Raw genomic sequence first — 57,671 nt, 5'->3', positions numbered from 1 at the left:
CCAGCATCGGTATAGGTAATATTTCAATGGGAAGCAGCACCGCCATTATTTCGGGTGTGGCTTTTGCTGCCTACATAATTTTGACGCGAGTCTGTGCTAGCAAACTCCATCCCGTAACTTTTACTTTAATTAACTTCACTACCATGTTGCTATTGAGCTTTATCTGCTTGATGCTACCCTTGCCAAGCAATTGGAACTTGGTAGTAGTTGACTCCTCTAAAATGCTGGAACTGGTTTTAAGCGCATTTATTTTGGGTGTGCTGACTCTTGCCGGCTATTTGCTCAACAATATTGGTATTGGTAAACTAGGAGCCTCGCGATCGGCGCTCATCGGTGGTAGCATTCCAGTTTTAACCGTGATTTTAGCTGGGTTAATCATTCAAGAAAATTTGGATATTGTGCAAATTCTGGGAGTGTTATTTGTAACCTTTGGCGCAGCTGCTTTCAGCTTTGAAACAATGCGAAATCAGGTTAAACCCTCTAATCCCACGAATTAAATGGCGAGTTTAATCAGCTTAAGTGTGATGGGAGCTACTTCACCTCCCATTCACTCAGGATCGGTTTTGAAGCTAATGCGCCCACTTGTAACTTTTATAAATCAAATATCCCCGACTTATCGAAGAAGTCGGGGATTTAAGTTTTCACCAATGATTATTAGGAATGCTGTATAGGTGCAGATAAAACTTAGGGACTGACAAATCAAAATATCCAATTAACTCTTGTGGGGTGGGAATCTTGCCCGCCCAGTCCATAAGGTGGGCAAGATGCCTACCCCAAAATATTTGGATAATTTATTTCTTGGAGTTCCCTTAATAGATTAGGACTTATAACATTTCACGAAATGCGTGATCCAAATAATTGCTCTCTGATTCTTTCCCCTCTGCTCCCTTTTGCCTATTGATATCAACCTGAAAGGGAAATTGTATTACATAAAATTACATGTGTCGTGACAATTCCTGTAGACGCAAAGTAGCTTCCCACAGGATATTGTCTCTACCATAAAAGCAATCTTTTCGGCTATTGTTTGCGTAAGTCCTATAGATAAGTAAGCAGTAATCAGAATAACTTGACTTGTAATAAATTTTTAGGGATTTAGCCTGATACAGGTAGGGAAAACACGTATATGTAAGCAGTACGAGTAGTACTGACTCCAGCTATTGAGTACGAGTACTTGCTCAGAAAGGAGATTTGCAAGGAGTCAACACCATTGATCGCATTTTGGAACTAGGAGATCCAGAAGTAGCATAAATGTTTAGAATGAACTGTTTTTTTAACCTGGAAATGCCATTGAAACAACCGATATTTCTATACTACGAAACCCCTTGCGAGTAATGCGGAATTAAAATTTTCTCATTTCTATGCTCTTGTGTTTGGTGAAATGGTATCTTTATTTCTGTCGTTATTTACTAGTTAATGCGGTCTGCGTAGGCGTAGCCCACCGTAGGTATCGCCCAAATACCCAAGAAAAAGCTGATCCTGCTTTTCTAGCAACAAACTATCTACGTAATTCAAGTCTCTCAAATATATAAAATAGCGAGGTAAAAACATACTTGAAAATAGTCAATGAATTAGTTAAATCATGAAAATTTAAAATTCTTTCATGAAAAAAATATAAATTCATTGAAAAAAAGTCTCGAAATAATCATCTTATGGAATCCAAGATGTTTTATTATATGTATGACTAGTAACTAATCTTTCGGTTCCTAGCACGAGCAACAAAGCCTTGTAGCTACGCGATTCAGTCGAAATTAATCGCAGCTTTTTGTGTCAGATTATCCGTGCAAAAAGATAGACCAGACTTAAATTTAGGAGAAAATATGGCAATATCATCAAACCTTGATTTAGTCAGAATAGAAAGTATTTAAATAGCGTCATTTATGAAATACAGAACACATGATTTTATTCGGAAAGTCAAAAATAGTGATATGATGAGGAACAATATTTGAAAAACAACAGGTATTTTGAAATTGGAATTATTTGCTCTACTTGATGTCTATTATTTTCCCTCAAATCAACGGCTGATAATGCCGCCGAGACATCACTGGAGGTTGTGAACGGTATGATAGTTCACAAAGAGCTATGTGGCTCAACCTCTAAATATGGCTACACCTGGTAAGCGATTCATTTTTAGACCACTCCCAATTATTTCTAGTAACCTATGTGCTACAAATAATTCGTCAAAGCTGAAAAATCCATCTTTTACTAGTAACAGATATCCCAGATAAACTGTGCAAACTAGTTTTTACTCCGAGTCGGCATAGTGCCATAATTAGGTGTAAGCCGCTTGAGATTGTTGCTCTTAAAAGATGAAAAAAATCCAGAAACCTGAAAAGCTTTGTAGATTAATTGCAGCATAGTTGACTTTTGGGAGATAAACTGCCGTAAGCTTGATTTGGTGGTGTCTGTAATTTTCTGGTTAGATGCAGAGACAGTTATAGTCACAACTACCGAATCTGCTTTTGCACCAAAAAATGTGCAAGAATTGTAGTTTGTGCTACCACTGATATCATCGTTATCGCATACTAATATAATCTGAAGTAAAGACAGCCTTCAGCCAGGTGTATACTACCTATTTTCACTCGATTAAAAATTTGTAAACGTGCTATTCAATTGTCTGTAATATGAGTAACGACATAGATCTGATCAAACGTCTTGGCCCCAGTGCGATGGATCAGATCATGCTTTATCTGGCTTTTAGTGCCATGCGGACGAGTGGGCACAGGCATGGGGCATTCTTAGACGCAGCCGCAACAGCAGCAAAGTGTGCAATTTACATGACCTATCTAGAGCAGGGACAAAACCTGCGAATGACAGGGCATCTGCATCACTTGGAGCCGAAACGAGTAAAAATTATTGTAGAAGAAGTCAGACAGGCATTAACAGAAGGCAAGCTGTTAAAAATGCTGGGTTCTGATGAACCTCGCTATCTAATTCAATTACCTTATGTCTGGCTAGAAAAATATCCTTGGCAACCGGGGCGATCGCGCGTTCCTGGTAGCAGTCTGACAAGCGAAGAAAAAAGACAGATCGAGCAGAAACTACCAAGTAATCTACCTGATGCTCAGTTAGTTAGCTCCTTTGAGTTTCTGGATTTGATCGAGTTTTTGCACAAGCGATCGCAAGAAGACTTACCACTCGAACACCAAATGCCTTTAAGTGAAGCTTTGGGTGAGCATATTAAGCGCCGTCTGCTTTACTCAGGAACGGTAACGCGCATTGATTCTCCTTGGGGAATGCCCTTCTACGCACTTACCCGTCTTTCTTACACCCCAGCAGACGATCAAGAACGCACTAACATCCTGGTAGAAGATACCGCTCGGTATTTTCGCATGATGAAAAATTGGGCAGAACGGCAACGAAACGCCATGCGCTTACTGGAAGAACTTGATATCCTCCCAGAAAAAATGGAGCAGGCTATGGAAGAATTAGATGAAATTATCCGTGCCTGGGCAGATAAATATCACCAAGATGGCGGGATTGCAGTCATTTTACAAACAGTTTTTGGCGAAAGAGAAGACTAGTACCGCAAGGCGGAATTCAAAATGAATACAGCGTAAGCGTTTCATTGATTTTGAATTGGTGGTTTATTTACACCGTGTTGTACTAATGCAATGTAGCGGCAATTTGTCTGTCTTTAACAAGGGGCTTAAGCCCCTTGTTTAGTATCGCCTCAATCAATCATAAAAGACTGTAATTTAATTAGTGCGCGGCTGCGTTGGCACAATCGGTTGTGTTGGTATAACCGGTTGCGTTGGCACAACTGGTTGCGTTGGAAATGGCGTAGTCTCGAGACTTGGAGTTGATCCCGCAGGACTTAGAGTCGCAGGTATAGACGAAGATGAAGCGCCAAGAACGCTGTCACTAGCATCGATACAAGTATCTAACACCTGGGTAGGGGGAAGGTCGATTTTACTACGCAACCCAACTACGCACTGACCAAAACGCACAGGCAACAAACTACGACCACAGTAATTTAAAGCTTCTGGATTAACTGCTTCCTTAGTAATTGAGCTAACACCGACTACACAAGTAGCTAACTCCTCAGGACGGCGGGCCTTTCCACAAGAAGAAAGCGCATCTGTTGCCGCAATTTGGGTCTGCTTCTCAATTTTAACCACGCAAGCAGCCAAATCCCTGGGGCGCAGTGCCTTTGCACAAGCTGGTGATGCCGCTTCTGCCGTGACACCCACGCTTAAAAGTCCAGCGGCACAGACACTATAATCATTAGTGTAAGAGGCAGCAACAGCCACATTAGGCAAGATTGTTGTCAACCATCCAGCTACAGCCAAAACTGGTACTATTAAAATCCTAGAGGTGGAATTGCTTTGTTTGTTCTTAGCTTTATTAACCACTTTTTTGCTCATTGACATTGCCAATTCTCCAAACACCCAAAGTTATGCTAACTCAAATCTCTTAAAAATCCTCTGTAATCCAAGAATTTCGGTGGTAGTAAAGTATAGACATAATTAATTATGTCGAAAGTTGTGTTAATATAACTGTTTGAAAGATAAGTAGGCAACGTAAAAAGTATTTCAGAGTAAGAATACTGCGTAAACCAATCTGATGATTGAGCAGCCTACGAAACTAAATAAACACAAAAAACTTATTGGCAGGAGTACGGCGGGGCACGTCGGAATTCAAGCTTGGAAGCTAGTATGTCGGCTTTGCCGAATTAAACAACTGGCGCAAAAAAGATGCCTCTACATTGGTAGGATACGTCATACCAAGGCAAGCAGTCTCAAAAAACCAAGAATCCCCTGATTTTTAATCAGTGGAATGTCAAAATAGAATGTCTGAGTAAAGTTTAAACAGGATTAGATTAAGGAAACTCATGTCCCGATATAGAGGGCCACGCCTCAGAATTGTCCGTCGCTTGGGCGACTTACCAGGATTAACTCGTAAAAGCGCTAGACGCGCTTACCCACCTGGTCAGCATGGTCAGAACCGCAAAAAGCGCTCTGAGTATGCCATCCGTCTAGAAGAAAAGCAAAAGCTCCGCTTCAACTACGGTTTGACTGAAAAGCAATTGCTCCGCTATGTACGGAAAGCCAGACGGGTTACTGGTTCTACCGGACAAGTGCTACTGCAATTGCTAGAAATGCGCTTGGATAATACCGTTTTCCGCTTGGGTATAGCCCCGACTATCCCAGCAGCTCGTCAATTGGTAAATCACGGTCACGTAACTGTTAACGGTCGTGTAGTGAATATTGCTAGCTACCAATGCCGTCCTGGTGAAGTAATTGCAGTTAGGGATCGGGCACAATCCCGGAAGTTGGTGGAAGCTAACTTGCAATATCCCGGTTTGGCAAACCTGCCCAGTCATTTGGAATTTGACAAAAATAAGTTGGTTGGTAAAGTCAACAGCGTTATTGAGCGCGAATGGGTGGCATTACAAGTTAATGAACTACTTGTGGTGGAATACTACTCACGACAAGCTTAAACAGTTAGGAGTTAGGAGTTATGAGTTAGGAGTTGCAAGACGATAATTCCTAACTCCTCACTTTTAACTCCTAACTTTTTTCAGCCGCCAATTTGCGACATGGTACGAGTATATGTACCTGTAACGCCAGAATCGCGCCCTTTAAAGTTAATTTCTGACTTGATTCCGAGTAAATTTCTGACCTGTTCTTGTAATTGAGCGGTGCTGACACCAGAACGCAAAGCCGTTTTTAAATCTATTTGACCAGTTTCATTTAATAAACAGGGACGCAGCCAGCCATCTGCACTTAGGCGCATCCGATTACAACGATCGCAAAAACATTCCGACATCTGACTAATAAATCCTAGTGTCCCCTTCGCACCAGGAATTTGAAAGACATCAGCAGGGCCAGCACCACGAACTTGAGATTCTGTCAAGCCCCAGCGATCGCGAATGCGTTCTCGTAAATCGGCTGAAGATACCCAACCGCGATCGCCAAATAAATGTACATTACCAATGGGCATAAACTCAATAAATCGAACGTGCCACTGTTTATCAATTGTCAGGGCGGCTAAATCTAGAACTTCGTGGTCATTAACCCCAGGAATCACCACTACATTCAGCTTCAGGGGGTCGAATCCGACCTGATGGGCAGCTTGAATACCCTGCCAAACTTGTTGCCAACGAGAACGCCCCTGATTACCGATAATTTGATCAAAAATGTCGGGATCAAGAGAGTCCAGACTAATATTAATTCGTCGCAAACCAGCATTGTAGAGGTTTTGTGCCATCGGAGCCAGCAAAAAACCGTTGGTGGTCATTGAGATATCTTGAGTTTGGGGGAGAGTTGCGATCGCACTTATCAAATCCACCACCTGCGGACGCAATAAGGGTTCACCCCCAGTCAAACGAAATCGGGTAAAGCCGACTGGAATAAATACTTCTTGAATTAAGGTGAGTAGTTCTTCATCACTCAATAACTGTTGCTTAAGAATATAGTCCAGTTCTACTCCCTCTGGCATACAGTACTGACAACGAAAATTGCAGCGATCAATTAAGCTAATGCGGAGGTAATCTACCTGGTTCATCGTTTTATTTTTATTGTCTCTGATTAACTAAAGACTTTACAAAGGGACTTCCAAATAAAAAAATAATCAATCGCTTTGGGGAGACAAGGCACAGGGGGGAAACAAGGCAGAGATATTGCTACCTTGTCTACCTTGTCCCCCTACTCCTATTGGATGCAAAAATTGAGTAATTTAATTTTTGGATGTTCCAAAGGTGGTTTACCCCTTCTTACTATATTTGTTGTAACTCAAAATACCGTACTCCACCTTAAGTGGGAGTCCACAGATTGTGGCATAATAAGCCGATCGCATCCACTAGTTAGTCATCAATCGTGCAAGACACCGACTCCATCAACGACCTTGCTGCTGCCCTACTACAGCCAGCCGATATCAGCTTTGAACTGCCCGATCCAGAAGATGAACAGATTCTAGAGTCAGATTTTCAACAGCAGCTAGAAATAGCTTGGCAGGTATGCGATCGCTTTGATTTGCAAACTGAAATCTGGCGGGGGCGAATTTTACGGGCGATCCGCGACAGAGAAAAAGTAGGTGGTGACGGACGCGGTACTGGCTTTCTGCGATGGCTAAAAGAGCGGGAAATCAGCAAAAGTCAAGCTTATGCCTGGATTCAATTGGCGAATAGTGCCGATACTCTGATTGAAGACGGTAAACTTGACCCCGGTTCGGTGAATAACTTTAGCAAACGGGCATTTGTCGAAACCTCCAAAGCATCCCCAGAAGTGCAACAGATGGTGAGTGAAGCCGCCCAAAAAGGCGATCGCATCACTAGGCGCGAAGTCCGTCAACTCAGCGATGAATGGACAGCTATGTCCTCAGATTTATTACCAGAAGCAGTTAAAGAAAAAGCCGCAGATAACACCCTTCCCCCGCGCTACATCGCCCCTCTGGTGAAGGAAATGGAAAAACTGCCAGAATCGCACCAAAAGTTTATTCAAAAGGAAATAGCTGCCAATCCCGATGTAGATACCTTGAAACAGGTAACTACCGAAGCGCGTAACTTGGCGAAGTATCTCAAAGGGGCAGCTCAAGTTCAAGCGCTGACGAAGGAAGATGTTGATATTGAAACAGCCTTAGAAGAAGCGCAAAGAGTCGGCTGTTTGAGCATTGCTGCTGATTTGGTCAATCAAGCATCGCAAATTGAACAAACGATCGCTAAATTGTACATGACTTGGAAACGCATCGGTAATTTAGCAGATCGATTATATGTAGATACTGGCGCAAGTACCCCCAACTTGCGATCGCTCCTCACTTGCTTGGAACCTCTGGGTGGTGAAATCATGGAATTGCAACTTAGTGGTGCAACTGAACACACTATTCGTTTGCAAATTCAGGAGACGAGTTAGGGCAATACTGTTTGGTTAAGACAAGAGACGCAATGAATCGCCGTCTTTACTATACTCAGTGCTGTTAGCGGTAGTGGGGCATTTAGCCCCTACTGAGTAAGAAGAGGAGTACTCAGTACTTTCGCACTTGGGTTTTTGCCCTGCCGCTTGTGGGCGGTCTTTCAACTCAGCACTCTTCATAAGATATCAGGATTTTCCCCTAGTTCTCTTAATCTAGCCGCTAAACGAGCCGCCTGTGCAACTGCTACTTCTGCTTGTGCAACTGCTACTTCAACCTGTGCAACTGCGGCTTCTACCTGTATAGCTGCGGCTTCTGCTTGTGCAATTGCAGCTTCCTCTGGTAACAAAACCAAATTACCAGCCACATCGTAAAACCGCAACCATATTGCCGTTTCTCTATCTATTGTTCCCTCAATCGTCCCTAACCATAAACCTAAACGCTTAGACCATAGCCATCCGCGATCGTTTGGGGTCAAAGGCTGATACTGCTGATTATCATCTAAATGCCACCCTTGCAAAGAATTAGGATCAAAGGGATCGTAAACAAAATAATCTGAGGTACGGAAAGTTTGTTCGTAAAGATTTTTCTTAATACCCTTGTCTATTGCTGCCGTAGATGGTGACATTAATTCCACGATTACATCAGGATAACGACCATTTTCTTCCCAGACTACCCAGCCTTGTCTTGAGTTATTGCCGTCAACATTTAGCACTGCAAAGAAATCTGGGCCTCGGAAATCACGGTTGCGAACTTGGGTGCTGCTGTAGTAAATAAACATATTGCCCCCAGTGAAGAAATCATTGCGGTCAGCCCAAGCTTGTTGTAATGACCGAATCAACACATTCATAGCAATGCGGTGGCGATTTGATTCCAAGGGTTCACCATCATCAAAAATTAAATCTGTAGGTGGCATCGGGGGTTCCCAGTCCACAATGGCTGCTGGATTTGTCTCAGTAGTCATGAGCGATCGCCTTTCTCAGAAAGCCTTAGATTTCTATCATAATCTGCCGAGGGCTTCCTGAATTAAAGCGTACAGATATCATAGTTATAAATTATTATTGACCCAATCTCGAAAATTACAGATAAGTAGGTGGGCGTAAACAAAGTTAACTGGCGGGGGTCGTCATTTGTCATTTATCATTTGTCATTGGTAAGGGTTTAAGCCATATTTACGTTTCGTAACTTAGTTTGGTTTATTCCTACCTACCTACTTAGCTTGACTTATAGCAATTGTTAAACACTGCTGAACATACTCATTGACTAATTCAACAATTAGAATATTAGGAAAATTAGGACTAGATTGAGATTTAATATACTTTCCCTCTTGTAATAAGAAAATTTCTAAACCTTGTTGTGTATGTCGCCAAAGTTCAGGTACTCCTAAAATTTCATAATTATCAAATCTAGTGCGAGAAGTAATATCAATTTCGATTGCTAAATCTGGTGGTGGATCTATATTTAAATCTATGCGATTTTTTCCAATTACAGCAGCTTGATTTTGAATATAAAAACTGGTATCTGGTTCTACTGCTTGCTGCGATCGCTCATTTTTTGTAAACGTTCACAGGAGTTATCCTGCTACTGTAAAAAATAAGTACACGTAGATGGTAGATTAAGAGGCATGAATGAAAACTGCCTCGCCTACGGAATCGAAATTTCCGACTTAGATTGGGAAAAGACTCCAGCCATTGTCAAACAACTGATGGAGAAAATGGGGCAGCACATCAAGCAATCGGAAAAAGAGTTAACTGACTTAAAAGCCCAGCAGCCAGAGCTTTTAGAAAAAATTAATCGCACCTCAAAAAATTCATCATCTCCGCCCTCATTAGATCCACTCAATGCCGAAAAGCATCCAGGAAAGATGAAGAGTGGTAAAAAGCGAGGGGGACAGCCAGGACATCAAAGATGGGAAAAATTTCTCTACTCAGAATCGGAATGTGCTGAGGTAATAAACCACAAACCGGAGTTGTGTAGTAGCTGCGGAAGTCATTTTCACTCATTATATTTTGCTCGATTTCAGCAACTAATTAACCCCGTGAGCGATTACGAAATTAGGGAGAATACAGTCGCCTAGACATACCCATACCCATTGTTGTTTTGCGACCAATTCCTGCATACAAAGCAAAATCAGCTAAAGCATTAAGTTGCTTAATTTGTATCGGTTCAATTTCTCCCAGAATCTTGTAGTTAACTTCGCCAATAATGCCAATAAATTTGCTGCGGGAGTCGGCTAGTATTTCTGTATGAATATTGACAAAAGAAGGGAAGATTGACTCGATGGCAATGTGAGATAATTCTATGCCGCTGTACTTATTCCACCGCGAAAGTAGGGAATTGAAAACAGATTCTCTAGTAGGGAGGGTACTATCATACTGTCCTTGACGGAAGGCGGTAGGCGTGGAGAAGCTAAGGTTAATGGAAGAATTGCGTAGGCGTAGCCCGTCGCACACATCGCTAGCTTCTTCATATAATTGAGCGTAAGTACTGGCATTTGCCCAAGGTTGAATAGATTGGGGTGTGCCTTGAATGCTGGTAATATACAAATCAGCTGGGCCAAGATGCCAAGGGCGATTGGGATTAAGATTTAGCCAGAGTTGGGTAAGTTTACCAAAGAGAGTGTCATCTAATAAGGAGATGCGCCACCAACAAGGAGTCCCGGCGGGAATGGGTTGTTGATATGAATATTGCAATTTAGATCCCCCCTTACCCCCCTTCAGAAGGGGGGAATTAATTTGTAAGGGAGAGAGGGTGAAAGCTTTATCTGCGCTGGAATCGTGCAAGCGATCGCCTAATGTGCTATCTACAGAACTAACAAGGGTTAAAAATAGGGCGTGGAGATGTCTACCTGTGAGATACTGTGGTGGAATGGGTGATTGAGGTAGCAAATTCAACACTAAACTATGAGGCATACTTTCTCTTTTTGGTTGTAGACTGAGTGCTTCTTGACTCTACAGTAAACTCAGGGATTTCCTGGAGTTCAACTTCACTCAAACTATACTGCTCACAAACTAAACTTAGGCGATTTCCTGGGGTTTTGACGGCGTTAACCGAATGGGTTAAATCACCTTGAAAATAAACTAAAGTATTGAATTGGGGCTTGATTTGCCCAAGTTGGCGTTTGTGCGACTTGAGTACCAGTTCTCCCCCTTCCATGTCTGCGGGTACGCGCACGTAAAGAACACTCACAACCGCAGGCGGTTCAATGGTTTTGCAGTAGGAACGTAAAGAGCGATCGATATGCAGATCGACGCGGGAGCCTTCTTTTAGCTGTAAAGGATTGAGGTAAAAAGCGTTGCAATTCTCCTGGAGAGCCAAATCTAGGTAAGGCTTGAAGTAGGGAAACTGCTGTTCTACTTGTGCTAATCCAGAACGCTGAAACACTACGGAAAATCCTTTAGTGGCGACAAAATCGCGGTTGAGGTTGTTGATAGCAAAGTAAGGACAAGCTTGAATTTCTCCCCACAAGTTGTTTAGGTAATCGCTGGGGAAGGCGTTGGTTTGTTGTTGATAGTGTTTCACTGGGGATGTGAGAGAAATATACTTATAAATTGATGTTCTACAAATTCTCGCACCATTGGTGCGAGAATTTAATTACTTAGGTTCTTCGGCTATATACTTTCATATCGGTCAGATTCAGGATTTGCTCCACAGGAAACTTCATAGCTTTAGGTCAATGGAGTAGTGCCAATCCCAAAAATCAATTTCTATTAATTATGAATCTTGCTTCTCCGACCTTTAAATACTTTCAAAATCAGTAAACAAAATACTGAGTTGGTATAATTGTACTACAAAAATTGTATCATACAAAAAAATTAAAAAAATTAGTCACTCACACATAAGATTAGTGTGAAAGACCATCGCGCTCTCTAGAATTCTAATTTTTTAGAATGTCATGCTAGGTTATACGTACTCTATATACTGCTGGGCATTGACGCCAGCATTCCACCACAAGCAATTGCTTTTCTACATACTTATGTTTTAGTGTGGAGGAGCGATCGCACTATTAGGACTTTGTAAAAAGGTAAAATTCAACGCAAAATTTGCTCAATCATTCGATTCGCCTGGGAACCGTAACTACCGCCAAATAAATTGAAGTGATTCAAAATATGATATAGGTTATAGAGCGTTTTTCGGCGTTCATAGCCTGCATCTAAGGGAAAGACTTCGTTATAACCTTTATAAAACGCTGCTGGGAAACCACCAAATAATTCTGTCATGGCAATATCAACTTCTCTATCCGCAAAATAAGTTGCTGGATCAAATATCACTGGTTCTCCCGACGCAGTACACCCAGCATTTCCGCCCCATAAATCGCCATGTACTAAAGAAGGTTGCACTTGATGATTTGCCAATAGTTCCGGGATAGCTGCTAGTAACTTGTCTTGCTGGGGAAAATTACCTCCTCGTCGCTTTGCTAACTGAAATTGATAACCCAGGCGATGTTTAATATAAAATTCCGTCCAGTCTGCTGTCCAAGTATTGATTTGGGGTGTGGAACCAATGGTATTGTTAATTTTCCAACCAAAACCTTGACTGCTGCTAGCTTTATGCATTGACGCTAACTTGCGTCCCATATCTTCCCAGGAATTGCTGTTACCGCTGGCAAGTTCCAACCATTCCAGGACGATGTAGCTAGAATTATCAGCAGTACCCCAGCAGATTGGTTTGGGAAGGCGAATACTAGCTGTTGTTTGCATTTCCTTTAAGCCCAACGCTTCAGCTTCAAACATTGTAACTTGGGATGCTTGGTTTAGCTTGACGAAGTAGGTTATCTCACCATTAGAGACAGCATAACCTTGGTTGATGCACCCACCACCAACCGATCGCCTTTGCTGACTCTGAAATTTTTCGCCAGTCACCTGGCTAATATTCGCGTCGATTTGAGTCCAGATCATGCAATTTTGGATTTTAGATTTTAGATTTTGGATTAGTTAACTGGGTATTGGGTACTGGTTATTAATTATCTACCCCATGCCCTATTCCCAATTTGTAATTTACGGCTTGACAAAAACTACACCATAAGCACCTGGGGATAGATACTCTTTGGCTGCTTGCATCAAGTCTGTTGCATCTTGACTCTGAATTATCGCTGGGTAGTTAAAGGCGGGTTCCAAATCTCCTACCAAGGATTGATAATAACCATACAACCCAGAGCGATCGCTTGGTGTTTCGTTGCCAAAAACATATCTATTAGCTACTCGCCGCCCTATACGGGCAATTTCTGATTCTGTTACCAACTCTGTTTGTAGTTTACCAATGTGTTGAGCGATCGCATCTTCTACAATTGCTAAATTTTCCACTGCACATTTAGCTGAAATATAAAATATTCCTTGCAGTTCATTGCTCATGTTGCTCACAGAAATTGAAGAAACTAATCCCCGTTCTTCTCGTAAATCCCTCACCAGTCTTGATGTCCGTCCATGTCCCAAAATTCCGGCTAAAACATCCAATCCATAGGTGCGATCTAACTGTGTCATTCCGGGAACTCGCCAAACCATTACTAGCCTTGCTTGTTGCAAACTTTCATCGATAAATTCTCGACGGACAATTTCTGTAAATGGTGATTCAGGGTTCAGGGGAGAGACGCGATTAATCCCGTCTGTACTGGGCTGGGGAGTAGCTTTTGTAAATCCTTCTGCAACAGTTGCAATTAATTCTTCCACGGGCAAATTGCCCACAGCTACAGCAGTAATTGACTGGGGTTGATACCAATTAGCATGAAAATCTCGCATCTGCTGGGGTTTCAGTTCGGCAATCACCGATTCTGGCCCCAATACTGCACGGCGATAGGGTAGACGATCAAAGGCTGTCTGCATCGCCCGCCGATATGTACGCCGTTGGGGATTATCCTCGGAACGCCTAATTTCTTCTAAAACTACCAATCGCTCACGTTCAAAGGCATCATCAGGAATACTCGCATTTGATACTACATCTATTTGTAGTGGCGCAAGCTCGGCAAAATCTTTGGGGGCAGTAGTTATATAGTAATGAGTATAATCTTGGCTGGTAGCGGCATTGGTAACAGCACCCCGCTCTTCAATTCGACGTTCAAATTCGCCGCTAGCCAGTCGTTCTGTTCCTTTAAAAATCATGTGTTCTAAAAAGTGAGCCATACCGTTAATGGCATCAGGTTCTACAGCAGAGCCAACTTTAACCCACAAATTGAGGTTTACGGCTTCAACTGGCATTTGCTCGGCAATGATTGTCAAACCATTGGGCAACTGGTGTAGTGTCGGGGCATTGAGACGGGGAAGTTTCCGTAGGGTTGAGGTCATTGCTACTTGTGTGTGAGGAGCGATGTTACTTCTTTATCTTATCTGCTACTTACTGCTCAGTGAAGTTTTGTAGTTTTCAGGACTAGCCCTTTGAAGGTGTCAATCTAGGTACGATTACATCTTTTTAATTATTTTGTAGCAAATAAAAGTGGTACTCCATAATTTATAAATTGAGTATCGGAAGTAATTATAATCATCTTTTCTAGTATCGCTTGTGCTATTAAAAGCCTATCAAAAGGGTCTTTATGATGCTCAGGTAACGATGCTGCTTTAACAGCGTGGTGTTCTGTTATTGATAAAAAGCTAAAATCAGTATCAGTGATGGCTTGTATTAAATTATCTGGGGTTTTAAGCTGTCTTTTTTTCTTTTTATTTCTATTTCCCAAACACTAACAGCACTAACAAATACTTTATTTGAAGAATCTGAAATTTGTTTACGAACTTCAGGCAAAAGACAGGAGTTATCTTCAAGTGACCATATTACAGCACAGGTATCAAGTAACAATTCCATTATTATTCAATACCAAATTCAGAAATAATATCACTTGATGTTTTATTAATATCTTCTGATATTTCTACTTTCCCTTTCCAAATACCTAAAGGTCTAGGAGAATTTTGAGTAGGAGTTAATTGTTTGATTTCACCAATTTTATAACTGATTACAGGGTAATTAACTACAGCCGATTTAGTGCTGAATGAAGTTTGAGGAATAGTTGTTTTATTCTGACTAATACCAGAACTAATAACTTGGACATTATAGCTACCCACAAGAAAACTTCCTGTAACATTACCTCTGTAATTTGTAATAATAGAATGAATTTCTTCTCTCAACGATTCTAACTCTGAAAGAGTCAAAGAAGATAGTGTAGATGATATTAAACGTACTTTCTCGTTAATATACATAATACTCTTAGTTATCAAATTAACTACAGTTAACGACTATAAACTAAAATTCTATTCCACCACTATTTTAATCTGTCTAGGCAAGGTTTCTAGACGTGATATAGCGGTTCTATGCAACAAAGTTGTAGAGGATGCACCCCTACTGATGATTGTGGTTTAATCAATAACGTTGTAAAGTTATAAATAGTAATGTAAAGAAATATCAAAAATAATAAATGTCCAGCATCTCTGTTGACAAAACTAAATCTCGTGCCGTCGTCATTGGTGCGGGAATCGGTGGACTGACTGCTGGGGCGTTATTAGCTCATAGAGGTTACAGCGTCTTAATTTTAGATCAAGCGATCGCACCGGGAGGTTGTGCTTCGACGTTTAAACGCCAAGGATTTACCTTTGATGTGGGAGCAACTCAGGTGGCGGGGTTGGAACCAGGGGGAATTCACCACCGCATTTTCTCAGAATTGCAAATAGATTTGCCGGCAGCAACGCCTTGTGACCCTGCTTGTGCGGTGTATTTACCTGGGGAAAGTACACCTATCAACGTTTGGCGCGACCAAGAAAAATGGCAAGCGGAACGACAAAAACAGTTTCCTGGTAGCGAACCGTTTTGGCAATTGATGGCAACTTTATTTAATGCCAGTTGGGAATTTCAAGGACGCGACCCGGTGCTACCGCCGCGTAATTTATGGGATTTGTGGCAGCTAATCCAAGCGGTACGTCCGAGTACATTAATTACCGTACCTTTCACCTTGTTTACGGTAGGAGATGCTTTACGTTTATGTGGACTGGGAAATGACCGACGACTAAGAACTTTTTTGGATTTGCAACTGAAGCTATACTCCCAGGTGGATGCAGACGAGACAGCATTACTTTACGCAGCTACAGCGTTGAGTGTATCCCAATTGCCCCAAGGATTGTTTCACCTCCAGGGAAGTATGCAAGTGTTGAGCGATCGCCTGGTACAATCCTTAGAGAGAGATGGCGGCAAATTATTGATGCGCCACACTGTAGAACAAATCAAAGTAGAAAACGGTAAAGCTACTGCTGTTGTAATTAGAAATCAGAAAACTGGCGAAGTCTGGACGGAAGCAGCCGACCATATAGTTAGTAATGTCACCGTGCAAAACTTGGTGCAGTTATTGGGAGAACAAGCGCCATCTGGATATAAAAACCGGGTGGAAAAACTACCCCAAGCATCGGGCGCATTTGTGGTGTATTTGGGTGTAGATGCTAGCGCGATTCCACCTGGGTGTCCTCCTCACCTGCAATTCCTGTACGATGTCAATGGCCCCATTGGCGAAAATAATTCCCTATTTGTTTCTGTCAGTCATTCTGGAGATGGTCGCGCACCGGAGGGGAAAGCGACAATTATTGCTTCTTCATTTGTCGATCCTGCACAGTGGTGGCAGACTGAAGATTATGAAGGACTAAAAGAAAAGTTTACCCAAGAAGCGATCGCTCGTCTTGCTGAATACTTTTATCTCAAACCAGAAACTATTATTTATCAAGAAGCCGCCACACCCCTCACCTTTGCTCATTTCACAGGGCGCGATCACGGTATAGTTGGCGGTATTGGTCAAAGAATACCCACCTTTGGCCCCTTTGGTTTCGCCAATCGAACACCCATTGAACATTTGTGGTTAGTTGGTGACTCTACTCACCCAGGGGAAGGCACTGCTGGGGTGAGTTACTCGGCGTTAACAGTAGTCAGGCAGATTGAATCACAAATATAGTATTTTGTCAATCTGAATTCTGAATTCTGGCTTCTGAATTCAATTACAACTATTTATATAGAGCCAAAATTTTATTAGATAGTATAAATCATACTTATAACCGATGGCAAACGGGACGCAAAACTGATGAAATAAGGGTAGTGTTGCTGACCCGGAGTAATGACAGACAGCGTTTTAATTATTGGTGGACGGGGGCGGATTGGTAGCAGTGTTGCTCAGGATCTCGCTACCCATACGCAGGCTAAAATTACGATTACTGGGCGTTCTGCGGAGTTTGGGAAGGCTGTTAGCTTGTCTTCGGGGGGACAAGTGCAGTTTTTGATATTAGACTTGGCAGAAGTTGACAAGTTGCGAGATGCGATCGCAAACTCTAATTTAGTCATTCATTGTGCTGGCCCATTTCACTACAGAGATACTAATGTTCTTGAAACCTGTATTGCCCAAGGCGTTAATTATCTAGATGTCAGCGACCACCGTTCTTATACCAGCAAAGCTCTAAATTATCATGAAAAAGCTGCTGCTGCTGGGGTGACAGCAATTATTAATACTGGCATTTTTCCTGGTATTTCTAACAGTATGGTACTTCAGGGAGTTGAACAATTTGACCAGCCAGAAAAGATCCATTTAAGTTATTTAGTTTCTGGTTCTGGTGGTGCTGGTATTACAGTGATGCGGACAACTTTTCTGGGGTTACAGTATCCTTTTGAAGCTTGGATAGATGGAAAATGGAATACAGTCAAGCCTTATAGTGAAAGAGAAGTAATTGAGTTTCCATTGCCATACAGACGCAGTGGAGTTTACTGGTTTGATATGCCAGAAACATTTACACTGCCCCAGGCCTTCCCATCAGTGAAAACTGTAATTACTAAGTTTGGCTCTGTTCCAGATTTTTATAATCATCTAACTTGGATTGCCGCGCACGTTTTTCCCAAGTGGTTAATGCAGCAACGTTCGATGATTGAATTCCTGTCTCATGTCAGCCATTTAATGACAGATGTCACTAATAATTTTAGTGGAATTGGGGTAGCAGTTCGTTCGGAAGTTACAGGCCAAAAAAATGGTGAAACTGCCATTTATTGTTCAACTATAGTGCATGAAAATACAGCCGTGGCTTCTGGTTGCGGTACGGGTAGTATTGCCCAGTTATTACTAGAAGGCAAACTCAAAAAACCAGGTGTTTTTGCTGTAGAAGAAGCACTACCAACAAATTTATTTGAAGAGGTAATGCAAAGCCGAGGAATTAAGATTACTCATAGTTGGTTATAATGGCACAAATTTATGTCTGGTATTCTCAGACTTGAGGGGTGAAAATCGGTTTATTAGAGAAATAATTCACAGCAAGCGACAACAACAAAGTATTGTCAGATTACTACGAGTATAGAGGTCTAGGACGTAATATTGCTAAAGCCGCATTCGCTATTAATTGATTGGCTCTGCTTGTCAGATGTACTTGATCCCAAAATACATACTCATCTGGATTGCTGGACTCTATAAGCGAGCAAGCTTGAGTTGTATTAGTGAAGCCAAACTTCTTTGGATGAGCGATCGCTTCATCCAAAACCGATTTTACATCAAATAAAATAAGATTGATTTTGTCCTCAAAAATGTGGGCAATTTCTTGCAAAGCTTGGTTATGTTTTTTTACTACCTGACTAACGCTCTTTGCATCTGTAATTTGATTTACTTCAGATGCTAGTGGTGTCTTACCAATATCAATCACATTTACCAACAAAATATTCTTAGCTCCAAACTCAGTTAAAGCTTTGATGGCTGTAGAAATGTTGGTGATGGTAGTAATAGGATCGCTATATTTAGGAACGCCATTAACAAAGGGAGCGTAATCCGCAGTACCAGCCCAGATAACATACAGCGCGTTCGGTTCGGTAGATTGCTGATTTTGTTGTAATAAGCTAGTGAATGAATGTATTTGTTGCTGCAATCCTGGCAATTCTGGTAAGTCTGGTATAACAGCAACAAATAAATTATCCAGACCTGTTGTTGCTCCTCCAAAAGAAAAATTAATACCTTGATTATTTGAGGTATTTGCTGTGCTTGGTTGTAGGCTTAATTCTAAGCTGTCTGCTAGATAGTCAATCCAGAGACGACCATTAGAAAATCTTCCATTGTAGTTAGGAGGTGCTGCCAAAATCCCTCCAGTAGCCTTGAAAGCATTACCAGTGTCGGAGTAACTGTCGCCAAAGATATATAGATTGGTGAACTGTTGTGACTCTGATACGTTACATGGCTTTGTCATATCTTTACAATTCCTTGTGATAAGTATGAGATGAATAGATATTTTTTATACAGGTATAGCACAAAAATTTTGAAAGGGATTTATTATCTGAAGATATTGGTTTTTGGCTATTTAGGTATTGAGTCGCCTATCTCGGCTCGATACCATTTACCCTGTTTAAGAATTAACCGATCAATTTGTACTCCTTTTGAGTGATGTAGTGATTTATTCCTGTAACGCGGGAAATCTATAGATATAAGAATAATTTTATAAAAGAGGAAAAAATAGTGTCGGCACTGTTCAAGATACCAGGGTATGACTTTAAAGAAGTTATTCATGAGGGCACAGACACCATTGTTTACAGGGTAACTTCCCTGACTAGGCAACAACCAGTAATTTTGAAAGCACTCAAAACTGACTATCCAAGCCTGGAACACATTTTCCGCCTCAAACACGAATACAAAATTAGAGAAAATTTAGATTCAGAAGGCGTAGTCAAGGTTTATAGCATAGAAAGCTATGAACATCGTCTTATTCTTGTTGGTGAAGACTTTGGCGGTATTAATCTGAAACAATGGCTCTCAATCCAAAAACCGTCTCTCTTCTGTTTCCTCAACATTGCAGTTTCACTAGCTAGAACAATTGACTACCTACATCAACACCACGTCGTCCACAAAGATATTAAGCCAGCTAACATCATCATCAATCCTCAATCTAAACAGGTCAAACTTACTGACTTCAGCATCGCTTCGCGTTTAGATCAAGAAATTCCCCAAATAACTAATCCTAACCAGATTGAAGGAACTCTGGCATATATTTCGCCAGAACAGACAGGGCGAATGAATCGTTCTGTGGATTACCGCAGTGACTTTTACTCATTGGGGGTGACATTTTACGAAATGCTCACAGAACAACTTCCATTTCAAGGTAACGATCCCTTGGAGTTAATTCACTGTCATATTGCCAAGCAACCGCCAAGGTTGGTAAACAAGAGAGAAGAAATACCGGAAATTATTTCTCTGATTGTGATGAAGTTGATGGCAAAAAATGCTGAAGACCGCTATCAAACTGCGGCTGGGCTATTGGCAGATTTGGAATTGTGTTTAGAGCAACTTCAAACTCAGGGTAAAATCTCAGAATTTAGACCAGGAAAACGCGATCGCACAGCCCATCTTTTCATCCCTCAGAAACTCTACGGACGGGAACAAGAAGTATTAATTCTACTATCTGCATTTGAGCGGGTAGCAACATCAAAATCTCAAATAGAATTGGTGCTTGTGTCTGGTTACTCTGGTGTTGGTAAATCATCCTTAGTCAACGAAGTTCACAAGCCTATTGTTCGCCTGCGCGGTTACTTCATCCGTGGCAAGTTCGACCAGTTCCAGAAGAATATTCCTTATGCTTCCCTAATTCAGGCATTTCAAAGCCTAATACAACAGTTACTCACAGAAACTAACACTCAACTAGAACTCTGGAAACAGAAGTTACTATCTGCTTTGAGTGCCAACGGACAAGTAATTATTGATGTAATTCCTGAAGTTGAACTTATTATTGGCAAACAGCCCTCAATTCCTCAGTTGGGGCTAAAAGAATCCCAAAATCGGTTTAACCAGGTATTTCAAAATTTTATCCAAGTTTTTACCCAACCCGAACATCCCCTAGTAATATTTTTGGATGATTTGCAATGGGCAGATTCCGCTTCTTTAGATTTTATCCAAGTGCTGATGACCAACTCAGATACTCAATACTTGTTGCTAATTGGTGCATATCGGGATAACGAAGTAAATAGCGGCCATCCATTACTCAAAACATTAGAGGAGATATCACAAGCAAAAACCGTCATCAACAATATTGTGCTGTCTCCCTTGGGGCTTAACCATGTACAGCAAATTGTCACAGACACCTTGAACGATGGGAAAAACACTTTATCTCTGGCAGAATTATTATTCAATAAAACTCAAGGTAATCCCTTTTTTCTCACCCAACTGCTCAAAACTTTGCACCAAGACCATCTGCTCAAGTTTGACTTTGATCGGGATTGTTGGCAATGGGATTTGCCCCAGATTCAAGCAACTGGAATTGCAGATAAAAGTGTAGTGGAGTTAGTCGCAGGTAATATTGCCAAGCTGCCAGAAACTACCCAAACTACTCTGAAATTAGCGGCCTGTATAGGTGCGCGTTTCAGTTTAAATATTTTAGCTACAGTTAGCAAACTGCGATCGCCAGATGTTGCCGCGACATTGGAATCTGCTTTACAGGCAGGACTAATTTTACCGTTGAGTAATGAATACAGCGTACCCTTATTGTTTGCCGATGAAGAGTTAAACATGATGGGGTTTGATGATTCTCAAATAACCTATCGTTTTTTACACGATCGCGTCCAGCAAGCAGCCTATTCACTCATCCCTGAGTCACAAAAGCAAGCAACCCACTTCCAAATTGGTCAATTACTTCTGCAAAGCAGAACTGAAACAGAAATTGAGTCTAATATATTCGACATTGTAAATCAATTTAATTATGGAATTGCACTTTTCTCTACACAGTCACAAAAAGATGAATTAGCGCAATTAAATTTCACCGCTGGACATAAAGCAAAAGCTGCCGCAGCCCATGAACATGCGGTAGAGTATTTGCGGATAGCAAGAGAACTTTTGGCTGAAAATAGTTGGCAATCTCAATATAAGTTGACCTTAGATATTTATGTCGAAGGTGCAGAAGCAGAGTATATGAAAACTAATTTTGAGGGAGCGCAGACATTATCAGATATTGTTATTCAACAAGCAGCAAACTTACTAGATCAAGTCAAAGTCTACGAACTGATTATAGACATGAATATTGCCCAAGGTCAGCAATTTAAAGCAGTGAAAATTGGACTACAGGCAATAGAAATGTTAGGAACTTCTCTTGTTAGTTATACAGGGGATGTTAATAGTTTGCCGCAATTACCATTGCTGTCAGATTTAGCTACCTTTCCAGAAATGACAAATCTGTGTCGATTGGCAAGCATCTCCATTCTCAGCAAAATTTCTGCACCTTCTTATCAATCTGCCCCGGATATTTATCCACAGGTGGTTTTGACAATGATTAATCTTTGCCTCAAACATGGACACTCGCCATTAGCAGCTTACGTTTATGGTGCTTATAGTGCATTTTTACAATCTATCATTGGTAATCCAGCAGCTTCCTATCATTCCGGTCAAATTGCCTTCAGCTTGTTGGAACAATATCCCGCCAAAGAATTAGAAGTCAAAGTCTACATGGTAGTAAGTACTTATGCCTTACCTGGCAAAGAACATACAAAAGCCACATTTAAACCCTTAATTAAAGGAATTCATAGTGGTTTAGAAGTTGGGAATATTACTCATGCTGGTTTGACTATTATTGCTTATTGCACGCAATTATTCCTCTCTGGAGAAAACTTAGAATTAGTTAACCATCACCAAACTCAATATCTTGATTTACTACGAAAATTAAGGCAGAGACCTTATATTAGCTACGTCAGTATTTGGACACAACTGGTTGTGAATCTTCAGAGTGCAGAATCGGAACCATTCTACTTAAATGGAGAAATTGGGAACGAGCTAGATATTATTAATTGGTTTGAGCAAACTTCTTACTATCAGGGAATATTTGCAACTTATATTGCGAAGATAATTATTTTGTATAACTTTGCTGAGTATGAACAAGCTCTAAGTTTTTGTGAAAAAGCTGCTTCTTATCAAAGAGCAACTTTAGGTTTAGTATTACTTGCCGTTTATTACTTTTACTATTCCTTGGTGCTGTTAGATCAGTCTACTCATATTGCAGCAGATAAACAAAGCCAAATCTTAGAACTAGTACAAGCTAATCAATCAAAGATAAAACATTGGGCAGACCATGCACCATGTAATTTTCAACATAAATATGAACTAGTTGCGGCAGAAATAGCACGAGTCCAAGGACAAGTTTTAGAAGCAATGAATTTGTATGATTGTGCTATTGCCAATGCTGCCGAAAATGGGTATATCCAAGAAGAGTCTTTAGCAAACGAACGTGCAGCACTGTTTTACTTAGAGTTGGGTAAAACAAAAATAGCCAAAACATACATGACAGAAGCTTACTATGGTTACATTCAATGGGGAGCGATCGCTAAAGTAACAGATTTAGAAAAACGCTATCCTGATTTGATTACTCGAACTCACCTTCTCAGTAAGAGTAGCCAAGGAATAATAGATGATTCGTTAACATCTATGAACTCTCTGCAAACGATTGCAATAACTAGAAAAAATACTAACAGCACTTGCAATACCTTGGACTGGGCAACTGTGATGAAAGCCGCAGAAGCCATATCTAGTGAAATTATTCTAGATAATTTGCTGAAAAAGCTCCTGAATATTGTGTTAGAAAATACTGGTTCTGAGAAGGGATGTTTGATTTTAGAAAAAAATGGTCAAATGTTCATCGAAGCCATTAATAATACACCAAACGATTCTTTTGTAATTATGCAATCTACTCCTGTGGAAAGCAGCCCGGATGTCCCAATTTCTTTAATTAACTATGTTGCCAGAACCCAAGAAACCTTAATTTTGGGCGACGCAACTCAAGAAAGTATTGCTAGTGCAGATTCTTATATCCTCAAACAGCAACCCAAATCAGTTTTATGTACGCCAATTGTGTATCAAGGCAAATTGATCGGCATATTTTATCTAGAAAATAACTTAACTACTGAGGCATTTACTAGCGATCGCCTGGAAATTCTCAAGCTTTTGACGACACAAGCGGCCATTGCCATTGAAAACGCCAGTCTTTACGCTCGTGAGCAAGAAAAATCTCAACAACTGCAACAATCTCTAGAACAACTCCAGCGAACTCAGGCACAACTTGTACAAACTGAAAAAATCTCTTCTCTCGGACAACTAGTAGCTGGCGTTGCACACGAGGTAAACAATCCTGTCAGCTTCATCAGTGGTAGTCTCTCCCATGCTAAACAGTACATTGTAGATTTGATTGATCATTTATATCTATATCAGCAGCACTACTCAAATCCTCCTATGAGCATTCAGGAGCATGGAGAAGAAATTGATCTAGAGTATTTACTAGAAGATTTGCCTAAGATAACTGTTTCAATGCAGGTAGGTATAGATCGGATTACAGATATCATGCAATCCTTACGGAACTATTCTCGAAATGATGGAGGACAAAGAAATCTCAGCGTTCTTCACAAAGGTATAGATACCACATTGATGATCCTGCAACATCGGCTTAAAGCAACATCTCAACGTCCAGCAATTCAGGTTGTAAAAAACTATGGTGTTTTACCACAAGTTCCCTGTTATTTTGGACAACTCAATCAAGTGTTTATGAATTTCCTGGCGAATGCTATTGATGCCTTAGAAGAATCCAATGAAGGCAAGAGTTATCAAGATTTGGAGCGACAACCAAACATAATTACTATTAGGACAGCAGTAGAAAATGAGTATGCAGTAATTGGCATCATGGACAACGGACTGGGTATATCAACAGAAGTACAACAGCTAATTTTCAGCCCTTTTTTTACTACTAAACCAGAAGGTAAAGGTACAGGGCTGGGATTATCTATCAGTCATCAAATTATTACTGAAAAACATGGTGGCACTCTTGAGTGTATTTCTTCTCCTCGTCAAGGCACAGAGTTTGTAATTCGCATTCCTCTGAACTAATTCTCAATTGCAAGAATACCAAATCCTTGAGAAAGCAGCGCTAAATTAAGCTTGCAGATTAGGGAATTTATTGTCCAGTAATGGCGAAGAGTATCAGTTACCAAAAAACTAAATTGGTCAAAATCTCCATTTCGTCACTCCAGCCCCATAATCTGCGGCCAGTTGGGGTGATTCTCTGGATCGTAGTTTCCATAATGGCATTCTACAAAACTACCGTCTGGTTCAATTGAGAATGTCATCTTCCAATATTCGCAAGGTTTTTATGGAAACATATCATCTTCGGTTAGCCCTTGAAATTGGCTAAGTGACATTACGAATCGGTTCAGAGTTCTCCAACCAGGATAGGCAAGAGTTGGCAACTATTGCAGCTTGAGTGCGATCGCGCAAATTCAGCCGTGCGAGGATATTGCTAATATGGTTTCTTACCGTCCCTTCTGAGAGAAAGATTGCTTGGGCAATTTCGCGGTTACTAGCACCCTTAGCAATCATCAGCAAAATTTCTCGTTCTCTGGCGGTGAGTTCTGTCATACCTGGGGGTAGCTGCTGCTTGTCTGTTTCTGCAACTGCCACATTTGCAATCATTTTTTCGACAATTCCCGGCCCAAACTGGGTATAGCCCTTGTGAATTGAACGAATTGCCTCCGCTAGTTCTTCAGTCGGTGTATCTTTCAACAAATAGCCTTTAGCACCAAAACGCAGTGCCTCAGCTACATACTTGGCATCATCAAAAGTTGTCAAGATAAGAATCTTCATACCGGGAAACTTTTCGCAAATTAAGCGTGTAGCTTCTACTCCATCCATTACAGGCATCCGAATATCCATCAGTACTACATCTGGTGGCAGAAATTCGGCTTGTAAGGACTCGATGAGTTGAATTGCTCTTTGGCCATTGTCTGCTTCGCCGACAATTTGCAAATCTGGCTTAGTTGCCAACAAGGTTTTTAAACCTCGTCGAACAATCTCTTGATCTTCTGCAATTAAGACTCGGATCATACTGCTAGCCTCAAAAATCTTCCGGTAATTCGACAACCGGCACCAGGTTCGCTAGTAATTTCTAATTGACCACCAACATTTGCAGTGCGTTCCCGCATTCCCTGAAGTCCGAAGCCATAACCAGAGCGATTGATCGACATACCTTTGCCATTATCCTGGATAACTAACAATAAACCTTCAGCAGTAGTTTGAATTTGAATCTGCACTCTGGTGGCTGATGCATACTTGCAAATATTAGTCAAGCTTTCTTGGACAATTCTATATACTACCGTATTGACCTGATTAGATAATGGATTTGACAAGTCAATTTGGCATTCTGGCGGGATGCCAGTAGTGCGGTAAAATTCTTGAGTTAGAGTCGCGATCGCTTTTTCTAACAATTGACCTTGCAATGGGTCAGAGCGAATTTCGGATACAGACTGCCGCACTGCTTTTAAGGCATCAGAACCTAGTTGTTTCGCTTCCTGCAAAAATTCATAGGCTTGCTCTGGTTCAATCCGCCACAAAGTTAGAGCAGTTTCCATTTGAATGTTGAGTGCGACTAATGCGTGACCCAAAGAATCGTGGATATCACGGGCAATGCGATGACGCTCTTCTAATGTTGCCATTTCTTCGATTCGCTGGTTGAGTTGCCGTTCCTGTTGTAATGCTTTGAGCAACTGTGCTTGCAAAGAGCAAATTGTGAGTTGATTCTCAACCCGCACCAAAACTTCCTCTACTTGAAATGGCTTAGTAATATAGTCTACACCCCCAACTGTAAAAGCTTTCACCTTATCAAATACTTCATTGAGGGCGCTAATAAAAATTACTGGAATTGCTTGGGTGTTGGAGTTAGCTTTTAAGCGTTGGCATACTTCATAGCCATTCATCCCTGGCATATTAATATCTAGCAAAATCAAGTCAGGGGGTTGGGCTTGTATCCCCATTAATGCTGTTGAGCCATTAGTAACACTGCGAACTTCATACCCCTGTTCAATCAACATCGTGGATAACAAGCGCAGGTTATCCGGCGTGTCATCAACTATGAGGATGTCTCCTTTGAGGAACTGAGTACCATCCATGAGGCATCTATATAAAAGAAAACGTAGCTGAAATTAAATTATATGCTGTTGATCAAATATATAAGAATCCAGTTTGATTCCTGAGTTTACTTGTGTGGGCAGGGAACAGGGTTGGGGGAACAGGGAACAGGAAAGAAGGGATAGATCCGTCGTACTGAGTCTTGTTCAAAAATCAAATAGGAGTTTTATATACAGGCAGTAGATTTAGATTGTCGTCATTAAAAATGTTCAGAAATTGGAAACTAAGTACAAAATTTACACTATTACTTACACTGGTTTTTTTCGGTGGAATTTGCTTGAGTGGAATTATCTTGGCTTCAGCAATGAAGCACGAAGCCGAAGAGGATATTAGTACCAAAGCAGAAATTCTTACCCAAACGATGAACGCTGTCAGGAATTACACTGACAACAGCATTAATCCTCTGCTAGAAAAGCAACTGTTGACTGCACCAGAGTTTATCCGCCAAACAGTCCCCGGTTTTGCAGCGCGGCAAGTTTTTGAGCAATTTCGCGCCCATCGAGGATATAAAAGCTTCCTCTACAAAGAAGCGACACTAAATCCGACCAATCTCCAAGACCAAGCAGATGAGTTTGAAACCAAACTGGTTCAGCAGTTTCGCCAACAGCCGCAGCTGACTACGCAAACTGGATATCGCGCTAAAGATGGAAAAAACCTGTTTTACATCGCCCAACCACTAGCAGTCAATCAGAAAAACTGTTTACAGTGTCACGACCGACCAGAATTAGCTCCCCAAAGCATGATTAAGAGTTACGGGAGTAACAATGGATTTGGTTGGAAACTCAATGAAATTATCGCCGCGCAAACAATATATGTACCAGCAGATGAGGTATTTGCTCATGTGCGGGAAACCCTGACTTTAGTTATGAGCGTTGTGATTGCTGTTTTTGCCCTTGGTATCTGGCTGATTAATCGGTTTTTGAAGCATACAGTAATTCATCCGCTTAAACAACTAACAGCGATCGCTCAAAAAGTCGGGGCTAGTACAATTACTATTGAGCAAGTAGATGGCTTTAATTCTCCCAGCATTACGAAAGTAGCGCGACAAGCTGACGAACCAGGACAACTCGCACGCACTTTCCAGTACATGGCCCATGAAGTTGCGATGCGTGAGCAAAATCTGACTCAAGCAGTCCAACAGCGCACCGCTCAACTGGCAGAAAGTATTCAAGAAGCCGAAACCGCTAGAGCCAAAGCCGAAGCCGCCAACAGAACTAAAAGCTTGTTTCTTTCTAATATGAGTCATGAACTGCGAACTCCCCTCAACGTCATTTTGGGGTTTACTCAGTTGATGATGCGTAGTAGTTCCGTGAATTCGCAATTGCAAGGTTATCTAGACACAATTATTCGGAGTGGAGAACACCTGCTGACTTTAATTAATGATGTGCTGTCAATGTCTCAGATTGAAGCAGGGAGAATTACACTGAACGCAAATGATTTTCATCTGGCTGCTTTTCTCGATTGGCTAAAACAAATATTTCAATTAAAAGCAGAGTCAAAAGGAATTCAACTCATCTTTGAATTAGCACCTAATTTACCTCAATCCATCCATACAGATGAAATTAAACTGCGCCAAGTTTTAGTAAATTTGTTAAGTAATGCTCTTAAATTTACGATGACTGGTAGCATTATCCTGCGAGTGTCAGTAGTCACGAATGAAGAAGAAACAACAACTGACGATGATGTAAAACTGACACTTAACTTTGAAGTTTCAGACACAGGATTTGGGATTTCACCACAAGAACTGACAAACTTATTTCAACCCTTTATTCAAACAGAAACTGGTCGTAATTCTCAGGAGGGGACTGGGCTAGGATTAGCCATTAGTCGGAGTTTTGTTCGGTTAATGGGAGGAGAAATGACTGTTGAAAGTCAGGTAGGAGTAGGCACAACTTTTAAATTTCATATTCAAACTTATGCAGTTATTACCGAGCAAATCGAGCAAACAGCACCTAGCCGACAAGTGGTAGGACTGTTGGCGGGACAACCAACCTATCGAATTTTAGTTGTTGAGGACAAACCAGAAAATCAGCAGCTAATGATGGAGTTACTAACACCCGTAGGTTTTGATGTGCGTTGTGCAATTAATGGACAAGATGCAATTAACATTTGGCAACGTTGGTCTCCGCATTTGATTTGGATGGATATGCGAATGCCTGTGTTAAATGGATATGAGGCTACCAAACAAATAAAAGCCATAGGTAATCCAGCGACGATTGTGATTGCACTCAGCGGCAGTGCTTTTGAAGAAGACAAAATGACGGCATTATCAGTTGGTTGTGACGATTTTGTGCGTAAGCCTTTTCGCACAGAAGTCATCTTTTCAAAGATAGCGCTGCATTTAGGAGTAGGTTACATTTACGCCGAAGATTCTAGGAGTAGCCATAGAGAAAGCCTTATGAATGCGCCTGTTGACTCCCTCACTCCTCAAGACATAGCTGTGATGCCTAGTGAGTGGGTAGCACAATTGCATGATTTTGCACTCAAAGTTAATGCCAAGCAAATTATGCAATTAATTACACAAATTCCTGAACAAAATGCTTATTTAGCTATGGCTTTGACTAGTTTAGTAAATAATTTCGAGTTTGAGAAAATTGTAGAATTAAGCAAAACTTAACTAGGCAGACTTTAAGGATTATTTTTAAACATTTTCTCTAGCTAAAAAATCGGGAAGTTGTAGATGCAACTTCCCATGATGTTTCTATATATTAAAGTGTCATATTCTAGGCGATCGCTCTACCTTGGATGTAACACAATTTCTAGAAGTGATAATTACGAATACCTGCTTGGTGATTATTAAAGGGTGCATTGGAACCCTCAAGTCCCCGTGCAAGTAGACTTCCTGATTCGCTACCTAAGCCATTTGCACCAGAACTTGTGCCTAATCCTGTACCTTGAATAATGTGGGTATTACCCCAGTCATATTCTGAGATATTTATCTGGTTGATTTGTTGGGCGTTGAATGGCACTGTGTCATCGACACGCCCAATAGTGTAGACACCAATTTGCTTCAAGCCGGTATTATCGAAAATCGTGATAGTTTGACCTGTATGATACTTACCAACTGGAGCAAAACCAGTACCAATATAAAACTGAGGACTAGCCACACCATTAACTACAGGTAGAGGATTAAAGTCATAACGGAAGAAAAAGCTTTCCATTAGTGTGGGATTTTGTGGCATTTGTTTTGGAGCAGCTGGTGCTGGGTTTGGCGTTGGTATGACATCTGGCGTAACAGGATTCTGTTTTTGCTTGTGGTGATGTGCCGCGATCGCTGGTTGTCCAATCATTAAGGTATATAGTGGTAGACTCATACCGAGAAGAGCAATTCCAAAAGTAGCTTGTTTGGTGATCGCTTTTAGGAAAGAGTTACGGAATTGAGATGATTTTTGAGTATACATAGTATTACTTCCTTGTTGAGTATTTAAGTTAGATAAGTGACTTCGATAGTTTTAAAGTATCTGCAAAAAACTGTTGACCACATCGAATAAATGTCATCACAGGAAAGCCAGGTTGCATTAGGGATTTGCGGCAACGCAGATTGCTGAGACACTGATTTGCCCTGCTGTAATCAAGTTGGCGGTAGTGTTTGCAAAGGCTATCGCCCACTGGGTATCAGAAACTGGACCAGATGTATCTACATACCAACGACCTGATGCGTTAAAGATAATTCCACCACCCCCAACAACCTTCTTGCCAGCTGGACAGGATACAAACCGAACCGTTTCTCCAAAGGCACCCAGTTGCTCATTGACGGTTGTAATAACAACTCGTTCATACCCACTTACACCTGGTGTTCCTTGCGCTCCTGGTGTTCCTTGCGGTCCCGGTGTTCCCTGCGGTCCCGGTACTCCTTGCGGTCCTGGTACTCCTTGCGGTCCTGGCAGTCCTGGAAGTCCAGACGGACCAACCTTATTCCAATTGAGTGGTTGCTGGTCTTGACGGCAGGCAGTTGCATTGGGAACAATTTTGAGTTTACCATCACGATCAACACACGCTTGAATCACATTAGAATTAGCTATGTTAGGGGGAGTCTGGGAATAAACAGCTTGCATTCCTAGTGGTACACTCATACCTAGAAGAGCAATTCCAAAAGTCGCTTGCTTTGCGATCGCTTTTAGGAAAGAGTTACGGAATTGAGATGGTTTTTGAGTATACATAGTATTAGTTACTTGATTGAGTATTAAGTCAGATGAGTGACTTCGATATTCTTAAAGTATCTGCAAAGAACTCTTGACCACATCGAATAAATGTCATGTCCCAACCATTACATTTGTCATCACAGGAATAAATGTAAGTTCAAAATAATCTTATAAAACCCTAATTATTGAAAATATTTAGGCATCGCTTTGAGCCTGGGATGATGAATCGAATGATAAATGCTGATTTTATTGTCGGAACTGAACTATAGCTAAAAATTAATATACCCTACGGTAGAAGTAAGAACTGTACCTAAACACTTAGGATGCCTGTGAGCTTTAAATATTGCATATATCTATATATCACAGAGGCTCACAAAAAACTAAGAGGGTTTTACCATGCAAAAAATTCTATTAACTTTAAAGCAAGCGTTTCGTTCAAGCCTTTTGGTTATTTGCTTGATGATTTCTATCAGCTTGTCAGGTTCATTGATTTTCTTTCAGCAAGCTAGTCATGCAACTACTCTTGAAGAATTGAAGTTAATACCTCCAGAGTATAAACCCAATTCTGAAGAAAAAATTAATCGCGCAAATGAATACGATCCAGGTGTTGGGGTTCAAGAAGAAAAACGAGAAGAAGCTTATGAACAAGCAATAAAAGATTCCAAAAATCTTAATACTATCGAGAAGACTTATGAAAGAAATTTGAAGGCTGAAAAAGCACAAAATCCCCCAGAAAGTTTTGGTGAGAAAGCAAAAGAAGTTCTTGAAAAAGTGACAGGTAAATAGAGAATATAGATATAACTCCCAACCCCTTTACTATTAGTGTTGGGAGTTACATTGAAAACCATATTCCGGTTTGAGATGAAGTTCAGAATTTTAGATATTCCCAAATTTTAAGATTGTCGCGATAAAAAATCGCTTTTACTCAAATTCATCAATTGTGGTCGGAGAGGTAGTCTTTTTATGATTAGCAAAGTTGCGCTCATACCACTTCATTAATGGAGTTGCACTAATTCCATGTACAATTACCGAAGCTATAATGGTCGTGTAAGTTATCCAAGCAATTTGTTCGGCTGCTTGACCTTTTAAGCCATGACCAAAGGCATAGGCAAGATAATATAAAGAGCCGACACCGCGAATACCAAACCATCCCAATAACCACCGAGTTCCTGGGTGTAAGGTTCGGCGGTGTGAGTCTAGAGGACGTTTACCAATTGTGCTAATCCAAACTCCTATAGGTCTGATGATCAAGAATAACAAAATTATCACTAACAAAGATTGTGTAGCATAATTAAGTATTGGTTTCAATAATAATATTGAACCTAATAGTAGAATTGTCCCAACTTCCAGCAGCTTTTCAACTTGTTCAATAAATTCTAACTGTGCTAGCGGTTTTTCATGATTTCTGTAACTGCGTTGGACAACTAACCCAGCAACAAATACCGCTAGAAATCCATAGCCATTCACCATTTCTGTTAATGAATAAGTTATTAGAATTGTGCTGATAGCAATAAAATCTTCCATTAACTCGTCGGCAGGACGGAGTTTTTGAATTCTTTTTTCAATCCAAACTATAGATTTGGCAACAACAACTCCCATAATAATGCCAGATGCGATCGCCCATATTAAATCAACCGTAATCCACTGTTTAAACCAGTTACCCCAGTTGTCATCTTCTAAGGCATGAATGCCAAAATAAACGAAGGGAAAAGCTAAAGCATCATTTAACCCACCTTCAGAAGTTAAACCAAATCTTAACTCATCTTTGTCTTTGGCATCGGTCAGTTGTACTTCTGATGCTAATACTGGATCGGTAGGTGCAAGAATTGCTCCTAATAAAATCGCTTCTCCCCAATTCATTCCTAAAAATAATTTACCCACAGCAGCCAGAGCAAAAATTGAAATTGGCATCAAAAATAAAATCAATCGCACCGTAATATCCCAAACCCCCAACCTGAGAGGACGAATAATTTTTAAGCCGCAGCTAAATACAGAAATAATTACTACCAATTCTGTTATTCTCTCCAGCAGTTCGGTGTTAAAAACTTCATCCCGACGTAATTGAATCAGCCCTAGACCATAAGGGCCTAGAAAAATACCAACCAGGAGATAGATAATAGCAAAAGAAAGAGGTAAGCGAGTAATCCAACCTGACCCTAAGGTTACTATCAGCAAAAGTAGACCTATCACAAATAGGTCAATAATATAGACATCTACCATATAGCGATTTATACAAAAATTAGCTGTTGCTCTGTCAGCTTAATTGCTATAGCTTTAATTAGATAATTGCCTATGGGAAGATATTCTAGGAATGAGGATTCAGACGCGCTACCAAATTGGAAGGGAATAGATAAATTTAGCGTTGGCTTTAACCCAATACGGTTGGTTTAAGAAATTTATCTGTTGAGGCAGGCAGGGGGAGCAGGGGATGCAGGGGGGGAGAAAAAAGCTTATTTGAACCATATTGAGCTTTAACCCGCCCTAGACATCGCGCTTTGATTATTCGTGTAGCCCCTAAAACAATGAGATACAGCTAATAAATATCTGTACGCGCTCCTAGCAATGATCTATATTCCCTACTTTTTCACTCAGATATCGCCCATCTTAGTACAAATATACTATAATATAGATAGCGTCCACAAAGCCTAGCCAAATGCATAACGGCTCTGTGAAAACCTTCTGAAAGATGGATTCAAGGGTTAGTTCGATGATGAAGCATTATATTCTCAACCTCAATCCGACTGCCAAGCATGAATGGGATCGGTGTATTTTACGCGATCCGCTGACTGCCAAACGCCCAGACATTGCTAAACTAATTGCTGAAGCGGTTGGTGCTGATACAGGTAGTTATTTAGTGAGCGTGAATATCGAAGTTCAAGTTTTACAGCAAGCCGCAGTACCTCAAGCCGAACAACTCTCGCTTTCATTTCCAGAGGTGAGTGTGTCATCACAACCACAACTGCGGGAAGCAGCTTGAAAAGTGCTGTTAGCGGATAGCTAAGGTTTAGCCCGTGCTGAGAGATGAAAGACCGCCCACGATATGCGCGGTATAAACCTCCTCCCGATAAGAAGATTCCGCTTAACATAGGGCGGGGCTTTTACCATAGTGCAAAAGTATTGAGTATTCAACTTCAAAACTCAGCACTATAAGTCGAGGCACTCAGTACTGAGTATAATTAAGTTGTTGGGGATCTGCGGGTTGCAATTCAATAGTTAGGAAATCTCATCGTTATCAACCCACTCGTCATAAGATGAGTCATAACCAATGTAGTGAAGAAAGTATTGCTGACCTTGGATTTGCTCAATCGTTGCAGAATACCAAGCCTCTTGCTCATCATCCCAACATTTTACTTTTTGACCGACTGCATATCCATTGTCATCAGTGGAGCGAAGATCGCGAGTGCGAATGTCATCTTCGCCTACCCACTCGTCATAAGATGAACCGTAACCAAGGTAATGAATAAAGAATTGGTCATCTTGGATTTTCTCAATTGTTCCCTGATACCAATCTTCTTCATCATTATCCCAGACTTCCACTGTTTTGCTTACTTCATACTGATTCTTATCTGACTTGACAGCAGATGAGACATCTTGAATCGGCTTTTGCTCCTCTTGTTTAATTTCTTCTTTTACTAGAGTGTATGCTTGCAAAATCAAATTGCGAGCAACAGTTTGAGTTCCTGTATGCTCGTAGTAATTGGTAGTTTGATCTAGGAATGCTGCAACAAAATCTAAATTATCATCAGCAATCTGAATAAAATTACCCAAATTACTAGAAATCGATTGCGGGGTGATACCTGTTTTGGATACTAAGTCATTCATCCAGCCTTGCACTGAGTTGAAACCCTGACTGATAAAACCAACTTTATCAGAAGGATTATTACCTGGAAGAAAGTTATTAACGGCCAAGAAAACTGGATTTTGAGTTATTGTACTAGCATCAGTACCGCTAATAACTCCGTGAATTTTGCTCAGGAAATCAGGCCCTAATGGCAGAATTCCATCTAGACAAACTAGAGCAATCATCCGCATTAGGGACGCATTTTGATAGTTGTTAGCGAGGGAATTAGCAAACTCTTGGGGATTAGGTTGAGGAATGCCGTTTATTTTGCAAAAGGCAATGATTTCGACAGCTATTTTTAGTACTAAGTCAATGGATTGAGTGACATCCGCTTTGGGAGTAATTTTGCCTAAAAAAGAGAGAAAGCCGATTTTCTCACTAACTTTATTCGCTAAAGCTGCCGCTGCCATTGCTGTGTCTGCCTTATCAATTGTTTGATAAAGTTTGATTGCAAACTGGTAGCCTTTTTGAGGATCTTCGTATATCTTAGCGGCGCGATCGCGAATTTTCTGGATTACCTTAGCATCGGTTTCTCCAGTAATGGTGCGAATACTATTGTCAAACCCCGTCAAATTGCTCCATTCCCCTGGTGCTACATAATCAAGAGCTTTTAAAACTTTGACAGTAATATTGTCAGTCGGTAATTCGTCAACCAACTGAATAATCGATTTGTCCATCAGCCGATCCTCAAAACTCAAAATATGGTTACAATCTGGCTTAGAGTAGCCCAGCGCCCAAAAGAAGCCTTTCTCTGGTGGGTACTAGGCAATTACTAAACCGTATTTATAGAGTTCCCCGAACCGATGAAAAAATTAAGGGCGACTGGCAAAAATTAATCATTTGTCATTAGCCCAATTCCCAATCCCCAGTCCCTTTTCAAGCCAAATTTTGCGGACAGTAGCCCAATCCGCGGATATAACCTTGTCGAAATACTTCAATCTCATCAGGCTGCGGTCTACCATGAGAAACTACCGCTATCTTATAGCGTTTCATAACATTAATTGGTGGTTGTCCAGCTTCCAAACTGCTCAGAACCTTACTAATCAACTTGGATGGGGAGTAAATAATCCCCAATTCATTTAAGAAAGCTCTAATATCTTTATCCTTTTCTACAGAAACAAAAGATTTAGTTTTGATGTTGATTATCCAACCATCAAATTGATTTATTACAGTCACAAATTCAACATAAAATTCATTTCTACTAAAATATTCAACAACCCGCAATGTCAGACTAGCATTGGCCAGATAGTATAGGTATTGCATAATTTTTAGAGCAGAATTGAGACTTTTAAAAAATAATCTCTAAATCTAAAGATTTCATGAGGATTCTAAGTTTTTACAGAAAAATTAAATAAATAAATCTTTCCTCATCAAAGTGAAGGTAAATCTACTTTAATTGTGAATATTTGTAAACAAATATCTGAGACTAGCAAATTTAAATTAACTTGTTGTATTATTTGTAACAATATATTAAAATTGTACAGTAACTTGACTATGACCACAGTGATGGTGTACAAGGCGATTGCCAAGGTGTCATAAGCATCTTCTTTGAATACAATCTATGAAAATTTTGTTGGTAGAGGATGACGTATTACTAAGTACAGCACTCTTCGATTTGTTGAGTGCAAATCGTTATACTATCGACATAGCAACCAATGGACAAGCTGGATTAGAACTAGCGACATCGGCTGAGTATGAGTTGATTTTGCTGGATTGGCTAATTCCCAAACTAGATGGTATTACCTTATGTCGGCAACTGCGATCGCAAGGCTACCGTAAATCTATTCTGTTGCTAACAGGGAAAAATTCTAATGCAGATATTGTCGCAGGCTTAGATGCCGGAGCAGATGATTACGTCATCAAACCCTTTGATCCAGAAGCATTACTAGCCAGAATTCGCTCTTTATTACGACGTAATGAGGCAATCTCATCATCTGCATCCGCCTTAATCTGGGGAAATCTCTGTTTAGATCCAAGTGCCGGCAGAGTAACTTGTAATGAGCAAGAAATTTCCCTCACCGCAACAGAATACAAACTGCTGGAATTATTTTTGCAAAACCCAGATCGGATCTTTAGTCGTGCAGTGATTCTAGATCGGCTTTGGGGATTTGATGATGCACCGACTGAAAATGCAGTTACGACTCATATTAAGGACTTGCGAAAGAAACTGAAAACAGTAGGTCTAGCAGAAGAATTTCTAGAAACAGTATATGGTATGGGCTATCGCATCAAGCCTGCACCTAATCGCTCCATCTCTGTTGTGCAAACGAATCAAGATGGCAAGAAAAAACCCGCTCCCAAAGATATGACTGCTGTCAATCGGGTGCTGGAGCGATTTCGTAATTCTTTTGCTGGACAGGTTGTGATACTGGAGCGGTTAAAAACTGCACTCTTAGCCGGGAATTTAAATGAAGAGTTACATCAGCAGGCGTTGCATGAAGCCCATAAGCTAGCAGGCTCGATGGGATCGTTCGGTTATCCAGAGGGTTCTCGGTTGGCACGGAAAATAGAGCATTTGCTGCTTGGAGATTCCTCGTTATCTACCGAAAAAATCTCTAATTTTTCGCAACTGGTAACAGCATTACAGCAAGAGTTAACTAAGCCTGCTGTCACTTCCACAGCTCAAAACTTGCCGATAAACCAAACTTATCGTCTGTTAGTAATAGATGATGATACGACACTGACGGAGCAGTTGCAGGCAGAAGCCGACTCATGGGGCATCAGGATGAAGGTTGCACCAAACTTAGCAACAGCCCGATCGCTTTTTTCCTTGGCAACTCCTGACGTAGTTTTACTGGATTTGAGTTTTCCGGGAACAGAGGAAGATGGATTAATATTATTGAGCGAGATAGTACAGCGATCGCCAAATATCCCAGTAATTGTTTTTACAGGACGAGATACCCTGGCAGATCGACTAGCAGTATCGCGTTTAGGAGCTAGACAATTTTTGCATAAACCGGCGACAAGCGAGCAGATTTTTCAGGCGATCGCTCGTGTCTTACCTCAACCTCAAACTTCCGAAGCCAAAGTTTTAATCGTAGACGATGATCCTGTAATACTGGCTGGATTATCGGCGTTACTAACTCCTTGGGGGTTGGAAGTAACAACCCTCTCCCAATCACAACAATTTTGGCAGGTGTTGATTACAACATCTCCAGATTTGGTAGTACTAGATTTAGAAATGCCCATAGTGAACGGCTTAGAGTTATGCCAAGTCGTGCGACAGGATGCCCAGTGGGGAGATTTACCTATTTTAGTAGTTACAGCCCATACCGAAGCAGAATTTCTTCAGCAAGCTTTTGCTGCCGGAGCCGATGATTTTATTAGTAAACCAGTGCTAGGGCCAGAACTTGTGACACGGGTACTGAGCCGCATTCAAAGAACGCGCTGGCGCTCTCAGCTAGGGAGAAGTAAAGCTTGATCAGAAATTATCAGCGATTATTGAATTACGGTGTTGCTATTGGCTCAACTGCGATCGCACTGCTGCTGTCACTTTGGCTAGAACCGCTGATTTCTCGAACCATTGGGGCATTTTTCTATATAGCGATCGTTGCAAGTACTTGGTATGGTGGCTTTCAACCAGGGATCGTTACAGTTGTCCTTTCCACACTGGCAATTGATTATTTCTTGATTCCTCCTCGATATCAGCTGGCGATTAATCAACCAGAAGATATATTACGGTTAGGTCTTTTCCTACTGGTTGCCTTGATAATTAACCTAGTGACAGGCAATCTTCAGTACAGCAGACAGAAGATTCACCAACTCAACCAACAATTGTCTCAAGAAAATGCCGAGCAATTGCAGATGACTTTTGACGAACGCAAACAAGCACAAGAAACGCTCGAACAGCAATTTGAGCAACAGCGTTTAGTGATGGAGATGAGCCAGCGTATCCGACGATCGCTCAATTTACAAGATATCTTGCAAACCACTGTTGATGAAGTGCGGCATTTTCTGGAGTGCGATCGCGTCACTATCTTCCAATTTTATCCAGGTTGGGGTGGAACCATTGTTGTTGAGTCTGTTGCACCGGAATGGATGGCTCTTTTACCACTCCAAATTTATGACCCTTGCATTGGTGAAGAGAACGTCGAACCCTTTAAACAAGGCTTAGTCACTGCGAAAACTGATATTTATACTGCTGGAATTAGTCCCTGTCACGTTCAATTTTTAGAAAGTCTCCAGGTGAGGGCAAATCTGGTTGTTCCCGTTTCCTTAGGAGATGAATTGTGGGGATTACTGGCGGCTCATCACTGTGCGGCTCCTCGTGAGTGGCAATCTTCAGAAATTGCTCTGTTGCGGCAGTTAGGAGCGCAAGTAAGCATTGCTATCCAGCAAGCAGCTTTGTTTAAACAGTTACAGATAGAACTAACGGAGCGCAAACAGGCAGAAATTGACCTACAACAACTCAATGCCGAACTTGAACAACGGGTACAAGAACGCACCGCACAACTGACAGAGACGAACGATCGCCTGCGAAAAACAGTGATAGAGCAGCAACAAACTCAACTCACACTTTTAGAACAGTCGCAAATGCTTCAGCTTCAGGCTGTAATCACCCGAAATATGGGAGAAGGCATTTGCTTGGTGAGAATTGATAATGCACTGATTGTCTATGCCAATCCGAAATTTGAGCAGATGTTTGGCTATAAATCTGGTGAACTCAACGGTCAGAACATTTCCATTGTGAACGGTGTTACCAAATCGGTAATTACTGAAGATGTAAATCAAACCACTCTGTCTGCCGTCTTACAAAATACTGAAGCCACCTACGAAGTCCAGAATTTCAAAAAAAATGGTACACCATTTTGGTGTAGTGTGACGACTTCTGTATTCAGGCATCCCGACTACGGAGACGTTCTGGTTGCGGTTCACCAAGATATCACTAAGCGCAAAGGCATCGAAGAAGCTTTACGCCAGAGCGAAGAAAAGTTTCGTCAGTTGGCAGAAAACATCCAAGCAGTATTTTGGATGACCGATATTCAAAGTCAGCAAGTTCTATATGTGAGCAATGCTTATCAAACCATCTGGCAAAGAAGTTGTGAAAACTTGTATCACAACTATTCAGATTGGTTAGATGCAATTCACCCAGAAGATCGCCAGCACGTCGAAATTGAACTCATTGAACAGCTAAGAACAGGGCAATACGATAAAAAATATCGCATTATCCGTCCTGATGGTTCAATCCGTTGGATTCGCGATCGCGCATTTCCGATCAAAAATGAACTAGGCAAGGTAGTTCGGATTGCCGGTATTGCCGAAGACATCACTGAACTAGAGCAGATTAATCTGATGAAGAGTGAGTTTATTGGCATCGTTAGTCACGAACTCCGCACTCCCTTAACTGCAATTCGCGCAGCATTGGGTTTACTACAAACTGGTATCTACGACAGAAAACCAGACAAATTCAAGCGGATGATTGAGATTGCAGCCATCGATAGCGATCGCTTAGTGCGTCTAGTTAACGATATTCTCGATTTGGAACGCTTAGAATCGGATCGAGCCGTCTTAGAAAAAACCACCTGCAATGCGGCTGATTTAATTCAACAAGCAGTAGCAGGAGTGCAAGCGATCGCCAATCAGCAAAATATTACCTTTCAGATCCACCCAACCAATGCTCAAGTTTGGGCGGCGGCTGATGCCATTGTGCAAACACTCACCAATTTGTTAGGTAATGCGATTAAATTCTCGCCGGCTGATTCTACTATTACCCTCAGTGTCCAACAGCAAACAGATCGCGTACTGTTTCAGATAACCGATCGAGGACGAGGTATCCCCGCAGACAAGTTAGAAGCAATCTTTGGCAGATTTCAGCAAGTAGATGCCTCTGATTCTCGCACCAAAGGCGGCACAGGCTTGGGATTGGCAATCTGTCGTAGTATTATTGATCAGCACGGTGGGCAAATCTGGGCTGAGAGTACTCTTAGTGTCGGCAGCACGTTTTTCTTCACTCTGCCATTGCCGGGAAATTAGGCAGGGGGCAGGGAGAAGGGGAGAATAATTAATGACAAATGACAAATGACTAAAAGATTGTTAATTGTGGATGATGAAGAACGAATCCGCGAATTAGTACAAGCTTGTTTAGAAGACTTGGGAGGATGGGATACCTTGACAGCTGCATCAGGGACAGAAGGACTAAAAATCGCCCAGACAGAACCCATTGATGCCATTCTACTTGATGTGTCTATGCCTGATATTGACGGCTTTGCAGTCTACGAAAAACTTCAGGCAAATTCTGTAACCCAAGGAATTCCAGTGATTCTGTTAACAGCAAAAGTCCAAGGGAGCGATCGCGCCCGTTTCGCCCAGATGGGTATTGCCGGAATTATCACCAAACCCTTTGAACCTACGTCTATTTGCAACGAAGTTACTAAGATTCTGGGGTGGGACGATTAATTTTTAAGCTTTGTAACAAAATCTATATCTTTATTAGTTTCTTATTTTTGTAACTTATATTTTCTGTCTACAGATAAAAATATTTTATCTCACAGAAAAGCTGTATGAAATGACATGAATATGCTAGGGGAGGTAAATATAACCGGCAAAACGATATTGCTCATCGATGATGAACTGAATGTACGTGAGATAGTAAAATTTTGCCTCCAAGATTTAGCTGGTTGGAATGTAGTAACAGCAGATTCTCCATTAGAAGGATTACAGAATGCAGTACGCCATAGCCCTGATGCGATTGTATTAGATATCTCAATCCGTGACATAGCTAGTTTTGAGTTTATGAATAAACTCAGAAATAATCCAGAAACACAAGCTATTCCTGTAGTACTGCTTAGTGCGAAAGCGCGATGGCTAGATTCGCAAATTTTGCAACAGTATCAAGTTGCAGGTGTAATCCCCAAACCCTTTAATCCAGTTACCCTCCCTGCTCAAGTTGCTCAACTGCTGGGTTGGGATTTTACTTCACTAATGGAGTGAACAAGAATGCGTAAAATATCCAATATATATTAATACAGTTCAGTTAAGGATAATTGGTATTTGAAGACGCGATAAATCGCGTCTCTACATTCGGGTTTTGTTGCTCTATCTGAACTGTCTTACAATATATATAGGACTCCCATTTAATTGGATGAAAAAACCCCGTACAACTCGAAAAGGCTGATTATTTTGTACAGATGCGATGAATCGCATCTCTACCTACGCAAATAATTTCAAAAATCGGCGTTGCATAAATACGGGATGAATTGGCGGTTGAAACCATTGGAAACTAGTTCTAAATTGTGCGAAATTATCCTCTAATTCAGCAATGCCAAAAATTACCAGAAATTACAGTACGAATATTAAAGTTTGGCCTTTACAGCTATTTTCAGGTAAATAGACCACGCGGTAGGGGTGCAAAGCCTTACGCTTCTAGGATAAGAGTAGTTCAAATACATGAAAACTGCTGTAAGAAATTGGTTTGATTTTGAAGTTATTAACAAGTATCAAATATAAGCTTGAATTTAACTTAGTGTTTTGGATAATTTGGAATAGAATAAAAGACTCGATCAAATTCTTATACATCAGTTAAGTAAATATACATAGCTTTTTTGCTATAATATTACCATGACATTCAATCGTCTATCGGGTTCTGAAATTGATTTAAAGCAAATCCTCGATCAAATTAGGATGCTGGCTGACCAAATTCACCAGTCGCTTGAAGTTAGTGAAATTCTCAAGATTATTGTCAGCGAAGTTAAAAAAACTTTAGAAAGCGATCGCGCCATTATCTATCGCTTTTTGCCCGATGGAGATGGAGTCATAGCAGAAGAGTCTGTAAGTTATGAATGGAAACCAATTTTAGGGCAATTGATTTACGATCCTTGCTTCAATGCGATATGGATGGAGCGATATCGAGATGGATACATTGGTGTCATTGAAGATATTAATACTAAAACCTTTGACCATTGTTACAAAAAGCTATTAACGGACTTGCAGGTTCGAGCTAATTTAGTAGTACCAATTTTAGTAAATAAGCAAGAAATTGATGGAGTTTTTAGCACATATCCTCATTTGTGGGGCTTACTAATTGTTCATCAGTGCAGCGGCCCACGTCAATGGAGTTCTTTAGAAATTGAGTATCTCCAACTAGTAGTCGCAGAGCTAGGAATCGCTCTTGGGGAAGTAGAACGCCATCAGCAAAGAGTTACATCTTGCCAAAAACTAACGCCGCAACTCAATCAAAAACTGAAAATTTTGACAGTTCAGCCAAATTTGAAGTTGAGGTCAATAAAAAGAATTTTGCATAAGAATCTTAGAGAATCCATCATCACAAGAACAGTATTGCCGAAGAATATATCAGTTGCAGACTTAATTGCATTTGACCGATTACAAACTCCAGTTTGGATTTATGATATTCAAAACTTGCAGATGTGGTGGGCGAATCAATCCGCTCTGCATATTTGGAATGCTCAAAGTCGAGAAGAATTGCTCAATCGCAACTTCAGTGATGTTTCCCTGTCTACTCACACTCGAATGCAAAGCTATCTGCAAGAATTTCAGCAAGGGAAAACCATCACTGAAAACTGGACATTTTACCCCGAAGGAAAACCCATTTCTGTTTGCTGTCTCTTTTCGGGAATTCTAATTGAACAAGGGCGAATGGCGATGCTGGTTGAAGTAACAACAGAAGTTATCAATCAGATTGATCAAGCAACACTGAGATCAATTGAAGCTCTACGTCACACCACAGTGATCATCTCACTTTACACCCTGGATGGTGTACCTTTGATGCAAAACCCGGCAGCCCTTCGCTGTTATCGGGATACCTTGCACCCTAACTCATCAACTGAGAATATTTTCCTGAGTCACTTTGTTGACAAGAGTATTGGACAACAAGCGATGGAAGCGATTAATTTCGGTGAGGTATTCAGCATAGAGGCTCAGGTGTTCACCACTGAGGGGATTCAATGGCATGGGATGGATATACGATGCACGCGCGATCCGGTAACGGGTAACTCCATCATCCTCGTCAACGAAAAGAATATTACCAAGCAACAAGTAGCCCTACAAGAACGCCAGCGTGCAGAATCAGAATTGCGCTGGCGAGAAGCTTTGCTGCGTTCCATGACTGACACTTCTTTGCTGGGATTCTTTGTTGTTGACAATCGCACCGACGAAATCCTCTATTTCAATCACCGCTTCTGTGAAATATGGGGCATCGAACATCTCGAAGCCCAAATGCACTTGGGTGCTTTAAAAAACAATGACATTATTCCTGACTGTATACCTTTAATTGTCGATGTGCCGGCATTTGCCGAATCCTGTAAACCGTTGCAGTCTGAAGAAAATCGTTGCACGATTGAGGATGAAATCTCATTTGTTGATGGGCGAACGATTCGTCGCTTTTCCAGCCAAATTCGGGATACTCAGGAGCGATACTTTGGGCGGTTATACATTTTTGAAGATATCACCCCACGTAAACAAATCGAAGCCGCACTGCGATCAAGTGAACAACGCTATCGTTCTGTAATTACAGTGATGGCAGAAGGTATTGTCCTCCAGCAATCCGATGGGCGAATTACCACCTGTAATAACAGTGCCGAAAAGATTTTAGGGTTAACAGCCGAGCAAATGATGGGGCGAACTTCCATCGATCCACGATGGCAAGCTATTCATGAAGATAGTACTTTTTTTCCAGGCGACACTCACCCTGCCATTGTCACCTTACGCACCGGAAAGCCCCATTTTAATGTCATTATGGGAGTTCACAAACCTGATGGCAGCTTGATTTGGATTTCAATCAATTCTTTACCACTGTTTGAATCTGATCAATCAAAACCTTATGCGGTGGTAACATCATTTGCAGATATTACAATTCGGAAACAGGCACAAATTGCCCTGCAACAGCAAACAGAACGGGAACGCATGGTCTATGCGATCGCTCAACACATCCGCGAGTCTTTAGACTTGGATGAAATTTTGAATACAACTGTTGCCGAAGTTCGAGATTTTCTCCAAACCGATCGCGTCATTATCTACCGCTTTCAGCCAGATTGGAGTGGTGTGGTAATCACTGAGTCTGTAGCATCCGGTTGGGAATCGATTTTGAATATGGAAATTACAGACAACTATTTTGTCAAAACACAGGGAGAGTCTTATCAAGAAAGTACGCACCAAGTCACTCCAGACATCTATACCGCCGGATTTTCCCCTTGTCATGTAGAGTTCTTGGAAAAGTTGCAAGTCAGAGCCAAGCTAGTTGTACCAATTTTTCAAGGCGATCGCCTTTGGGGACTTTTGGTTGCTCATCATTGCAGCGTCCCGCGTGACTGGCAACCTTGGGAAGGCCAGCTGCTTCAGCAATTGGCGACACAGTTAGCGATCGCTATTCAGCAATCAGAACTTTATCAACAATTACAGCGTGCCAACCAGCAACTTGAAAATATGGTGATGATAGATGAATTAACTCAAATCGCCAATCGCCGATGTTTTGATAATAGGCTTAATTCTGTCTGGCAATATCTTTTACGAGAAAAAGGTTTTATCTCACTACTTTTATGTGATATTGATTATTTTAAACAATATAACGATACTTATGGTCATGCGGCCGGAGATGATTGTTTACGCTTGATTGCCCAAGCTTTTAAACAAAGTGTCAAACGTTCTAGGGATTTAGCTGCTCGTTATGGTGGAGAAGAGTTTGTTGTCATCTTACCTAACACTGCTAGTGATGGGGCTTTTCACGTTGCCCAAGAAATTCATCAAGCTCTAGAACAGCTAAATATTCCCCATGCTGCATCAGGTGTGAAGCATCATGTAACCTTGAGTATCGGAATTGCCACAGTGATTCCGACACCTAATATGGTTCCTTTGGATTTGATTGAGGCAGCAGATCAAGCCCTTTATCAAGCCAAAGCAAACGGGCGCGATCGTTCTTATACAAATATACTGTCTTAGGGAGTAAGTGATGCCTGGGTGGTAACAGAGCTTTGTCCTTGCCGCAGTCTCCGTCTCCGACACGCTATTCGCGTTTGTAGAAAAGTGCGAGCTACCCGACACTAATTAAGTGCTTATTGAGATTTTTTAAAACTTGTTAACTACTTTCATTTCTTTATTAGTTCTTTATTTTCTGTTTATAAATTAAAGCTGTTGGTAGTTAAGCCAAGAGCGAACTACTTATTTGTGTTTAACTTTTTTAATAAAATAACAATTCTATGACAAACTGCCCTTGTTGTTCTAACCAAATGCTTCGTCACATTCGTTTACAAGAAACCTACTGGTTCTGCCGCCGCTGCTGGCAAGAAATGCCTAGCCTGAGTTCAGCAATGGACAGGAGTACTTTAAATTTAACTAGAAAAAGTACATCATTAGTTAAAACGCCAATCTACTCATTTTGAAATACCAAAATCACTATTTTATAGTAAACATTGAAAGCACAAATCAACTCTTGAAGTTATCAATTGTCATTAATTATTGGTGTTTAAAAAGGGCTAGTACCGCAAGGCAGAATGAAAAATTAAAAGTTAAAAATGAATACAACGTAAGCGTTTCATTGATTTGGAATGGGTGGTTTATTTCCGCCGTGCTGTACTAAATTTGTATAGTGTATGCTTTCTGATATGAAACATTCCTTGAAGCAGGCGTGCAGAATAATTTAGAGTAGCTTCCTTAGCGAGATGGACTGCACAGATGCCAACATCGGCAGTATTAAGCGCAGAGGTATCGTTAATGCTGTCTCCCAGATATCCAACTATATTCCCCGCTTTTTTGAGGGCGATATTAATTCTTCTGTCATCTTTGGCAGTTTGCTCTGGATAACCTCCACAAAAAAAATAGCTATACCTATCCACTGGTAGATTTTTGCCATAGCACCAATTCTGCGATCGCAATTGAGTCACAATAATAGATAGGCAATCATTGAAGGTGGTGTCATGCTTCGGCTAACTCAAGCTATTCGGAACTTTTTCCTTCGCGTTGAAGGCTTGTTTGGTGTTTTATTCCAAAGTTTTTCTAATTTTGTCGGAAATATATTTGGTTTTTTTGCCAAGCTTTTCGGATTCACGAGTCCTGGTTATTTCTTGGAATCTGATGAAGTGCAAGGTATAAAGCAAGCTGACGCTAAACAACCAATTGAAACGAGCCTAGATAACACTAGTAAAATTTCTACTACTAACCGCCGTCGTCCTAATGCCAAGCTTGACGACTATTACCTCAACATGGCTCGTAATGTGAAAAAGAACTGACAAAAGACATCAACATCCATCGAAGGGTGATATTTTAGTAATGCGTTCACCGTAGACGATCGCTATTGCGCGATCGCACTACCCATTTTTTCTCTCAAAATTTTATAAATTATTGTCGCCTGCACTGGTGTAATGTGAGTGCGCGAAAACCATCCAGCCGCAATTAATCGGTTTGTCTGTACGTAGGCTAGCAAAAACCGCAGGTATCACACCTTTAATAAAACAGGAGTCAGAATTGGTGAATACTCTACCCATACTCTACCCATAAAGGGATAGCGTTTCAAGCCGACAATATTTTAATTTTTTTCGCCCACCAGGGGCGAAAGCGCGTAGCGGGACGCTTGCTACGCGGTAGCGTCTCTAAGAGTTGTACGGTTTTAACCAATATTCCTAACCCACTCGTACAGAATCCATACTGTTAGCGGTAGGGGGGCGTTTAGCCATTCTGACTCCTGAGTTCTTCTTATAAAAATTTTGTCCAGCTTCAAGCTGGACAAGAACTATAAATATTTTTGAGATTGAATATTTACTTGATTTTTAACTTACCAAATCAACCAAAGCGTTACTATGAAAGCGAACTATAGATGAAACTGAGCAACCACGATAATTCTCAGAGGTGAATACTGATAGTGTGATATTAGCTTGACCGGGATCTAGTATGCGTTTTACCTTGCAGGTTTGCATTTTGTTGTTGCAGTAAGCAATAATGCGATCGCCAGCCTTGACTTCCAACGCTTGAATTTTCAATTAATACCAACCTTGCCCAGGAATTTGCTTAGTTAAACGAAAAACATATTGCTATATTTCAGTTCTTTAACAATAGCAATGTTTATTTAAGTATAACACAAAAATTAAAACCTTGAAATGGTATCAATTTCGTCTTAATAATGTCACCGAAAATCGGCGGGCGGCTATCCCGAACACCCCTCTTGTTGGGATGGGATTCCCGCCGATTTAGTCATTAGTCATTAGCATGAAAGCGAAACGGGCGGTTAGAAACCGCGTCTATACAAACAAAAGCTACCGATCCTGGGTTTCAAAACCTTGATTTGACCTTAGTCTGCGGAGGCGGACAATGCCAGTATAGCCGCGAATTCTATGAGACTGTTGGCGAATTAATAGGGGGTCTAACCCATCATTATCTATTGCTCTTGATTTCCCTGATTTGAGCTTGAGCTATTAGCCCGAAATTTATTTCAGGGCGGGAAAGCAATGCCAAACCAATGTTTTAAGGGTGAGGGGTCAAACCCATCGTGAATTGACCAACAGTCTCATTCTATTATTCGCCAGGGCAAAAGTAGACACCAATGGGCACTGCCATGCCCCTACACCTTGCGATATAATTGTGTACCTTACCTGAATGGGAACCGCTATACAACACTACTGTCAGGTTATTTATGTAGGGGCGTACATTTGTATTCCCCAACAGATGAAATGAGAATACTAACCGAAACTTTGAACAACGTACATATCATTTCCTGTATCGCCGACTAAAAGCAAGCTACTGTCATCATTTCCTAAAGTTTGGCTGCCAGCAATACCTTTTTGCAGAACTTTAATTATTCTTTGGGGAGTAAAAGATTCCAATTCCACAAATTTTCCAGATTCTAGCCATGCTAATTCTTCAGCAGATAAACTTTGACGAACTTCTTCAGGCAATTGTTTAGCTGCTTGCGCCGACTCTGGAGAGGATTGAATGAACATTCCGCGCTTGGTAGCGATAATTTGACGTGGCGTTAGTCCAATATCAATAATTACAATATCACTATTGGGAAACCAATTAGCATTGGTTCTCAACTTATGAACTAAACCAATTCCTCGTGGATTGCAATCATGTATTGCATAGACTTTCAAATCGGGATTGCGGCGCAGCATTTGCATTGTGGTGTCAAAAATGCTTTGGGGATATCCAGTAATGCTGAGAATTGCACAGTTATTTTCAAAGTGAAAATTATTAGCAATTAATAGTTGAGCAATAGTAGCGCTATCACAAACGACTAATCGATCAAAACTGTAAGCAGTCACATCAGGATTAACCCTAGCTGGTGTATTTTCCTCACGCGGAAAAGGTAGGATTTTAAGAATTGAACCATTGATTTTCTGCCATCGGCTTAACCAACTTTGAAAATCATTTTGAGAAAATAAAAACTCCTGTGTAAATTTAGTTTGTCCTAGCTGTCGAGTTCCCCAGTATATCGACAGCATCCCTATAATAACGACGATGACAAATAGACTAAACGAGTTATATATAATTAAGGCGGCATAAATTCCTACAGCAAGAATAATGCCTCCTATTATTTGTAAGCATCTAGCATATTCTTGGCGAGGCTTAATATGTGTTTTCTTTGATGTGGATTTTGTATATAAATATAATACAAAGCATATATTAAATAGAATAGATACTGTCAGGAAAGAATTAGCACCAAACAAGAAGGAAGCAAATCCACCTATGAACCCTGGTGCCCAAATATTAAAAAATAAATATACAAATAATAAACCAAATATTGAAGTAGACCTGGATTTTATCCGATTATCTAATAAATAAAGCAGTTGCTTGGGTGTAAAAAATAAGGTGTGATTTGCAGAAATATCAGCAATCGCCTTTGCAAAAAAAGGATCAGTAATCTTAACTTTACTCATACTGGTCGGTTCAAAAGCAAAGGGATGATTGCATTTTAGACACCGACCTTGATTAGCTGTCCGCTCTTTTAATTTATTGTCAGTTCCGCAGTTAATACACTTCATAATGTTTTTTTGATGTTAGTTATCTAGCACCTGATTTGTTAATAAAACGCTGTAGTCTTCCTGCCGACGAATCAAGCGATGTGTACCATTTTCTAGCAAGACTTCCGCAGGTTTGGGGCGATGTAAAAAGTGAGAAGACATGGCATAACCATAAGCACCGACATCTAAAATGGCAACGATATCACCAATTTCTAAAACTGGGAGTTGGCAATTTTTCCCCAGATAATCTCGTGAATATGTGGTGTTACCACAAATATCAGTTGTGAATGGATTGTCTACTTGTTTCCAAGTGACGATTTCTCGGTAGCCGCCGTGTACTGAGGGTACTGAAAGATTAGCAACGGTGGTATCAACTCCAACAATTTGTTTTTCTCCTTGCCATTTTACCGAAACAACTTGAGCAAGCAATGTGGCACATCCGGCGATCGCACTTCGTCCCGGTTCAATCACCAAATCAATTTCCCGCCCTAAACGAGTAATTCTCTCGGTTAATTCAGCCCCAAATATTTCCCAGTCAAAGGCTGTTTTGTTGTGATGATATGGATAGCCAAAGCCACCACCAAAATCTAAATATTCCCAATCTGGTAACTTTTGGGCTGTGGCAATTACTGTATCAATCACCTCGGTAAAAGCTGCTGTGGCGTTAGTTCCCGTACCTCGATAGAAGTGTAAACCACTCAGCTTTAATCCCACCTCACCAGTTAAAGCGATCGCATCATCAAACTCCTCTGGACGCACACCAATACGGCTATCTCCGGTAATTTCCGGCAAATTGAGCCGTAAACCCAGGCGAATATATTCCTCTCTGCCTTTGGGCAAAACTTCGCAGCACAATTGCAACTGAGCCAGACTATCAAAATTGAGAGTTGTAACTCCCCAATTCAGGACTTGTAGCATCTCAGCCTGATTTAAATTACTGCCGCTATAAACAATCTCACTCGGATTGAAACCAGCTTGTAATCCCAGATAAATATCTCCTGGTGTATTAGCGTGAAGTCCCCACCCAAAGGAGCGAAAAATTTTTAACAGCGCAATGTTGCCATTAGTAACACTGGCAAACCGAAATTGCGTGCGCGGATAACCGACTGCTTTGCTAATCCGCTCAATAGTTTCGCGCAAGCGATCGCCATTATAAACATAAAGCGGAGAACCGTAGTTATTCAGTAACTCCTGAGTAACTTCCCTGGAGAATGGGAGAGTAAGACGATTTTGAGTTAAATTATTTGATACCATTTACCGAGAATCCTGATACATTAACTTACGAATTACGAATTACGAATTATTTTGTAATTTCTCCATAGCCAACGATTTAACCAAAAGGGATGATCCCAAGAATGTTTACTTTGTTTTTCATTTAAAACGTGCGATCGCCAAAGTTGCCACATAATTAGTAACCAGAGTGTTTCACCAATCCGCCGGTCTTGAATAGCTGCTCCTAGTTTGCCTTCAACGATTTGGGCTGCAATGTGAGGATAAAAATGATTGTGAGCGCGAAGTATCTCAGGATTGAGCCAAATACCAATCTGATGCCAAAAATCATTTAAACACCAAGAAGTTAAGGGAACCCCCATACCCCGTTTTTGTCGCCAGACAATTTCGGATGGGAGCCAATTTTCTACAGCCCGTTTGAGGATATATTTTTCACAAGCACCCTGCAAACAGAGTTCTCCAGAGAGGCGGAATGTCCATTCAGCTAGAGGTAAATCACAAAAAGGCGATCGCACCCACAAACCATGAGCAAACCCCAATGCAGTCGCACGGGGATGGATATTCTGCGCTCCTTTGAGCATCAAACTAGCACGGCGGAGGCGATGTAGCAAAGATGGACACTCATTGCGATCTAAAGCCGCCAACAACCAATCTTCGGGATGCAAATTTTGAATCTGTGCATAAACCTCTGGCTGATAAATTTGAAATTCGTATCCCCCAAGACGGTGAAAGGTGCGGAGATATTGCTGGATAAAAGTTTCCTGTCCGGCGGGATTTTCTGCTTGATAAACACCTGCGGCAATTAAAGGTTTATTAGTCCAACCGGCAAATAATTGATCTCCACCTTCGCCATTAAAAATTACCTGAGTTTCCTGACTCGCTCTCTCTGACAGGAGATACAACGGCACACACACGCCATCGCCAAAGGGTAAATCCAATGCTTGCACAGTCGGAATTAAGGCATTCTCGATCGAACTTGGAGTTACTGCAACTTTAATTAGCGGAATTTTGAGAAACTCGGCGACTTGTTCAGAGTATGGATATTCTGGAATCCCTGCGTTACCAAAATCCAAAGTGTAGGCGCGGACTTTTACCCCTGCTTGTACCAACAGCGCCGCCACCACTGAAGAATCGAGTCCGCCAGAGAGAAACACCCCAACAGGCTCATCCTTTAAATCGGCAATTTGTCGCTCAATGGAGTCTTTCAGGAGAGTTTGCAATTCAGTAATTGCTGTAGCTTCATCTGTTAATTGTTCTGGCGCTTCCCGCCATGAGTGGATTTTTTTAGATTCAGGTGTTTGCAGCTTACCTGATTGGCGATCGCTCTGCCAAACTAATTCAGTTCCCGCCGTCACTGCAAACACTCCATTAATAGGGGTTAAGGGTGTAGGAACGTAAGAAAAACAGCTATAGCCATATAACCCAGGAATACTTACTTCTGACTGTTGCAAAATCGGTAAAAGCAATTGCAGTTGGGATGCAAACCAAATTATTTGTCCTTGCTGAGTCCAATACAAGGGCGCTTTTCCGAAAGGTTCTCTTCCCAGAATTAGGCAGTTGTTTTCCTGGAGACTTACCCAAGCGTCGGGTGAATTTAAAAGTCCTGATGCCGAGATGGCAGCAATTTGATTTTGTTGCAGTGGGGGATTTTCATCAAGTCCTATATAAACAACATTCCAGATTTTCTGACCTAACCCCCTAACCCCCTTCCCTGCAAGGGTAGGGGGAAAGCTCAAAGCCTCTCTCCTCTTAGGAGAGAGGTTTGGAGAGAGGTTTTTCACAACACTAGTTAGTAGCGCTTCCAACTCCTGTTGAGCGCCGTAACCCCAATAGCCAAGAAAGTGATGCGGGATACCCATCTGGACTATTTAACTTCAAAAGTTTCATCGCTAATCTGCCGACCTTCTAGGAACATCTGCACTTTCCAATTACCAACAGTTGCAGCCGAGTTAATAGTGTAGCGACACTGCGTATCCCAGACAGACGTATTAATTTCGCGGGTTTGATAGTTGTTTTGCTTGACAATTTGACCACTTGGGTCAATCCAATTACAAGAGAGAGATAGCTTTTTACCCAATGGTGCATCCTTTAAGGTGACACGATACAACACTTCTGGATTAGTTTGGCGGGAAATTGTCTTTAAGTTCTCGCTACTATTTTGTGCCAAAGTGATGCGGTCTTGTTGAGCAGAAACACGAGAAAGTGCAGAATTTTGCTGCTGCATAAAAAATATTGTAGATGCAATGACAACCACTACAACTGCCACCACTCCAGAGGTAATCCATCGATTCCGGCGTTGCTGTACCTCCAGTGCTTGGCGGCGATTTAACTGAATTAGCGCTTCATCTAGTAACTCAGGCGGTAAATTCAACTCCTGTAAAATTTCTCTCACCTGCTGTTGGTCTAATTCTGCTTCCCGACGCAATTGCAACCCTTGTACTTCTGTGACTATTTGTGATAATTGCTCTTGAGTCAATCGCTGCGCCATAGCTTAACTCCTGTTAAAAAAACTTGATTGCGATCGCTAATTACTTGTAATCAGAAGAATTTGGAACTTTATATATTAGATATCTCACTTTTGTAAGTACATCATAAGCTACAAAAAAAGGTTGTTGTTTTCCAGATTCTTTCTGAGATACTTTTGTAAACACAGACGCGATGAATCGCGTCTCTGATTCATCGCATCTATATTCCTAACTCAGCACTGATTATGACTCACGAACAACAAACCGCTATTGAAGGTATCTATGAAGTGTGTATTGGCATTCCAGAGCCAATTTCTGCAATTCACTATTGGGAGCAATTTGGCTATCGCATTGGTGAAGTGGGTGAATTAACCGCAGATGTAGCCGATCAATTATATGGGGTGAATTCGTCTTTACGTTCAATTCGCCTATACCACCAAAATGCAGATCATGGTTTGATTCGGCTGATGGTTTGGCAAAATCCCACCCATGAAGGTTTGGGAACAGCGTCAATGAAAATTAAAGGAAATCGTTGGGCAACAAGCTTAACTGCGGATGTTTTAAGTATTTTAAATCATATAGAGGATGCAAAAGCAGCAGGTTTCCCTATTAGATACTCTAACCCTTATTGGGAAGTCATCTACAACAAAGATAGAAAAAGCCGCCCTTTTCTTGAACCAGCAGTTGGTGTGCGAGAAATGTTGCTGCTGCAACCCTTAGCTAGACAGGTTTTGTTTCAACGGTTTGGCTATACACTACCGCATTACGGACAAGTTAACCAGAATGCGCCTCTCAAGACTAGTCAATTTACGCACATGGGGATTATTGTTCAAGATGACAGCAAAGAAACCCTGAAGTTTTATGAAGAAGTTTTGGGTTTGCTGCGCGTGCGGGATGGTGTCGAAACTAGCTATGAATCTTCGCCAGCTGGTAAAGATATTTTTGACCTTAATCCTGGTGAAAAGTTTATTGTCACTACCTTTGACGATCCTCGTTCTTCTCAGTCTGATTTGATGGCTACACGTAGCGGTAGACTTTATGCAATCCGATTCCCAGAATCCATTGATTTAGAATCGCGCTTTGAGGCAGCCCAACCGGGTAGCTTAGGTATGTCTTTATATACCTATCGGGTTAAGGGAATACACGAATATTGCGATCGCATCAAGGCAAGTACCGCACAAAAAGTTACAGACATCATTAGTAATGAATTTGGCGAGACGAGTTTCTCTTTTGTCTCACCAGATGGTTATTTCTGGACTTTGTTAGAAGGTAATTAACTTGAGTAATAAGTAATAAGTAATAAGTAATAAGTAAATATTCTTACTCATTACTCATTACTCATTACTTATTACTCCAGAATCTCCGTGCGTTCACGCCGGGGAGTATGTCAACAATGCCCATTATTTCAAACTTCTTTATTTCCACCAATAGCCAGTTGCTTTTTGCTATGTTTCAACTGTTTCCAAAGTACCTTAATTCGCTCGTAAGCTTCATCCTGAGACAGCTTTCCTCCTGTTTCTAGGCAGGTGATGTAAGTAATTTTTTGGGCAAATTCTTGGAGGTTAGCATTAAATACTAAATTTTCTGGCTGGAATTTGCCATAATACCGACTACGAGGGTAAAGAAAGCTGTTTTTGTCTTGCGAGTTAGATTGTGTCATAAGTTTACTCCTTAGTAATGATTTGTTAAAGTTATAGACTTTATGTTTATCTGTGTGTAAATACACACCAGAAAATTTAAATTCCAGAAGAACTGAATATTTTAGTTAAAGATTAAAGTAACGCAGGAGAGAAAGGTAGTTAACTGTGGAAAATACTGAAATCAAAAGCAAAATAGCATTTTTAGTCAGTAAAATGGCATTTTGCTTGCGGAAAATACCAATATGGTGAAGAAGGCTTCATTAGGGGTGTAGGGGTATAAAGGTATAAGGGTGTAGGCAATACGGTTCGGTTAAAGGGGAAGGGGGAAAGGTAAAAACCTCGCCCGCAAGTGGCGTGAAATAATCCAAATTTTATGAAGAAAGTAAAAACCGTACTGCGTCCCGCTCCGCTAACGCCCGCAAGTGGCGCAACCTGTTCATCCCTTTCCCCTTTCCCCTTTCCCCTTTAACCTTTCCCCTTTAACCTTTAACCTTTCATTTATCAGTGCCTTAAGAGTTCCCTATTCCCTTTTAGAAGTTGTGAATTTAGCATAATAAGCACGTGGAGCCAAAATTATTAGGGTTGATAGCGAAGACTAAAGTAAAAGCCATCATCTTGAGCGTTATTACCACGATCGCTCAGATCGATGAATGGAAATCCGTAATCGAGGCGCATAAAGAGATTATCAATTCCCAATGCCTGATTCCACAAGAATCCTAAGCCTGCACCCACTAAAAAAGTTTGATTGGGTAGCTGATTAGGATTATTAGACTGATTCCAGACGGCTCCCATATCTACAAATGGCGCAAGTTGAATTGTGGATAATCCAGCTTCATCGCGTTGCACTGTAAACCGATCTTCGATCGCTACCCGAAATCCATTATCCCCAGAACGGATATTTTGACGATATCCTCTTACAGATTGTCCGCCGCCAATGACAAATTGCTGGGAAGGTAAAAGACTATCTGGTGTCAGCTGCAAGTCTGCTTGGATGAGCAATAAATGATCGTTGCTGAGTTGCTGCACGCGCTGGGCTTGACCTAGCCAACTAAAAAAGCGACCATCGGGTATGGGGTCATTGTTGATAGTTGCATCTAATATATCAATGCCAAAATTAAATTGCGATCGCAAGAACCAAGCTCCTTGAGGTTCGCGCTTGATATAATCTTGACCAAATTTAATTACACTGGTGCGGCTCACGCCATTGGCATCAGGCCCAATGCCAAAGGGGGTTGCAAGGTTATCAAACAGGAAAGTTTGACCATCTTGATAGGTAAATCCTAAAGATAAGGCAAATTCTTCTTTAGGCGATCGCATCAATGGTTGACGATAATTGATTTCATAAAGATCCTGGTTGGCTCGAATACCAAAGGCGTTAAAGGGTGGCTCAGTGATTTCGTTGCGATTCAATGCCGCTCGAATCTGCACTTTGCCATTCATGGCGTTCACAGGAATCTGATAGCTAAAATCAAAGGCATCGGAACCACCAGAGAGTGTATGGTAATATGAGCCTGCTAACTCATCTCCCATACCGGTTAAATTGCGATCGCGCAGTTCAACACCCAATCTTTCCGCTCCAATACTGGGAGGCGAATAATTATCTACGCCCAAGCTACCAGTTAAAGGGTTTGCCTCTTCAACTCTCACAATGAGAACACTTTGACCAACTTTACCCGTTGGACGCAGACGCGCTTCTACATTGGTAAATAGGGGATCGAGTCGCAACAATTTTAGTTGTTCTTCGAGCTTACCAGTATTGAGAGGAATACCAGCACCTAATTGGATGCGGCTACGAATATAAGATGGGTTTAATCGCCGCGTCCCCTCGATATCAATCTGTGTCAAACGCCCTTCCAACACCCGAATTACTACAACACCATCTGCGGTACTAGATTGTTTAGTGTCTGGAACTGCTCTGGAATTTATATAACCTTTATTTAGATAAAGCTGAGTAATAGCATCTGCGGCTTGTCTGATTTCTTCTAAAGTTAAATCCCGTTCTTCAAAGGGTTTGACTACTGGATTAAAGTCATTTTCATTAAAAACTGTGCTACCTACAACCTGAATTTTGCGAACCCGAATGCGTTGTGGTATTTCTGGTTGTGGATTCGGTTCGGTTTGATTAGGCTTAGTTGTCGGCGTAGGTTCTGTTTCTTGTACTATTTGTAACTCTGGCTGACTGCTATTTTTAGCCGAGTCTGGTGTAAAAATATTCGCTGTAGCTCTCAGTTCATTTGCAGTTAAAATCCAGACCGCAGGCAGAATTAGCAAGCCACACTGAAAACTAAAACTGTGCTTACTCCATTTAGTAGTTGCCAAACTCCGCCAAGTGTCTAGCTGATGAGAGAAACAGACAATCTTTTGCTGAGTAATTATTCCAGATTTAACACTAGTTTCTGTTTCTTTGCTCATTTCTCAATGGAGTGCCTTATCTAACGACTGGGCTGATGGGGATTGGGGATACGATAAGTATTTCAATATCATATTTTTGACATTCAGATTTCAGAAGATTTGTAACTAAAACTATAATTAACGGCGATTTATTCTAAGTGATAGTCCCTAGCATTATATTGTGGTAACAGGTAAAAAACTTGGGAATACTTCGATGTCGCCACTGATCTCCATTGTCATCGTCAATTACAACCGCGAGTCTTACCTTCAAGAAGCGATCGCTAGCGTCTTAGCGCAGACATGGCAAGACTTTGAGCTA

46 protein-coding genes and 1 pseudogene (2 of these 47 only partly in view) are annotated in these 57,671 nt (G+C 41.1%); 19 read left to right on the top strand and 28 right to left on the bottom strand.

All coding sequences use genetic code 11. From position 1 onward, the window contains the following. On the top strand, positions 1-497 hold the 3' portion of the coding sequence (locus V7L07_RS26240; protein WP_335061776.1) for an EamA family transporter. Its footprint begins 1,759 nt before the window's first position; 497 of the gene's 2,256 nt are visible here — the last part of the coding sequence; its start codon lies off the left edge, out of view; it ends in the stop codon at positions 495-497. 1,738 nt (positions 498-2,235) lie between these two features. Here the strand turns inward: V7L07_RS26240 and V7L07_RS26235 are convergent. After that, complete coding sequence (locus V7L07_RS26235; protein ID WP_335061775.1) at positions 2,236-2,442, bottom strand: hypothetical protein; 207 nt, start codon at positions 2,440-2,442, stop codon at positions 2,236-2,238. 179 nt (positions 2,443-2,621) lie between these two features. On the opposite strand from V7L07_RS26235, the gene hetR reads away from it, so the two are divergent. Continuing rightward, complete coding sequence (gene hetR, locus V7L07_RS26230) at positions 2,622-3,521, top strand: heterocyst differentiation master regulator HetR (RefSeq protein WP_335061773.1); 900 nt, start codon at positions 2,622-2,624, stop codon at positions 3,519-3,521. Positions 3,522-3,695: 174 nt separating this feature from the next. Here the strand turns inward: hetR and V7L07_RS26225 are convergent, their stop codons facing one another. After that, complete coding sequence (locus tag V7L07_RS26225; RefSeq protein ID WP_335061771.1) at positions 3,696-4,370, bottom strand: hypothetical protein; 675 nt, start codon at positions 4,368-4,370, stop codon at positions 3,696-3,698. Positions 4,371-4,831: 461 nt separating this feature from the next. Between V7L07_RS26225 and rpsD the strand changes: the two genes are divergently transcribed. Next, on the top strand, positions 4,832-5,440 hold the full coding sequence (rpsD, locus tag V7L07_RS26220; RefSeq protein WP_012408407.1) for a 30S ribosomal protein S4: 609 nt from the start codon (positions 4,832-4,834) through the stop codon (positions 5,438-5,440). 80 nt (positions 5,441-5,520) lie between these two features. Here rpsD and moaA read toward each other — a convergent pair whose 3' ends face one another. Further along, the gene (moaA, locus tag V7L07_RS26215) at positions 5,521-6,507 is read right to left on the bottom strand and encodes a GTP 3',8-cyclase MoaA (protein ID WP_335061769.1); all 987 of its coding nucleotides are present in this window, start codon (positions 6,505-6,507) and stop codon (positions 5,521-5,523) included. Between the two features lie 311 nt (positions 6,508-6,818). Between moaA and V7L07_RS26210 the strand changes: the two genes are divergently transcribed. Next, positions 6,819-7,850 (top strand): hypothetical protein, encoded by a 1,032-nt coding sequence (locus V7L07_RS26210; protein WP_292719938.1) that lies wholly within the window; start codon positions 6,819-6,821, stop codon positions 7,848-7,850. Positions 7,851-8,026: 176 nt separating this feature from the next. Here the strand turns inward: V7L07_RS26210 and V7L07_RS26205 are convergent, their stop codons facing one another. Further along, positions 8,027-8,812, bottom strand: a complete 786-nt coding sequence (locus V7L07_RS26205; protein WP_335061768.1) for a Uma2 family endonuclease — start codon at positions 8,810-8,812, stop codon at positions 8,027-8,029. Between the two features lie 246 nt (positions 8,813-9,058). Continuing rightward, positions 9,059-9,412: pseudogene (locus V7L07_RS26200) on the bottom strand (Uma2 family endonuclease); the annotation flags it as partial. Between the two features lie 60 nt (positions 9,413-9,472). Between V7L07_RS26200 and V7L07_RS26195 the strand changes: the two are divergent. Further along, positions 9,473-9,925 carry a DUF6444 domain-containing protein gene (locus V7L07_RS26195; RefSeq protein ID WP_335061766.1) on the top strand — a complete coding sequence of 151 codons (453 nt, stop codon included), beginning with the start codon at positions 9,473-9,475 and terminating at the stop codon, positions 9,923-9,925. Here the strand turns inward: V7L07_RS26195 and cas6 are convergent. The 6 genes from cas6 to V7L07_RS26165 form a co-directional block, all read right to left on the bottom strand. Further along, the gene (gene cas6 / locus V7L07_RS26190; RefSeq protein WP_335061764.1) at positions 9,903-10,760 is read right to left on the bottom strand and encodes a CRISPR-associated endoribonuclease Cas6; all 858 of its coding nucleotides are present in this window, start codon (positions 10,758-10,760) and stop codon (positions 9,903-9,905) included. The two genes, V7L07_RS26195 and cas6, sit on opposite strands and share 23 nt — an antisense overlap. Further along, positions 10,750-11,370, bottom strand: a complete 621-nt coding sequence (locus V7L07_RS26185) for a 2OG-Fe(II) oxygenase (RefSeq protein ID WP_335061763.1) — start codon at positions 11,368-11,370, stop codon at positions 10,750-10,752. Before V7L07_RS26185 ends, cas6 begins: the two co-directional genes overlap by 11 nt. A gap of 509 nt (positions 11,371-11,879) precedes the next feature. Beyond that, positions 11,880-12,743, bottom strand: a complete 864-nt coding sequence (locus tag V7L07_RS26180; RefSeq protein WP_335061804.1) for a fructosamine kinase family protein — start codon at positions 12,741-12,743, stop codon at positions 11,880-11,882. A 102-nt stretch (positions 12,744-12,845) separates the two neighbouring features. Continuing rightward, positions 12,846-14,126: a M16 family metallopeptidase gene (locus V7L07_RS26175; RefSeq protein WP_335061762.1), complete on the bottom strand. Its 1,281-nt coding sequence runs from the start codon at positions 14,124-14,126 to the stop codon at positions 12,846-12,848. A 128-nt stretch (positions 14,127-14,254) separates the two neighbouring features. After that, the gene (locus V7L07_RS26170; protein WP_335061760.1) at positions 14,255-14,512 is read right to left on the bottom strand and encodes a type II toxin-antitoxin system VapC family toxin; all 258 of its coding nucleotides are present in this window, start codon (positions 14,510-14,512) and stop codon (positions 14,255-14,257) included. A gap of 127 nt (positions 14,513-14,639) precedes the next feature. Then, complete coding sequence (locus tag V7L07_RS26165; RefSeq protein WP_335061758.1) at positions 14,640-15,029, bottom strand: hypothetical protein; 390 nt, start codon at positions 15,027-15,029, stop codon at positions 14,640-14,642. Between the two features lie 215 nt (positions 15,030-15,244). Between V7L07_RS26165 and crtD the strand changes: the two genes are divergently transcribed. Together crtD and V7L07_RS26155 are read left to right on the top strand one after the other, a co-directional pair. Continuing rightward, a complete protein-coding gene (gene crtD / locus V7L07_RS26160; RefSeq protein WP_335061756.1) occupies positions 15,245-16,759 on the top strand; it encodes a C-3',4' desaturase CrtD in 1,515 nt (504 codons plus the stop codon). A gap of 159 nt (positions 16,760-16,918) precedes the next feature. Continuing rightward, positions 16,919-18,025, top strand: a complete 1,107-nt coding sequence (locus tag V7L07_RS26155; RefSeq protein WP_335061754.1) for a saccharopine dehydrogenase family protein — start codon at positions 16,919-16,921, stop codon at positions 18,023-18,025. Positions 18,026-18,128: 103 nt separating this feature from the next. Here V7L07_RS26155 and V7L07_RS26150 read toward each other — a convergent pair whose 3' ends face one another. Beyond that, positions 18,129-19,013, bottom strand: a complete 885-nt coding sequence (locus tag V7L07_RS26150) for an SGNH/GDSL hydrolase family protein (RefSeq protein WP_335061753.1) — start codon at positions 19,011-19,013, stop codon at positions 18,129-18,131. A 266-nt stretch (positions 19,014-19,279) separates the two neighbouring features. Between V7L07_RS26150 and V7L07_RS26145 the strand changes: the two genes are divergently transcribed. Continuing rightward, positions 19,280-24,670 carry a trifunctional serine/threonine-protein kinase/ATP-binding protein/sensor histidine kinase gene (locus V7L07_RS26145; protein WP_335061751.1) on the top strand — a complete coding sequence of 1,797 codons (5,391 nt, stop codon included), beginning with the start codon at positions 19,280-19,282 and terminating at the stop codon, positions 24,668-24,670. Positions 24,671-24,970: 300 nt separating this feature from the next. On the opposite strand, the gene V7L07_RS26140 is transcribed toward V7L07_RS26145, so the two are convergent. Together V7L07_RS26140 and V7L07_RS26135 are read right to left on the bottom strand one after the other, a co-directional pair. Next, positions 24,971-25,663 (bottom strand): response regulator transcription factor, encoded by a 693-nt coding sequence (locus tag V7L07_RS26140; protein ID WP_335061749.1) that lies wholly within the window; start codon positions 25,661-25,663, stop codon positions 24,971-24,973. Continuing rightward, positions 25,660-26,724, bottom strand: a complete 1,065-nt coding sequence (locus V7L07_RS26135) for an ATP-binding response regulator (protein WP_335061747.1) — start codon at positions 26,722-26,724, stop codon at positions 25,660-25,662. The genes V7L07_RS26140 and V7L07_RS26135 overlap by 4 nt, the downstream gene beginning before the upstream one ends. Before the next feature lie 296 nt (positions 26,725-27,020). Between V7L07_RS26135 and V7L07_RS26130 the strand changes: the two genes are divergently transcribed. Beyond that, positions 27,021-29,360, top strand: a complete 2,340-nt coding sequence (locus V7L07_RS26130; RefSeq protein ID WP_335061746.1) for a c-type heme family protein — start codon at positions 27,021-27,023, stop codon at positions 29,358-29,360. A gap of 142 nt (positions 29,361-29,502) precedes the next feature. On the opposite strand, the gene V7L07_RS26125 is transcribed toward V7L07_RS26130, so the two are convergent. Both V7L07_RS26125 and V7L07_RS26120 read right to left on the bottom strand, forming a co-directional pair. Next, positions 29,503-30,144: a hypothetical protein gene (locus V7L07_RS26125; RefSeq protein WP_335061744.1), complete on the bottom strand. Its 642-nt coding sequence runs from the start codon at positions 30,142-30,144 to the stop codon at positions 29,503-29,505. Between the two features lie 117 nt (positions 30,145-30,261). Continuing rightward, complete coding sequence (locus tag V7L07_RS26120; RefSeq protein WP_335061742.1) at positions 30,262-30,903, bottom strand: collagen-like triple helix repeat-containing protein; 642 nt, start codon at positions 30,901-30,903, stop codon at positions 30,262-30,264. A 378-nt stretch (positions 30,904-31,281) separates the two neighbouring features. Between V7L07_RS26120 and V7L07_RS26115 the strand changes: the two genes are divergently transcribed. Continuing rightward, a complete protein-coding gene (locus V7L07_RS26115) occupies positions 31,282-31,671 on the top strand; it encodes a hypothetical protein (protein ID WP_335061740.1) in 390 nt (129 codons plus the stop codon). 135 nt (positions 31,672-31,806) lie between these two features. Here V7L07_RS26115 and V7L07_RS26110 read toward each other — a convergent pair whose 3' ends face one another. Next, on the bottom strand, positions 31,807-33,105 hold the full coding sequence (locus V7L07_RS26110) for a cation:proton antiporter (protein WP_335061738.1): 1,299 nt from the start codon (positions 33,103-33,105) through the stop codon (positions 31,807-31,809). A 487-nt stretch (positions 33,106-33,592) separates the two neighbouring features. Here V7L07_RS26110 and V7L07_RS26105 point away from each other — a divergent pair, with 487 nt between their 5' ends. Further along, a complete protein-coding gene (locus tag V7L07_RS26105; protein ID WP_094330359.1) occupies positions 33,593-33,862 on the top strand; it encodes a hypothetical protein in 270 nt (89 codons plus the stop codon). A gap of 236 nt (positions 33,863-34,098) precedes the next feature. Here the strand turns inward: V7L07_RS26105 and V7L07_RS26100 are convergent, their stop codons facing one another. Further along, positions 34,099-35,403: a Tudor-knot domain-containing protein gene (locus tag V7L07_RS26100; protein WP_335061736.1), complete on the bottom strand. Its 1,305-nt coding sequence runs from the start codon at positions 35,401-35,403 to the stop codon at positions 34,099-34,101. Positions 35,404-35,602: 199 nt separating this feature from the next. Then, the gene (locus V7L07_RS26095; RefSeq protein WP_335061735.1) at positions 35,603-35,989 is read right to left on the bottom strand and encodes a hypothetical protein; all 387 of its coding nucleotides are present in this window, start codon (positions 35,987-35,989) and stop codon (positions 35,603-35,605) included. Between the two features lie 298 nt (positions 35,990-36,287). Between V7L07_RS26095 and V7L07_RS26090 the strand changes: the two genes are divergently transcribed. The 5 genes from V7L07_RS26090 (at position 36,288) to V7L07_RS26070 (ending at position 45,616) form a co-directional block, all read left to right on the top strand. Then, positions 36,288-38,147: a response regulator gene (locus tag V7L07_RS26090; protein WP_335061733.1), complete on the top strand. Its 1,860-nt coding sequence runs from the start codon at positions 36,288-36,290 to the stop codon at positions 38,145-38,147. Further along, positions 38,144-40,699, top strand: coding sequence for an ATP-binding protein (locus V7L07_RS26085; protein WP_335061731.1), 2,556 nt, complete (start codon positions 38,144-38,146; stop codon positions 40,697-40,699). The genes V7L07_RS26090 and V7L07_RS26085 overlap by 4 nt, the downstream gene beginning before the upstream one ends. Before the next feature lie 45 nt (positions 40,700-40,744). Next, positions 40,745-41,122: a response regulator gene (locus V7L07_RS26080; protein WP_335061729.1), complete on the top strand. Its 378-nt coding sequence runs from the start codon at positions 40,745-40,747 to the stop codon at positions 41,120-41,122. 114 nt (positions 41,123-41,236) lie between these two features. After that, entirely contained in the window at positions 41,237-41,656 is a 420-nt protein-coding gene (locus V7L07_RS26075) for a response regulator (protein ID WP_335061727.1), read from the top strand. A gap of 627 nt (positions 41,657-42,283) precedes the next feature. Beyond that, on the top strand, positions 42,284-45,616 hold the full coding sequence (locus tag V7L07_RS26070; protein WP_335061726.1) for a diguanylate cyclase domain-containing protein: 3,333 nt from the start codon (positions 42,284-42,286) through the stop codon (positions 45,614-45,616). Positions 45,617-46,230: 614 nt separating this feature from the next. On the opposite strand, the gene V7L07_RS26065 is transcribed toward V7L07_RS26070, so the two are convergent. Further along, positions 46,231-46,557, bottom strand: coding sequence for a hypothetical protein (locus V7L07_RS26065; RefSeq protein WP_335061724.1), 327 nt, complete (start codon positions 46,555-46,557; stop codon positions 46,231-46,233). 33 nt (positions 46,558-46,590) lie between these two features. Between V7L07_RS26065 and V7L07_RS26060 the strand changes: the two genes are divergently transcribed. Then, positions 46,591-46,902 carry a threonine dehydratase gene (locus V7L07_RS26060; protein WP_335061722.1) on the top strand — a complete coding sequence of 104 codons (312 nt, stop codon included), beginning with the start codon at positions 46,591-46,593 and terminating at the stop codon, positions 46,900-46,902. 62 nt (positions 46,903-46,964) lie between these two features. Here V7L07_RS26060 and V7L07_RS26055 read toward each other — a convergent pair whose 3' ends face one another. The 6 genes from V7L07_RS26055 to V7L07_RS26030 form a co-directional block, all read right to left on the bottom strand. Further along, positions 46,965-47,096 (bottom strand): hypothetical protein, encoded by a 132-nt coding sequence (locus tag V7L07_RS26055; protein ID WP_335061720.1) that lies wholly within the window; start codon positions 47,094-47,096, stop codon positions 46,965-46,967. A 343-nt stretch (positions 47,097-47,439) separates the two neighbouring features. Then, positions 47,440-47,649, bottom strand: coding sequence for a hypothetical protein (locus tag V7L07_RS26050; RefSeq protein ID WP_179066062.1), 210 nt, complete (start codon positions 47,647-47,649; stop codon positions 47,440-47,442). 696 nt (positions 47,650-48,345) lie between these two features. After that, a complete protein-coding gene (locus tag V7L07_RS26045; RefSeq protein WP_335061718.1) occupies positions 48,346-49,647 on the bottom strand; it encodes a hypothetical protein in 1,302 nt (433 codons plus the stop codon). Positions 49,648-49,662: 15 nt separating this feature from the next. Continuing rightward, the gene (locus V7L07_RS26040) at positions 49,663-50,880 is read right to left on the bottom strand and encodes a diaminopimelate decarboxylase family protein (RefSeq protein ID WP_335061716.1); all 1,218 of its coding nucleotides are present in this window, start codon (positions 50,878-50,880) and stop codon (positions 49,663-49,665) included. Positions 50,881-50,912: 32 nt separating this feature from the next. After that, positions 50,913-52,715, bottom strand: a complete 1,803-nt coding sequence (locus V7L07_RS26035) for an asparagine synthetase B family protein (RefSeq protein ID WP_335061715.1) — start codon at positions 52,713-52,715, stop codon at positions 50,913-50,915. Between the two features lie 5 nt (positions 52,716-52,720). Continuing rightward, the gene (locus V7L07_RS26030; protein ID WP_335061714.1) at positions 52,721-53,344 is read right to left on the bottom strand and encodes a DUF3859 domain-containing protein; all 624 of its coding nucleotides are present in this window, start codon (positions 53,342-53,344) and stop codon (positions 52,721-52,723) included. Between the two features lie 222 nt (positions 53,345-53,566). Here V7L07_RS26030 and V7L07_RS26025 point away from each other — a divergent pair, with 222 nt between their 5' ends. Beyond that, positions 53,567-54,598: a VOC family protein gene (locus V7L07_RS26025; RefSeq protein ID WP_335061712.1), complete on the top strand. Its 1,032-nt coding sequence runs from the start codon at positions 53,567-53,569 to the stop codon at positions 54,596-54,598. A 128-nt stretch (positions 54,599-54,726) separates the two neighbouring features. On the opposite strand, the gene V7L07_RS26020 is transcribed toward V7L07_RS26025, so the two are convergent. Together V7L07_RS26020 and V7L07_RS26015 are read right to left on the bottom strand one after the other, a co-directional pair. After that, a complete protein-coding gene (locus tag V7L07_RS26020) occupies positions 54,727-54,981 on the bottom strand; it encodes a DUF7219 family protein (protein ID WP_335061710.1) in 255 nt (84 codons plus the stop codon). 556 nt (positions 54,982-55,537) lie between these two features. Continuing rightward, entirely contained in the window at positions 55,538-57,373 is a 1,836-nt protein-coding gene (locus V7L07_RS26015) for a ShlB/FhaC/HecB family hemolysin secretion/activation protein (RefSeq protein ID WP_335061708.1), read from the bottom strand. A 193-nt stretch (positions 57,374-57,566) separates the two neighbouring features. On the opposite strand from V7L07_RS26015, the gene V7L07_RS26010 reads away from it, so the two are divergent. Beyond that, on the top strand, positions 57,567-57,671 hold the beginning of the coding sequence (locus tag V7L07_RS26010) for a CHAT domain-containing protein (RefSeq protein ID WP_335061707.1). Its footprint extends 4,755 nt past the window's final position; 105 of the gene's 4,860 nt are visible here — the first part of the coding sequence; its start codon is at positions 57,567-57,569; the stop codon falls past the right edge of the window.

The organism is Nostoc sp., from assembly GCF_036916985.1.
GTDB lineage: Bacteria > Cyanobacteriota > Cyanobacteriia > Cyanobacteriales > Nostocaceae > Nostoc.
Note: the sequence above shows the minus strand (reverse complement) of the source record. Positions and strands in the feature narration are given on the sequence as shown.

Bases quoted from the DNA above. Each gene is read 5' to 3' on its own strand.
- V7L07_RS26075 (WP_335061727.1), top strand. From the start codon at position 41,237: ATGAATATGCTAGGGGAGGTAAATATAACCGGCAAAACGATATTGCTC.
- V7L07_RS26110 (WP_335061738.1), bottom strand. From the start codon at position 33,105: ATGGTAGATGTCTATATTATTGACCTATTTGTGATAGGTCTACTTTTG.
- V7L07_RS26165 (WP_335061758.1), bottom strand. From the start codon at position 15,029: ATGTATATTAACGAGAAAGTACGTTTAATATCATCTACACTATCTTCT.
- moaA (WP_335061769.1), bottom strand. From the start codon at position 6,507: ATGAACCAGGTAGATTACCTCCGCATTAGCTTAATTGATCGCTGCAAT.
- V7L07_RS26120 (WP_335061742.1), bottom strand. From the start codon at position 30,903: ATGTATACTCAAAAACCATCTCAATTCCGTAACTCTTTCCTAAAAGCG.
- rpsD (WP_012408407.1), top strand. From the start codon at position 4,832: ATGTCCCGATATAGAGGGCCACGCCTCAGAATTGTCCGTCGCTTGGGC.
- V7L07_RS26045 (WP_335061718.1), bottom strand. From the start codon at position 49,647: ATGAAGTGTATTAACTGCGGAACTGACAATAAATTAAAAGAGCGGACA.
- cas6 (WP_335061764.1), bottom strand. From the start codon at position 10,760: ATGCCTCATAGTTTAGTGTTGAATTTGCTACCTCAATCACCCATTCCA.
- V7L07_RS26105 (WP_094330359.1), top strand. From the start codon at position 33,593: ATGATGAAGCATTATATTCTCAACCTCAATCCGACTGCCAAGCATGAA.
- V7L07_RS26125 (WP_335061744.1), bottom strand. From the start codon at position 30,144: ATGTATACTCAAAAATCATCTCAATTCCGTAACTCTTTCCTAAAAGCG.
- V7L07_RS26020 (WP_335061710.1), bottom strand. From the start codon at position 54,981: ATGACACAATCTAACTCGCAAGACAAAAACAGCTTTCTTTACCCTCGT.
- V7L07_RS26025 (WP_335061712.1), top strand. From the start codon at position 53,567: ATGACTCACGAACAACAAACCGCTATTGAAGGTATCTATGAAGTGTGT.
- V7L07_RS26095 (WP_335061735.1), bottom strand. From the start codon at position 35,989: ATGCAATACCTATACTATCTGGCCAATGCTAGTCTGACATTGCGGGTT.
- V7L07_RS26030 (WP_335061714.1), bottom strand. From the start codon at position 53,344: ATGGCGCAGCGATTGACTCAAGAGCAATTATCACAAATAGTCACAGAA.
- hetR (WP_335061773.1), top strand. From the start codon at position 2,622: ATGAGTAACGACATAGATCTGATCAAACGTCTTGGCCCCAGTGCGATG.
- V7L07_RS26080 (WP_335061729.1), top strand. From the start codon at position 40,745: ATGACTAAAAGATTGTTAATTGTGGATGATGAAGAACGAATCCGCGAA.
- V7L07_RS26035 (WP_335061715.1), bottom strand. From the start codon at position 52,715: ATGGGTATCCCGCATCACTTTCTTGGCTATTGGGGTTACGGCGCTCAA.
- V7L07_RS26015 (WP_335061708.1), bottom strand. From the start codon at position 57,373: ATGAGCAAAGAAACAGAAACTAGTGTTAAATCTGGAATAATTACTCAG.
- V7L07_RS26040 (WP_335061716.1), bottom strand. From the start codon at position 50,880: ATGGTATCAAATAATTTAACTCAAAATCGTCTTACTCTCCCATTCTCC.
- V7L07_RS26150 (WP_335061753.1), bottom strand. From the start codon at position 19,013: ATGACAAAGCCATGTAACGTATCAGAGTCACAACAGTTCACCAATCTA.
- V7L07_RS26205 (WP_335061768.1), bottom strand. From the start codon at position 8,812: ATGACTACTGAGACAAATCCAGCAGCCATTGTGGACTGGGAACCCCCG.
- V7L07_RS26140 (WP_335061749.1), bottom strand. From the start codon at position 25,663: ATGATCCGAGTCTTAATTGCAGAAGATCAAGAGATTGTTCGACGAGGT.
- V7L07_RS26090 (WP_335061733.1), top strand. From the start codon at position 36,288: ATGAAAATTTTGTTGGTAGAGGATGACGTATTACTAAGTACAGCACTC.
- crtD (WP_335061756.1), top strand. From the start codon at position 15,245: ATGTCCAGCATCTCTGTTGACAAAACTAAATCTCGTGCCGTCGTCATT.
- V7L07_RS26225 (WP_335061771.1), bottom strand. From the start codon at position 4,370: ATGTCAATGAGCAAAAAAGTGGTTAATAAAGCTAAGAACAAACAAAGC.
- V7L07_RS26155 (WP_335061754.1), top strand. From the start codon at position 16,919: ATGACAGACAGCGTTTTAATTATTGGTGGACGGGGGCGGATTGGTAGC.
- V7L07_RS26195 (WP_335061766.1), top strand. From the start codon at position 9,473: ATGAATGAAAACTGCCTCGCCTACGGAATCGAAATTTCCGACTTAGAT.
- V7L07_RS26115 (WP_335061740.1), top strand. From the start codon at position 31,282: ATGCAAAAAATTCTATTAACTTTAAAGCAAGCGTTTCGTTCAAGCCTT.
- V7L07_RS26175 (WP_335061762.1), bottom strand. From the start codon at position 14,126: ATGACCTCAACCCTACGGAAACTTCCCCGTCTCAATGCCCCGACACTA.
- V7L07_RS26070 (WP_335061726.1), top strand. From the start codon at position 42,284: ATGACATTCAATCGTCTATCGGGTTCTGAAATTGATTTAAAGCAAATC.
- V7L07_RS26100 (WP_335061736.1), bottom strand. From the start codon at position 35,403: ATGGACAAATCGATTATTCAGTTGGTTGACGAATTACCGACTGACAAT.
- V7L07_RS26135 (WP_335061747.1), bottom strand. From the start codon at position 26,724: ATGGATGGTACTCAGTTCCTCAAAGGAGACATCCTCATAGTTGATGAC.
- V7L07_RS26060 (WP_335061722.1), top strand. From the start codon at position 46,591: ATGCTTCGGCTAACTCAAGCTATTCGGAACTTTTTCCTTCGCGTTGAA.